Annotated in this window: 44 protein-coding genes and 1 pseudogene; 24 read left to right on the forward strand and 21 right to left on the reverse strand. The window is 37.9% G+C overall.

The features are described from left to right. The first annotated feature begins 62 nt into the window (after positions 1-62). A complete protein-coding gene (locus FJR06_RS11205; protein ID WP_015079250.1) occupies positions 63-965 on the forward strand; it encodes a S1 RNA-binding domain-containing protein in 903 nt (300 codons plus the stop codon). Between the two features lie 239 nt (positions 966-1,204). After that, entirely contained in the window at positions 1,205-3,448 is a 2,244-nt protein-coding gene (locus FJR06_RS11210; RefSeq protein WP_015079249.1) for an FdhF/YdeP family oxidoreductase, read from the forward strand. A 7-nt stretch (positions 3,449-3,455) separates the two neighbouring features. Here FJR06_RS11210 and FJR06_RS24340 read toward each other — a convergent pair. From FJR06_RS24340 to FJR06_RS11225, 3 genes and pseudogenes are all read right to left on the reverse strand, one after another. Further along, positions 3,456-3,587: pseudogene (locus FJR06_RS24340) on the reverse strand (Uma2 family endonuclease); the annotation flags it as partial. A 131-nt stretch (positions 3,588-3,718) separates the two neighbouring features. Continuing rightward, positions 3,719-4,036 carry a DNA-binding transcriptional regulator gene (locus FJR06_RS11220; protein WP_015079248.1) on the reverse strand — a complete coding sequence of 106 codons (318 nt, stop codon included), beginning with the start codon at positions 4,034-4,036 and terminating at the stop codon, positions 3,719-3,721. Beyond that, on the reverse strand, positions 4,008-4,403 hold the full coding sequence (locus FJR06_RS11225; protein WP_015079247.1) for a type II toxin-antitoxin system RelE/ParE family toxin: 396 nt from the start codon (positions 4,401-4,403) through the stop codon (positions 4,008-4,010). The genes FJR06_RS11220 and FJR06_RS11225 overlap by 29 nt, the downstream gene beginning before the upstream one ends. Positions 4,404-4,643: 240 nt before the next feature. Between FJR06_RS11225 and gpmI the strand changes: the two genes are divergently transcribed. The 4 genes from gpmI to FJR06_RS11245 all read left to right on the forward strand — a co-directional run bounded on the left by gpmI (position 4,644) and on the right by FJR06_RS11245 (position 7,882). Beyond that, positions 4,644-6,242 carry a 2,3-bisphosphoglycerate-independent phosphoglycerate mutase gene (gpmI, locus tag FJR06_RS11230; protein WP_015079246.1) on the forward strand — a complete coding sequence of 533 codons (1,599 nt, stop codon included), beginning with the start codon at positions 4,644-4,646 and terminating at the stop codon, positions 6,240-6,242. A 340-nt stretch (positions 6,243-6,582) separates the two neighbouring features. Continuing rightward, entirely contained in the window at positions 6,583-7,257 is a 675-nt protein-coding gene (gene nth / locus FJR06_RS11235; protein ID WP_174782917.1) for an endonuclease III, read from the forward strand. A 115-nt stretch (positions 7,258-7,372) separates the two neighbouring features. After that, positions 7,373-7,675 (forward strand): 30S ribosomal protein S14, encoded by a 303-nt coding sequence (rpsN, locus tag FJR06_RS11240; protein ID WP_015080153.1) that lies wholly within the window; start codon positions 7,373-7,375, stop codon positions 7,673-7,675. 39 nt (positions 7,676-7,714) lie between these two features. Beyond that, on the forward strand, positions 7,715-7,882 hold the full coding sequence (locus FJR06_RS11245; protein WP_168651446.1) for a hypothetical protein: 168 nt from the start codon (positions 7,715-7,717) through the stop codon (positions 7,880-7,882). 4 nt (positions 7,883-7,886) lie between these two features. On the opposite strand, the gene FJR06_RS11250 is transcribed toward FJR06_RS11245, so the two are convergent. Beyond that, entirely contained in the window at positions 7,887-8,216 is a 330-nt protein-coding gene (locus tag FJR06_RS11250; RefSeq protein ID WP_015080154.1) for a hypothetical protein, read from the reverse strand. Positions 8,217-8,274: 58 nt separating this feature from the next. On the opposite strand from FJR06_RS11250, the gene aat reads away from it, so the two are divergent. Beyond that, entirely contained in the window at positions 8,275-8,850 is a 576-nt protein-coding gene (gene aat / locus FJR06_RS11255) for a leucyl/phenylalanyl-tRNA--protein transferase (protein WP_015080155.1), read from the forward strand. A gap of 242 nt (positions 8,851-9,092) precedes the next feature. On the opposite strand, the gene FJR06_RS11260 is transcribed toward aat, so the two are convergent. Beyond that, positions 9,093-9,755 carry a hypothetical protein gene (locus tag FJR06_RS11260; RefSeq protein WP_015080157.1) on the reverse strand — a complete coding sequence of 221 codons (663 nt, stop codon included), beginning with the start codon at positions 9,753-9,755 and terminating at the stop codon, positions 9,093-9,095. A gap of 102 nt (positions 9,756-9,857) precedes the next feature. On the opposite strand from FJR06_RS11260, the gene def reads away from it, so the two are divergent. From def to modB, 9 genes are all read left to right on the forward strand, one after another. Then, positions 9,858-10,421: a peptide deformylase gene (gene def / locus FJR06_RS11265; protein WP_015080158.1), complete on the forward strand. Its 564-nt coding sequence runs from the start codon at positions 9,858-9,860 to the stop codon at positions 10,419-10,421. Between the two features lie 12 nt (positions 10,422-10,433). Further along, complete coding sequence (locus FJR06_RS11270; protein WP_015080159.1) at positions 10,434-10,637, forward strand: hypothetical protein; 204 nt, start codon at positions 10,434-10,436, stop codon at positions 10,635-10,637. Between the two features lie 194 nt (positions 10,638-10,831). Next, positions 10,832-11,047 carry a hypothetical protein gene (locus FJR06_RS11275; RefSeq protein WP_015080160.1) on the forward strand — a complete coding sequence of 72 codons (216 nt, stop codon included), beginning with the start codon at positions 10,832-10,834 and terminating at the stop codon, positions 11,045-11,047. A gap of 17 nt (positions 11,048-11,064) precedes the next feature. Beyond that, positions 11,065-11,487 carry a PIN domain-containing protein gene (locus tag FJR06_RS11280; protein WP_015080161.1) on the forward strand — a complete coding sequence of 141 codons (423 nt, stop codon included), beginning with the start codon at positions 11,065-11,067 and terminating at the stop codon, positions 11,485-11,487. Between the two features lie 34 nt (positions 11,488-11,521). Further along, positions 11,522-12,328, forward strand: coding sequence for a PD-(D/E)XK nuclease family protein (locus FJR06_RS11285; RefSeq protein ID WP_168651447.1), 807 nt, complete (start codon positions 11,522-11,524; stop codon positions 12,326-12,328). 235 nt (positions 12,329-12,563) lie between these two features. After that, positions 12,564-12,983 (forward strand): BlaI/MecI/CopY family transcriptional regulator, encoded by a 420-nt coding sequence (locus FJR06_RS11290; RefSeq protein WP_015080163.1) that lies wholly within the window; start codon positions 12,564-12,566, stop codon positions 12,981-12,983. Between the two features lie 4 nt (positions 12,984-12,987). After that, complete coding sequence (locus FJR06_RS11295; protein ID WP_041457982.1) at positions 12,988-13,821, forward strand: M56 family metallopeptidase; 834 nt, start codon at positions 12,988-12,990, stop codon at positions 13,819-13,821. 334 nt (positions 13,822-14,155) lie between these two features. Next, positions 14,156-14,950: a molybdate ABC transporter substrate-binding protein gene (gene modA / locus FJR06_RS11300; protein ID WP_168651457.1), complete on the forward strand. Its 795-nt coding sequence runs from the start codon at positions 14,156-14,158 to the stop codon at positions 14,948-14,950. A 171-nt stretch (positions 14,951-15,121) separates the two neighbouring features. Beyond that, positions 15,122-16,918 (forward strand): molybdate ABC transporter permease subunit, encoded by a 1,797-nt coding sequence (gene modB, locus FJR06_RS11305; RefSeq protein WP_168651448.1) that lies wholly within the window; start codon positions 15,122-15,124, stop codon positions 16,916-16,918. A gap of 258 nt (positions 16,919-17,176) precedes the next feature. Here modB and FJR06_RS11310 read toward each other — a convergent pair whose 3' ends face one another. The 6 genes from FJR06_RS11310 to FJR06_RS11335 all read right to left on the reverse strand — a co-directional run bounded on the left by FJR06_RS11310 (position 17,177) and on the right by FJR06_RS11335 (position 21,400). Then, entirely contained in the window at positions 17,177-17,800 is a 624-nt protein-coding gene (locus tag FJR06_RS11310; RefSeq protein WP_168651449.1) for a 4Fe-4S single cluster domain-containing protein, read from the reverse strand. A gap of 129 nt (positions 17,801-17,929) precedes the next feature. Further along, positions 17,930-18,448, reverse strand: a complete 519-nt coding sequence (locus FJR06_RS11315; RefSeq protein WP_041457984.1) for a hypothetical protein — start codon at positions 18,446-18,448, stop codon at positions 17,930-17,932. 804 nt (positions 18,449-19,252) lie between these two features. Further along, positions 19,253-19,642 carry a type II toxin-antitoxin system VapC family toxin gene (locus FJR06_RS11320; protein ID WP_015080170.1) on the reverse strand — a complete coding sequence of 130 codons (390 nt, stop codon included), beginning with the start codon at positions 19,640-19,642 and terminating at the stop codon, positions 19,253-19,255. After that, the gene (locus FJR06_RS11325; RefSeq protein ID WP_015080171.1) at positions 19,639-19,881 is read right to left on the reverse strand and encodes a hypothetical protein; all 243 of its coding nucleotides are present in this window, start codon (positions 19,879-19,881) and stop codon (positions 19,639-19,641) included. The genes FJR06_RS11320 and FJR06_RS11325 overlap by 4 nt, the downstream gene beginning before the upstream one ends. 56 nt (positions 19,882-19,937) lie before the next feature. Next, positions 19,938-20,747 carry a pentapeptide repeat-containing protein gene (locus FJR06_RS11330; protein WP_015080172.1) on the reverse strand — a complete coding sequence of 270 codons (810 nt, stop codon included), beginning with the start codon at positions 20,745-20,747 and terminating at the stop codon, positions 19,938-19,940. Between the two features lie 11 nt (positions 20,748-20,758). Then, positions 20,759-21,400, reverse strand: coding sequence for a microcompartments protein (locus FJR06_RS11335; protein WP_015080173.1), 642 nt, complete (start codon positions 21,398-21,400; stop codon positions 20,759-20,761). An 18-nt stretch (positions 21,401-21,418) separates the two neighbouring features. Between FJR06_RS11335 and FJR06_RS11340 the strand changes: the two genes are divergently transcribed. Then, positions 21,419-21,583: a hypothetical protein gene (locus FJR06_RS11340; protein WP_158310524.1), complete on the forward strand. Its 165-nt coding sequence runs from the start codon at positions 21,419-21,421 to the stop codon at positions 21,581-21,583. A gap of 4 nt (positions 21,584-21,587) precedes the next feature. On the opposite strand, the gene FJR06_RS11345 is transcribed toward FJR06_RS11340, so the two are convergent. Further along, positions 21,588-22,304, reverse strand: a complete 717-nt coding sequence (locus FJR06_RS11345) for a DapH/DapD/GlmU-related protein (RefSeq protein ID WP_168651450.1) — start codon at positions 22,302-22,304, stop codon at positions 21,588-21,590. Between the two features lie 581 nt (positions 22,305-22,885). Then, positions 22,886-23,017, reverse strand: a complete 132-nt coding sequence (locus FJR06_RS24695; RefSeq protein WP_015080175.1) for a hypothetical protein — start codon at positions 23,015-23,017, stop codon at positions 22,886-22,888. Positions 23,018-23,432: 415 nt separating this feature from the next. On the opposite strand from FJR06_RS24695, the gene FJR06_RS11350 reads away from it, so the two are divergent. The 3 genes from FJR06_RS11350 to FJR06_RS11360 all read left to right on the forward strand — a co-directional run bounded on the left by FJR06_RS11350 (position 23,433) and on the right by FJR06_RS11360 (position 27,347). Then, the gene (locus FJR06_RS11350) at positions 23,433-25,151 is read left to right on the forward strand and encodes a diflavin flavoprotein (protein ID WP_015080176.1); all 1,719 of its coding nucleotides are present in this window, start codon (positions 23,433-23,435) and stop codon (positions 25,149-25,151) included. A 225-nt stretch (positions 25,152-25,376) separates the two neighbouring features. Next, positions 25,377-27,089, forward strand: coding sequence for a diflavin flavoprotein (locus FJR06_RS11355; RefSeq protein ID WP_015080177.1), 1,713 nt, complete (start codon positions 25,377-25,379; stop codon positions 27,087-27,089). 105 nt (positions 27,090-27,194) lie between these two features. Continuing rightward, positions 27,195-27,347, forward strand: a complete 153-nt coding sequence (locus FJR06_RS11360; RefSeq protein ID WP_168651451.1) for a hypothetical protein — start codon at positions 27,195-27,197, stop codon at positions 27,345-27,347. Here FJR06_RS11360 and FJR06_RS11365 read toward each other — a convergent pair. Both FJR06_RS11365 and ubiE read right to left on the reverse strand, forming a co-directional pair. Beyond that, positions 27,324-28,562 carry a DUF445 family protein gene (locus tag FJR06_RS11365; RefSeq protein WP_168651458.1) on the reverse strand — a complete coding sequence of 413 codons (1,239 nt, stop codon included), beginning with the start codon at positions 28,560-28,562 and terminating at the stop codon, positions 27,324-27,326. The two genes, FJR06_RS11360 and FJR06_RS11365, sit on opposite strands and share 24 nt — an antisense overlap. A gap of 54 nt (positions 28,563-28,616) precedes the next feature. Continuing rightward, on the reverse strand, positions 28,617-29,306 hold the full coding sequence (gene ubiE / locus FJR06_RS11370) for a bifunctional demethylmenaquinone methyltransferase/2-methoxy-6-polyprenyl-1,4-benzoquinol methylase UbiE (protein ID WP_015080179.1): 690 nt from the start codon (positions 29,304-29,306) through the stop codon (positions 28,617-28,619). Between the two features lie 202 nt (positions 29,307-29,508). Here ubiE and FJR06_RS11375 point away from each other — a divergent pair, with 202 nt between their 5' ends. Beyond that, positions 29,509-30,594 (forward strand): RuBisCO accumulation factor 1, encoded by a 1,086-nt coding sequence (locus FJR06_RS11375; protein ID WP_015080180.1) that lies wholly within the window; start codon positions 29,509-29,511, stop codon positions 30,592-30,594. Positions 30,595-31,213: 619 nt separating this feature from the next. Here FJR06_RS11375 and FJR06_RS11380 read toward each other — a convergent pair. From FJR06_RS11380 to FJR06_RS11390, 3 genes are all read right to left on the reverse strand, one after another. After that, positions 31,214-32,680, reverse strand: coding sequence for a hypothetical protein (locus FJR06_RS11380; protein WP_168651452.1), 1,467 nt, complete (start codon positions 32,678-32,680; stop codon positions 31,214-31,216). Between the two features lie 116 nt (positions 32,681-32,796). Next, positions 32,797-34,572, reverse strand: a complete 1,776-nt coding sequence (locus FJR06_RS11385; protein ID WP_168651453.1) for a WD40 repeat domain-containing protein — start codon at positions 34,570-34,572, stop codon at positions 32,797-32,799. Positions 34,573-34,798: 226 nt separating this feature from the next. Then, positions 34,799-35,521 carry a Uma2 family endonuclease gene (locus FJR06_RS11390; RefSeq protein WP_168651454.1) on the reverse strand — a complete coding sequence of 241 codons (723 nt, stop codon included), beginning with the start codon at positions 35,519-35,521 and terminating at the stop codon, positions 34,799-34,801. 169 nt (positions 35,522-35,690) lie between these two features. Here FJR06_RS11390 and FJR06_RS11395 point away from each other — a divergent pair, with 169 nt between their 5' ends. Next, complete coding sequence (locus tag FJR06_RS11395; RefSeq protein WP_168651455.1) at positions 35,691-37,970, forward strand: ATP-dependent helicase; 2,280 nt, start codon at positions 35,691-35,693, stop codon at positions 37,968-37,970. Positions 37,971-38,174: 204 nt separating this feature from the next. On the opposite strand, the gene mutL is transcribed toward FJR06_RS11395, so the two are convergent. Beyond that, positions 38,175-39,842 (reverse strand): DNA mismatch repair endonuclease MutL, encoded by a 1,668-nt coding sequence (gene mutL, locus FJR06_RS11400; protein ID WP_148760179.1) that lies wholly within the window; start codon positions 39,840-39,842, stop codon positions 38,175-38,177. Between the two features lie 178 nt (positions 39,843-40,020). Between mutL and FJR06_RS11405 the strand changes: the two genes are divergently transcribed. Then, on the forward strand, positions 40,021-40,356 hold the full coding sequence (locus FJR06_RS11405) for a rhodanese-like domain-containing protein (RefSeq protein WP_015080187.1): 336 nt from the start codon (positions 40,021-40,023) through the stop codon (positions 40,354-40,356). Positions 40,357-40,666: 310 nt separating this feature from the next. Here FJR06_RS11405 and FJR06_RS11410 read toward each other — a convergent pair whose 3' ends face one another. Then, positions 40,667-41,677, reverse strand: a complete 1,011-nt coding sequence (locus FJR06_RS11410; protein ID WP_015080188.1) for an adenosine deaminase — start codon at positions 41,675-41,677, stop codon at positions 40,667-40,669. 225 nt (positions 41,678-41,902) lie between these two features. Here FJR06_RS11410 and FJR06_RS11415 point away from each other — a divergent pair, with 225 nt between their 5' ends. After that, on the forward strand, positions 41,903-42,361 hold the full coding sequence (locus tag FJR06_RS11415; protein ID WP_015080189.1) for a pentapeptide repeat-containing protein: 459 nt from the start codon (positions 41,903-41,905) through the stop codon (positions 42,359-42,361). A 260-nt stretch (positions 42,362-42,621) separates the two neighbouring features. Here the strand turns inward: FJR06_RS11415 and metK are convergent, their stop codons facing one another. Beyond that, the gene (gene metK, locus FJR06_RS11420) at positions 42,622-43,863 is read right to left on the reverse strand and encodes a methionine adenosyltransferase (RefSeq protein ID WP_015080190.1); all 1,242 of its coding nucleotides are present in this window, start codon (positions 43,861-43,863) and stop codon (positions 42,622-42,624) included. Between the last annotated feature and the right edge of the window lie 244 nt (positions 43,864-44,107).

Genomic DNA, 44,107 nt, shown 5'->3' on the forward strand with positions numbered 1-44,107 from the left:
CTTCGCCCCTACTGACCACTGACCACTGACAAATAACAAATAATAATTTATCTTCAACCGTCATGAATTCCGAATCTAAACTTTCTCAAACAGCCAATTCGTCTTTTTCAATGGACGATTTTGCCAAAGCACTGGAAAAACACGATTACCAATTTCAAAAAGGACAAGTTGTTCGTGGCAAGATATTCCAAGTTGACCACGACGGTGCTTATGTTGACATTGGTGGTAAATCGTCGGCGTTTCTTCCCCAAGAGGAGGCTTCTTTGAGAGCAGTAACTGATTTGTCGGAAATATTACCGATGGATGAGGAACTAGAGTTTTTAATTATTCGGGATCAGGATGCTGAAGGTCAAGTTACCATTTCCCGTAAGCAATTGGAAATGCGGCAGATTTGGGAAAAACTAGCAGAAATACAAGAGAATTCCCAAACTGTTCAAGTGCGGGTAACAGGTGTTAATAAAGGTGGTGTCACTGTTGATCTTTTTGGTTTACGAGGTTTTATTCCGCGATCGCACCTGTCCGAACGTGATAACCTAGATGCACTCAAAGGTCAAAGTCTCACTGTGGGTTTTTTAGAAATTAATCGGGAAACCAATAAACTCGTTCTTTCTCAACGTTTAGCTGCTCGTTCTAGCAACTTCAGTTTATTAGAAATCGGTCAATTAATCGAAGGAAAAATCACCGGCATCAAACCTTTTGGTGTATTTGTAGATTTTAATGGTGTCAGCGCCTTACTACACATCAAACAAGTTAGCCAAAAATTCATTGAATCTTTAGACAAAGTCTTTCAAATTGGTCAACCAATCAAAGCTGTAATTATTGATTTAGACGAAGGTAAAGGTCGAGTGGCGATTTCTACCAGAGTCTTGGAAAACCACCCTGGTGAAGTTGTGGAAAACTTTGCAGAAGTCATGGCTTCAGCCGAATCTCGTGCTAATCGTGCGGCTAATAAAACGGCTGAATAGGTGATTGGTAATTGGTGATTGGTGATTGGTAGTGCGGGCATCTTGCCCGCTATAATAATATTAGAGAACTCCACAAAAAAGATGATCCAATTGAACGCAGATAAACGCAGATAAACGCAGATGAAGAGGGATAAATTAATTAATGGATTTCATGTTTCTGTGCAGCCTGATGTAAAATTGGTATAAGCTAAATATTAAAAAATCAGTCCGTAAAGAAATAAGATATAAAACTTCTATTTATGGATAATTTACCTGAAAATAAATCTAATTGCAATGCAGGTGGTGGTTTACCTGTCATCCAATACTGGATAGAAAAAACTCTGTCACCCCAAGGTTTACAATTATGGCAAACTCTCAATCATAAAAGTGCTTGTTTATCCTGTGCTTGGGGTACGGGTGGACAAAAGGGAGGCTTTGTAAATGAAGCGGGAGAATATTTACAACGTTGTGCTAAAAGTGTGGAAGCAATTGCAGCAGAATTGCAACCAGGAATTAAACAAGATTTTTTTCAAAAATATAATATTAGTGAATTACAACAACTGACTTCTCAAGAATGTGATGATTTAGGGAGACTTAGTTATCCTCTCATTCTCAAATCAGGTTCATCCCATTATCAACGCATTAGTTGGGAAGAAGTTTACGAAATTGCCACAATAGCTTTTCAACAACTACCAGAAAAGATTGCTAGTTATAGTTCTGGACGTTCTGCCAATGAAGCTGCTTATTTATTACAGTTATTAATGAGATCGCTTGGTAGTAATAATTTAGCAGATTGTTCTGATTTATGTCACGCTCCCTCAACCATCGGCTTAAAAAAAGTTTTCGGTTCAGGGACATCAATGGTAAGTTTAGAAGGCTTACAACATAGTGATTGTCTAGTTTTAATTGGTTCTAACGCACCGGCAAATCATCCGCGATTAATGAACGAATTAATCCAATTGCGGGCAAGAGGCGGTAAAGTAATTATTATTAACCCCCAAATTGAAATCGGTTTAGTTAAATTTGCCTCTCCTGCGTTTCCCGTCAAATCTTTACTCACAGGTGGTTCAGATATATCTTCTTTATATTTACAACCGATTCCTGGTAGTGATGTGGCGTTATTTGTGGGGTTGCAAAAATCTCTAATTGAACAGAATTTAATTAAAAGAGAATATCTCGCGTCTTCCACTAAAAACTGGCAACAAATTATAGATTATGCAGAAAATATATCTTGGGATAATATCACTAATACCTGCGGTTTATCTCAAGAAGAAATTACAGCCACAGCTTATCTAATTGGTAAATCAGAAAGTGTAGTATTTGCTTGGGCTATGGGAATCACCCAACAAGCCAACGGTGTAGATAATGTTTTTAGTATCGCAAATACAGCCTTAATTACAGGTAACGCTGGTAAAATTGGCGCAGGAACAATGCCCATTCGGGGACATTCCAACGTGCAAGGATTTGGTTCAATGGGTGTCACCGTCAATTTGCGCGAAGAAATCAAACAAGCATTATCAAAACTATTAGGAAAACCCGTCAGTGAAACTCCTGGTTATCATACCCGTGATTTAATAGCAGCAGCAGAATTAGGAAAGATCAATACTCTCTTTTGTTTAGGGGGAAATTTGTATGCAGCTAACCCCGATTTACAGCAAGCAAAACAGGCTTTATCGCAAATTGAAACCATTTTTTATGTAGCGACAAAACCGAATTTAGGACATTTTCACGGATTAGCAAAACAGCAAACTTTAATATTACCTGTTTTCAATCGGTTTGAAAATCCCCATAGGACGACAACGGAATCAGGTAATAATTTTGTCAGATTAAATGATGCAGGTAAAAGTCATTTACAACCAGATAATTCCGATTTGATTTCCGAAGTTGAATTAATTACAGAAATTGCTCATCGGTTACATGATGAAAATCCGATTAATTGGCGTAAATTACAAGATACAGTTTATGTCAGAGAATTAATTGCTAAAACTATTCCTGGTTATGACAAAATAGGTGAAATTGATCAAACTCAGGAAGAATTTACTATTACAGGGCGAATTTTTGAAGAACCAAAATTTCCCACTTCTGATGGTAAAGCGCAGATGTTTGTCACACCCTTACCCCAATTATCCTTACCGCATAAATCAGCTTTTGGTGTTGAGAAGAATCAATCAGGAATTGTCCTAATATTAGGAACAGGACGGAGTTATGGACAACATAATACAGTAGTTTATCGCAGTGAAGATAAATATCGCAATATGCCCCATCGTCATTGTATTTTAATGAATAGGTTGGATATTAAAAAAGCAGGATTTCAGGAACATCAACGAGTTACAGTTAAAGGAAATGCGGGAGAATTAGAGAATATTGAAATTATTTGTGGTGCAATTCGTGAAGGTGTAGCTTTCATGTTTTATCCTGAAACTAATGTTTTATTTAAAGCAGAAATTGATCCAAAAAGTGGGACACCTGCTTATAAAAGAGTTCCGGTTTTTGTGTTAAAATAATAATGTTAAAAGCTCCATTTTGATACTTGTCTTCAACTAATGTACAAATTGTAATTGTTGTCCGCTTGGTTTTGCCGATATATTCTCTACCACCAATATCTAAATAATCTACAATCCAATATTCAGGAACAGCTAATAGGAGCAATAAATTCATTAACTGTGATTAGTTTTAGGGCTGATTGTACCATTATTATTTTTTTGCTGATTAAATAAAGATTATTCTGGCAATTAGAAACTGCAATTTCTTACTTATTTAGCAATCAGGTTAGATTAATAAATTAAACTTTCCAAACCTTTTTCCCGGACTAAATGCAATAATTTAAGAGCCGCGCCTGTAGGTCGTTTTTGCCCAATTTCCCATTTTTGAACAGTTGATGAACTGATGTTTAAAATAGCAGCAAACACAGATTGGCTGACATTAAATGATTCACGAAGTTGCTTAATTTGTTGAGGTTCTAGCGGTTCAATTGGCGGTAAACACAAGCTATCAAATTCGCGTAACGTAACTTGACTCATTACACCAGCCTTGTATAGTCCTATAGCAGTTTCGTGAACAGCCTCAAGAATTGCTGACTTTTTCTTCCTCATTACAGATTACCTCTATTAATTCATCTTTCAATTTTGCTGTTTCAAGAGCCTCTGCTGTTAAAGACAGCAGTTCTGATGACAGTTTTTTCAAGGCTTCTTTTTCATCCTGATCAATATTGCTACGCTCGTTTTTTGGAAACCCAAACACAAAAAACCAACTATCTCCCTTGTTAGTAGCAACCAATGTACGGAAACCAGCCCTCTTGCCCTTTCCAGAACGGGCAATGCGTTTTTTAAATAGTCCACCTCCTAGGTCCGCGTCGTAAAGACCTGCTGCCATTTCTGCAACAGCATTACAGAGACTAGAATCATTTAACTTCTGATCTTTTGCCCAACGGTTAAACCATCGGGTTTTGTAGATTGCCATATTAGTTTCCTTTAACTAAAGTATAGCACTTGGTACTATAATAGTCAATAATCAAAACTACCTATCCAAACAGATATGCTGATTTTACACAATCTTTACTCATAGCGACAAAAGCTGTTTTGATTGGATGCAACATGATAACCAGCAGAATATTAGAAATTAATCAGTAGAATTTAACCTTCAGAGTTGGTTAGCAATGGTATCATTCGAGTATTACAAAAAGTAAAGGGCAATTTTACTATGACCAAAGCACCTGTTGCTCCTGTGGTGCTAGTCATTCTAGATGGATGGGGCTACTGTGAGGAAACGCGAGGAAACGCAATTACCGCTGCCAAAACTCCGATTATGGACAGTTTATGGGCAGTCTATCCCCACACCCTCATTCGCACATCAGGAAAAGCCGTAGGGTTGCCAGAAGGACAAATGGGCAACTCGGAAGTTGGTCATTTGAACATTGGGGCTGGTCGAGTCGTACCCCAAGAACTGGTACGGATCTCAGATGCTGTAGAAGACGGTTCTTTAGCCGCAAACCCAGCCCTTGTCAAAATTTGCCAGGAAGTCCGTGCTGCTAATGGCAAGTTACATCTAGTGGGGCTTTGTTCTGATGGCGGGGTGCATTCCCATATTACCCATCTATTTGGACTACTTGACTTAGCGAAGGAACAGCAACTTTCACAAGTTTGTATCCACGCCATTACTGATGGTCGTGACACTAAACCGACAGATGCTATCAACGTCATTCAGCAGTTGGAAGACTATATAGATCAGGTTGGCATCGGTGAAATCACTACTATCAGTGGTCGCTATTATGCAATGGATCGTGATAACCGTTGGGATCGAGTCCAACGTGCCTACGATGTGATAACAACAGATAGTGCGGGCAATGGACTCACGGCTGTAGAGACATTGCAAGCAGCTTACGCTGAAGGTGTGACTGACGAGTTTGTTCTTCCCGTCCGTCTGCAACCAGGCGCGGTAGAATCTGGTGATGGGGTTATATTTTTCAATTTCCGCCCTGACCGGGCTAGAGAACTAACTCAAGCCTTTGTCAGCAACACTTTTAACGGTTTTGCAAGACAGCCAATTCAGCCGCTTTCCTTTGTAACTTTTACCCAGTATGATCCAGAATTACCTGTTTCTGTGGCTTTTGCGCCGCAAAATCTGAGTAATATTCTCGGTGAAGTTATCGCTAATCGTGGTTTAAAACAGTTTAGAACTGCGGAAACTGAAAAATATGCCCACGTTACCTACTTCTTTAACGGGGGACTAGAAGAACCCTGTGAGGGAGAAGACCGGGAATTAGTCAGTAGTCCTATGGTGGCGACTTATGATCAAGCCCCGGCGATGTCAGCACAAGCTGTAACAGATGTGGCGATCGCTGCCATGAGAAAGGGCATTTACTCCCTAGTCGTGATGAACTATGCTAACCCAGATATGGTAGGGCATACGGGGCAAATCCCAGCTACTGTGACAGCGATTGAAGCAGTAGATAAATGTTTAGGTCGTCTGATTGATGCTATTGGTAAAGCAGGTGGTACAGCAATTATTACTGCTGATCATGGCAATGCTGAGTATATGCTAGATGAAGGCGGTCATCCGTGGACAGCGCATACTACTAACCCAGTTCCGTTAATTTTGGTAGAAGGTGAAAAAGCCAAAATACCCGGATATGGAACAAATGTGGAATTAAGAAATGACGGCAAATTAGCCGATATTGCCCCAACTATTCTGGATATTTTACAGATATCCCAACCACAAGAAATGACAGGGCGATCATTACTTAAAGCCGCAGAATATGATTTACAACTAACTCGTACTCCTGTACAAATAGGTTTGTAAAATCGTAAAATGGTAGGGGTAAAGCAAGAGCTTCATTGATGTCAACTTAACGCAAAATCTTGATCCCGCAAGGAACTCAAGTTTCTTGCTAATAGCGAAAGTCATCTAAAAGATGACTAAATACTAGGAAAATTTATTAGTCCGTTTTAACGGACTTGAGCTATGAGACAGGGAATTTATTCCCTGACGGGTGTGGAAGCCAAACAAATAAGCCACTTGTACTGAGCTTGCGATGCCCTGAGCCTGTCGAAGGGTCGAAGTATCTGTAACCTAAGTTGACACCAATGAGCAGTGTTAAACCCCTACACCAAATAATAATCTTAAATTTAAAATCTCTGACGTGACTCGTAAATCATTAACTAAAAAACAACGGGCTTTAGAAATTCTTGCCCGTATTCAGTATCTTTATCCTGATGCAACTTGCTCTTTAGATTATGCAACTCCTGTACAATTATTAGTAGCAACTATTCTTTCCGCTCAATGTACAGATGAAAGAGTGAATAAAGTTACACCAGGATTATTTGGGCGATTTCCTGATGCGGAAAGTTTAGCAAATGCAGATTTAACAGAGTTAGAAGAATTGGTACGTTCGACGGGTTTTTATCGCAATAAAGCCAAGAATATTCAAGGTGCTTGTCGAATGATTGTCAGTGATTTCAATGCTGTTGTTCCCAACAAAATGGAAGAGTTATTAAAGCTGCCAGGAGTAGCACGGAAAACTGCAAATGTAGTTTTAGCCCATGCTTATGGTATCAATGCTGGGGTGACAGTAGATACTCACGTTAAGCGGTTAAGTCAGCGTTTGGGGTTGACGAAAAATACCGAACCTGTAGGAATTGAAAAAGATTTAATGAAGTTATTACCCCAACCACATTGGGAGAATTGGTCAATTAGATTAATTTATCATGGTCGGGCTGTGTGTAAAGCCCGTTCTCCTGGTTGTAATCTTTGTGAATTGGCTGATTTGTGTGATATGAATTTGTCTCTCGCAGAGTCGCAGAGTCGCAGAGAGTAATATTGGGGAGTATTGGGTTGGGGTTAATTAACAGAAATTTATATTCTCATGTCCCTATAATTGTGAGTAAGGGTGTAGAATAGAGAATGCTGTCTTTCATTACATTAGGGAATTCATGGCGAAAAAGAGTATGATTGAGCGCGAGAAGAAACGCGCCAAAATGGTAGCTAAGTATGCTGACAAGCGGGAAGCACTACTAGAAGAGTTCAGAACAGCAGCATCTCCGTTGCTAAAGCTAGAAGTTCACCGCAAAATTCAACAATTACCCCGCAACAGTGCGCCTACTCGTAAGCACAACCGTTGCTGGTTAACTGGTCGTCCTAGAGGCTTTTACCGTGATTTCGGACTATCTCGGAACGTCCTCCGGGAATGGGCCCATGAAGGTTTGTTACCCGGTGTTGTTAAGTCTAGCTGGTAGTTAGTTGTCAGTGGTTAGTTGTCAGTGGTCAGTTGTTAGTTGCTAGTTGTCAGTTGTCAGTGGCTATTGGCTGTGAACCAACGACCAATGACCAATGACCAATCACCAATCACCAATCACCAATCACCAATGACCAATCACCAATCACCAATGACCAATCACCAATCACCAATCACCAATTACCAATCACCAATTACCAATAAATAAGATATTATTGACCACAACAATGATCAATTCCCAGACTATCTAAGAGTAGATCGCTAACGGCGTTGGCGATCGCAAACTCCCCAAAAAAGCTTTTAGAAAAATCAAATGATTGCATCTCTGTGACAATAGCAATTACCAGAGAACCTAAATCATTTTCTCCTTCCATGCGTTGTCTCACAAAAATCTGTGATGCCCGCTGGGCTATATTTTGATTTATTGCTTCAGGAATAAACTCTTGATCAAGCCAATGCAACAAGTTTTGTTGTAACCATTCTCCTTCTTCTTGGGGATTTTCCGAAGGTGGTAAGGTAATGGGTGGAATTGCTTGAGTCATTTTTGTTTGTATATTTTATATAGAATTTGTTTGCTGTGGGTAATCTCAGAAGAAGACAATGGAATACGATGTTGCTGCTATTATTCGGGGTTATGCTCAAGGTTATTTTCTCATGTCTGATGAGAGTAATAACCTGGGATGGTATGGAAGTAACGAACGGACTCTAATTCCTTTAGATGAACGCTTTCGCTATCCTAAATCATTACAGCGTGTTCTTAATCAGGAACGATTCACAGTAGCCGTTAACCGGGACTTTTTGGGTGTGGTTGCTGGCTGTGCTAACCGCGATACAACTTGGATTTCTCCAGAATTAGAAAAGATTTATTGGTTACTTTACCAAACTGGTTACGCTTATAGTTTTGAAACTTGGCAAGGTGATGAATTAGCTGGGGGAATTTTAGGGATTGTCATTGGTGGTATTTTTATTGGTGAATCCATGTTTTTCAATATTTCTGAAGGTTCTAAAGTGGCAATGGTGAAATTGGTAGAAAGATTACGAGAAAGAAAATTTCTACTATTTGACGCGCAAATGATGAATCCTCATTTAGCCAGATTTGGTGCTTATCATGTTAGTAGTGAAGAATATGAAATTTTACTAAAACAAGCATTACCAAGTCCTTGTAAATTAATTTGATTGGTAATTGGTAATTGGTAATTGGTCATTGGTGATTGGTAATTGGTAATTGGTGATTGGTGATTGGTGATTGGTGATTGGTGATTGGTAATTGGTAATTGGTCATTGGTAATTGGTAAAGGCAGGGTTTGGGAAGTAGTGAGTTGTCAACCGTGACAGAGAAATTGGATAAAATCGGGTTGATTAATTAGTAAGCGGTTAAGAAATTGTTGAGTGAGAGAAATAAAACTCTTGCCTGTTTCCTAATTAACTTTTTCCAACACAACACAGCTAACAGAAATATCTTTGAACAACCATAATGCGTATTTTAGAGAATCGAACCACCTCAGAGGTTGGTAAATGGGTAACATAAGTCGAATGACCATTGCGAGTGTATATAATACAGGTGTAATGGTAGTTGATTGCACTAAATAACCTCCTGCGAGAATTTCTCCATTGACAATTTTGAAATCGGGAAATAGGCTACTCAATTCCTGGATATCAGGTCGAAACATGGTATCTATAGGATCGCGGTGGTAGGGATATTTATAAGGAACTGTAACGAAAATATAGCCAGATTTAGGGATAATAGAGCTAATTATTTGACATATTTCTTCTCTATTCGTTACGTGTTCCAATAAGTTAGAACACAATACAGATTGAATATTCATTTCTGAAAGTTTCTGTAAAAAATCAAGGTCGCATAAATCCCCCACTAGATCAACACCTGTATCGTTTTTCATGTCCGCATGAATTACTGAGTAGCCCTTTGTTCTAGCAGGTTTGAATAATAGTTCATCAATCCAAGGTTGTTCATGTTCTCTAAATTTTTGGTTTGAACTACCAATATTGAGTATAGGGAATACAGTGTTTGGGTCGAGAGAATAGATAATATTTGCCAACCACCTAGCTTCTTCTTTGAACATAATGATTTAATGCACCGTCATTGGACTATATCAACTAAGAACTAGACTACTAACGATAGAATTAGATTGGTAAGATTATTCACTATAAAGCCATCAAGAACCATGCCCTCTGATATTGCTGTCGAGAAGAAAAAGTTAAAAAATCCACCTTTGCAAATGCACTACTTAGGCGATCGCGTGTTGCGACAACCTGCAAAGCGTGTTACCAAAATAGATGACGAACTCCGCCAAATAGTGCGCGAAATGCTGCAAACTATGTATAGCTCAGATGGCATTGGTTTGGCTGCACCTCAAGTTGGTATCAATAAACAGCTGATCGTCATTGACTGCGAACCAGATAACCCAGATCATCCGCCATTAGTATTAATTAACCCGACGATTAAACAGGTTAGCAGTAAGCTCTCTGTGGCTCAGGAAGGGTGTTTAAGTATTCCCAACGTCTATCTAGATGTAAAACGTCCAGAAGTGGTAACAATCGCCTATAAAGACGAGTATGGCCGCCCCCAAACTTTAAAAGCCGATGATTTACTGGGTCGCTGTATTCTCCACGAACTTGATCACCTTAATGGCGTGGTATTTGTAGATCGTGTAGAAAATTCCTTGACTTTAACCGAGGAGTTATCGAAGAATGGCTTCTCGTATCAAGCAGTGAAACCAGTAGCATAGGGTGGTCTAGTAGTGTATTTAACTCCAAAAAGCGGTTTATTTTTAGGTGGTGCTTGTTTTACAGCGATTGCGGCTGTTGGTTCGGTGTTTGAATTGAGTTATGGAGAACCAAATTTTGGTTTCCAAACCACTGCCATTATCCTAGCTTTGAGCATTCCTCTCACCGTATTCTTTTTTATTGCCGCAGTGAAGGATGCACGAGCTAATATGAAATAAGCATCAGGTATATGAAAAAGGTAAGAGGATGAACGAGGAATGCACACTTCACCCTTTTACCTTTTATTTTTTACTAAGTAATGGAACACTATCAAGAAAAGTTACAGCAAATTGCTTGATTAGGTTAAAAATCGGCAAAAAACTACTCAACTACGCTATAATAAATGCTCTCTATACTTCAATAATAACTAATTATGAAAAAAATAGAAATAGAACTAGATCAAGAAACTTATGACAAAATACAACAATTAACTCAGACTAATCATTGTCAAATCTCAGACTTAATTAAAGCCATGATTGAGCAATTGACTCAACCAGAGATTCTCAACGATTCATTTATTGGCAAATGGTCAGATGATGCAGAATTAGTTGATCAACTGATTGAAGATATGTTAAAACATCGAACCTGAAAAATGCTAAATTAACAGTGAAAAATAAAACTTTAATTGATACAGATATTTTATCGGAAATTCGGAAAGGTAAAAATCCCCAAGTTATAGCTAAAGCTATTGCTTATAAAACTATTTTTAAAAATTATACAATATCTGTAATTACAGTCTCAGAAGTTATCAAAGGATGGAGAAAATTAAACCGCAATGATCGGATTCAGGAATTTTTAATAGATTTACCACAAATGGAAATCTTATCTTTAGAACAAAAAGGTGCTGAATTATCTGGATTAATTTATGCCGATTTAGAAAAAACTGGACAAACTATAGGATTAGCAGATGTATTAATTGCTGCAATTGCTATAGAAAATAATTTAATTTTAGTAACAGGAAATACTAAACACTATCAAAAGATTCAATTATTAGGTTATCCTTTACAATTAGATAATTGGAGATACTGATTTTGGGATAATTTAAATTCTGCCAAATAAAATTATGCTACCAACTTCTACCCAAATACTCCGACTTTCCCAAGGACATCTCAACTTACTCGCAGCTTGTCCGCGCAAATTCCAGCATAGCTATTTAGAACAACTGAATACTCCTTTAGATCCTAAACATGAAGAATATCAAATTTTAGGGAGTCGGTTTCACTTACTTATGCAGCAGCGAGAAATGGGTTTACCTATTAATAACTTACTACAAGCAGATCCTCAATTGCAAAATTGGATGACTGATTTTAGGAAAATTGCTCCAGAAATATTTATAACTAATATTGATAATCAAACTTTTCGAGAAAGTGAACATTATCGAACCTTGCAAATTGGAAATTACCTCCTCACAGTTATTTATGATTTATTAATTGCTGATCAAAATCAAGCCCAAATTCTCGACTGGAAAACCTATCCCCAACCACCAAAATCAGAAACATTAGCTCAAAATTGGCAAACAAGACTGTATATGTATGTCATGGCAGAAACTAGCAACTATTTATTAGAAAATATTTCCATGACTTACTGGTTTGTGCAATCAAAAGGGCAAACTAAAAAAATCAAATTTTTATATAATGAAAAAGAACATCAAAAAACAGCAGAGGAATTACATCAACTATTAAACAATCTTACAAAATGGATAAAAGATTATGAATATAATATATCCTTACCGCAAATTAAGGAATATCAGAAAATCTGTGAATCTTGCCAATATGCAGTGAGGTGTCAACGTCAAAAAATCAAACAAGTGAATATAGATATTAATCAACAGTTTCCTAGTTTGGAAAATATTGCAGAAGTATCACTTTGAACTTTTAAAAATATGCAGAACTTTGATGATACAGCAGATTTCGCTCTAATGAGGTACAAACTTGAATTATGAAACTCTTGTAGCAATCCAGGGAATAAATTCCCTGTCTGATAGCTAAAGTCGGTTAAAACCGACTATTTTTCTTATAACGAATTTTAATCTGTCTGCGCTTAGAGGGTGTTTGAAAAGAGAGATAAAAAATGTCAAAATAGAAATAATATCCAAAATTATCAACATGGCTCCATTACCCGATTATCGTCCCAAACAAATGTCCCTAGGTCCCCTAGAAGCAGAAATCCTCAGTATTATTTGGGAATTGAGTTCAGTAACAGTCAAAGATGTACATGATCGGATTCTGGCTGATCCTAACCGCGAATTGGCTTATACTTCTGTTACCACCGTTTTGCGTCGTCTCACGGAAAAAGGTTGGTTAGCTTGTGATAAGCACAGCAAAGCCTTTTATTGGCGGCCATTGCTCACTAAGCAACAAGCAGATATTATTAAAGCCCATGATCAATTACAGCGATTTTTAGCAGTAGGAAATCCTGATGTAATTGCGGCATTTGCTGATAGTTTAGATCAAGCTGCTAGTGACCAAATCGAAGCGATCGCTAAACGCATCCAAGCCGCACGGGAAGCCAGAGGAGAAAAATAGAATTATGCACCTACTCATGATTATCACTGCTGTAACCATTGCTTGCTGGTTACGATCCTCTGGCAGTATCCAGCCAAGAAATTGGCATTTAAGATGGCAAAAAACCTTGTTTTTATTCCTTTTTCCCCCCTTACTCATATTCATGACAGTCACTTCTATAGTCTGTATGGGTACGCAGGGAAAAATGGGCGGAATGTATACCGACTCTTTTAGCTATCTCCTCGCATTAATTTTTCTAGGATTTTTGAATACCGTAGGTATCAACCTCGCTTTTCAGGGCTGGAAAGCCATTAAATCTGCCCGTGAATGTCCCCAAATTACTCTAGATGGTAAATCAGCCCGACTTCTACAAACAGAAGCTTTATTTGCTGGACAAATGGGTTTTTGGCAACCTGAATTAGTTGTTAGTCAAGGACTACTACAAATTCTCTCTCCAGCCCATCTGGAAAGTGTTTTAGCCCACGAACAAGGGCATTATCAATATAGGGATACGTTTTGGTTCTTTTGGCTGGGCTGGGTGCGTTCTTGTACCGCCTGGTTGCCGAATACAGAGTCTTTATGGCAAGAATTGTTAATTTTACGAGAATTACGGGCTGATAGTTATGCTGCATCTCAAGTAGATCCTTTAGTATTAGCAGAATCCTTGCTGTTAGTCGTGAGGAATAATCTAATTACATCAGATATTTGTTGTGCTGCTTTGGGTGCAGGCGATCGCTTGGAACAAAGAATAGAGGCTTTATTAACACCATCTGAACCAGTATCAGAAACGCAATTACAATCTTGGCATATTTTTTTATTGGCGTTTCTACCCTTGATTACAGTAGTATTTCATACTTAAATGATTTCCTCTCTCCTGATGACGATACAAGGGGTTTAGCACTGCTCATTGGTGTCAATTTAAGACCCACCAGGGAATAAATTCCCTGTCTCATAGCTCAAGTCCGTTAAAACGGACTCATAAATTTTCCTAGTGTTTAGTCAAATTGGTAAGTATCCTCTGGCTCTATTGGAAAAAGTAGCTTAGGACACAATATATGAGATTAATGATCTTCACAAATTGATTTTTTTAGGAAATATTTACCAATATAACTGGTAAATATTATGATAATCTTGGTAAAAGTATACTGAGTGTCAATTCCATGAATAAAAATTTCTCTCAGTCCAGTTTGCCAATCAAAAGAAGAAAGCTACTAGTTTTAATAGCGACAGCATTAGCTACTTTACTACTGGTTATGGGCTTACCAATCCTGACTTCTTCTCCTGTATCAGCACAATCTAATAACAACTTACTCATATCCGCCGCTGCTAGTTTAAAAGAGGCACTGGAAGAAATTAAACCTCTTTACCAACAAAGTAAACCAAACGTCAATATTAGCTATAACTTTGGTAGTTCCGGTGCATTACAGCAACAAATCGAACAAGGTGCGCCGGCGGATATTTTTATATCTGCGGCTAAAAAACAAGTAGATGCTTTAGAACAAAAAGGACTTTTAGTTCCAGGAACTCGGAATATAATTGCTAAAAATCGGTTAGTTTTGGTAGTACCTAAAAATGCTGTTGGTATCACCAGTTTCTACAGTCTTAAAGATGCGAAAGTTAAAAAAATCGCTATTGGTGAACCGAGAAGTGTACCGGCAGGACAATACGCACAACAAGTATTAGAAAAGTTGAAAATTTGGTCAGAAATTAAATCAAAACTGGTTTTTGCTAATAACGTGCGTCAAGTTTTAGCATCTGTAGAAAGTGGCAATGCTGATGCAGGTTTAGTTTATATAACTGATGCCAAAATCTCTGATAAGGTCAAAGTTGTAGTTACAGCAGATGAAAAATACCACTCTCCCATTATTTATCCATTAGCAGTTGTTAAACGTAGCAAAAATGTTGATGTTGCTAAAGAATTCTCTCAATTTTTATCTAGCAATCAAGCTAAAACTGTATTTAAGAAATATGGGTTTATTTTGCCTTAATCATAGGTGAAATTTCAGATTCCCGACTTCTGACAAGCAATGAAAAGTAAAATCGCCCAAACCCTCTTCACTCTTGCCTCTGGTTACTGAGCGAAGTCGAAGTATTGCCTCAAGCCTAGTGCCATAAGGACGATTTTCAATGCTAACCTACTTAGTCAAACCTTAAAAACTATGCCACAGGATTTGTCACCGCTTTGGATATCTCTCAAAACTGCTTTACTAGCAACGTTTATTACTTTCTTTTTGGGTATATCTGCTGCTTATTGGATGTTGGGATATCGCGGTAAAGCCAAATCTTTAATTGAGGGGATATTTGTTGCACCGTTGATTCTACCACCTACTGTGGTGGGATTTTTACTGCTGCTATTTTTCGGTAAAAATGGTCCGGTTGGTAAACTGCTAGAACCGTTTGATACCACAATTGTGTTTACTTGGTATGGTGCAGCGATCGCTGCTACAATAGTTTCCTTCCCATTGATGTATAAAACTGCACTGGGAGCTTTTAGCCAAATTGATGCCAATCTGCTGCGAGTAGCGAGAACGTTGGGTGCGAAAGAATTCACAATTTTTTGGCGGATTAGTTTACCCCTAGCATTTCCTGGGATTTTAGCTGCCACTACCTTAGCATTTGCGCGGGCTTTGGGTGAATTTGGGGCAACTTTGATGTTAGCAGGTAATATCCCTGGACAAACTCAAACAATGCCAATGGCAATATATTTTGCTGTGGAAGCGGGGGCAATGAATGAAGCTTGGTTTTGGTCAATTGTAATTATGATTGTTTCTCTTTCAGGAATTATTATAGCTAATTTATGGCAAGAATTTCCAGCTAAACGCAAACTCACAAAAGTACCAATAAAGCAAATAAAATTAGCAAGTAAATCTGATTCTTTATTAATTGATTCCTATACATCTAGTTTAGTTTTAGATATTCAAAAAAGACTAGACAACTTTTATCTACAAGTTGCCTTTAATACTGACAATCAACCATTAGGATTATTGGGAAGTTCCGGGGCAGGAAAAAGTATGATTTTGCGTTGTCTAGCGGGGATAGAAACACCGAATAAAGGACGAATAATTTTAAATGGTAGAGTATTATTTGACTCAGAAAAGAACATTAATATTCCTATTCATCAACGACAGATTGGTTTTTTATTCCAAAACTATGCCTTATTTCCACATCTGACTGTGGCGCAAAATATCACTTTTGGTTTACCGAAATATCTAAATGCTAAAGAAGAGGTAGAAAAGCAATTAATAGCCATGCAATTACAAGGATTTGGCGATCGCTATCCGCACCAACTTTCCGGGGGACAACAACAACGGGTAGCATTAGCTAGGGCTTTAGCCAGCAAACCAGAAGCATTACTTTTAGATGAACCATTTTCTGCCCTGGATACACATTTACGCAGTCAATTAGAACAACAAGTTGCAGAAATTCTGGATGATTATTCTGGAGTAACTTTGTTTGTGACTCATAATATGGAAGAGGCTTATCGCCTATGTCCCAATTTGTTAGTATTAGAACAAGGAAAAGCCGCTCATTATGGTTCTAAATATGAGATATTTCAACATCCTGCTAGTGTAAATGTTGCTCAAATTACTGGTTGTAAAAACTTTTCTCGTGCTAATATTTTATCACCTCAACAGATAGAAGCAATTGATTGGGGTTGTACTCTGGAAGTTAGAGAAAAAATTCCTGCAAAATTATCTCATGTTGGTATTCGCGCTCACCATTTGATTTTCACTAAAGATCCTCAACAAGTAAATACATTTCCCTGTTATTTAGTTCGTACCAGTGAAACACCTCATAGAATGACAGTATTCCTTAAACTTAATTCTGTGGGAAATCATCCCCATGATTATCATTTACAAGGAGAAATTTATAAAGAAAAATGGGTAAATATTCAAGATCAACCTTTTCCTTGGTATGTACATTTAGATCCTTTGAGGTTACTGTTAATGGAGTAAATAATATGTAGGGGTTTAGCAATGCTCATTGGTGTCAACTTAACGTAAAACCCATAACCCAACTGGGAATGATAGCGCAGCGTGGCGTAAGCCATATTCCCAGTCTAATAGCGCAAGTCATCTAAAGATGACTGAATACTAGGAAAATTTATTAGTCCGTTTTAACGGACTTGAGCTATTAGACAGGGAATTTATTCCCTGGCGGGTGTGAAAGCCAATAGATAAGCCACCAATGAAGCTCTTGCTTTACCCCTACTCTTAACTTAATTCCAATAAACCTTGATAACCTGTGACAATACGATTTCCATCTTTGAGAATGTGAACTTCAATTTGATCACTAGCCCAAGTAATTTTATCTGCAAATTCTGGGTTAAAGATATTTACATTTTGATTACTAGAAGAAACGGGAGAATCAGGAGAATTAACTGCTAGAGATTTGACAAAAGGACCATCAATTAAAATATCTAATTCTGCTAACAATTCTTTTGCACCTGGAGGGGCAGAATTAGATTGTAATTGTTGAAGAGTGAAACCAGTAAAAGACATGACATTTAAACCCGCTGCTTTTAACTTTTTCGCTAGAATTGTTAATGCAGGTGCTTGCCAAAATGGTTCACCACCGGAAAAAGTTACACCCGTATTATGGGGATTTTTGAGAATACTTTCAGCTAGGGTATCAATAGCCACTAAATCATTAATCTCAAATGCCCAGGAGTCGGGATTAAAGCAACCAGAACACTCACGGTTACAGCCTTGTACCCAGACCACAGCCCGACAACCAGGGCCATTAACTTCTGATTGGTCAACATAACCCATAATGTTAAGATAACCGGGGGGAATGTCCGCGAGTCCTAGAGATGGGTTCATGGGCTTGGTTTCCATCTTTTGTCAACTCCTTTTCAACTTTTCCTATTACTTGCTAATATAGCGAGACTCTGAAAAAGTGTGGAGAAAGAAATTATAAGCTTTTTTAAAGATTGATGATTTTGTGTAATCAACCTTTAAGTTATCTTAAGATTTTGCCCAGGAGGGAGTGGATGAACGCGCAGCAGAGATAGCATGAAAGAATGCAAATAGTCTGTGGCTGGCTTGACCAGAATCCCGGCATTTTTGCAGATCGAAAGACCGTAATTCTTTTTCTATGACGTTTTCGACATCAGCAGCTAAATTTAACCTCCCTTCATTGAGATAACATTCAGTTAAAAATAGCAATTTCTCAATATTAATTTCATTGGTTTCCCATTGAATCTCGACAGGAAACTCATAATTTTTTTCTAATGTTCCCCCATGGTAAACATTTTCCATGAGTTTATTGCTGATAATATATTTAACTTTATGGGTGTTAGCCAATTCTAGCAAATCATCAGCAGTTGGCTTCAATCCCAGACGACGACGGAACACAGAATCAATAATTTCATACTTGCTATTGTCTGGAAATACTGTGACAACCACAGCCGCAATTCCTTCAATATTTCCATAACATCCGATGATGTTTTTACTTTCTTCACCGTGAACAAATAAGATATCCATAATATGCACCAACTAAATTAATAACAGGGAATTGAGTTGATAAAATTCTCTTAGATCAGAGTGAGAATGCAAAACTCAATACCGATAATCTACCAGACTTTTTCCAAAAATTGCAGCTTTGTTCAAAAAAAAAGAGCCTTTTTATAAATAGGTTAATTTTAGATTAATTACAAACTAAAATCTATTTCTCTAGATAGATGAAAGGGCAGATTTTATTTTGTTTAATCAAGTGTTGCTCAAGTCAGTCAGATCCCCGACTTCTTTAAGAAGTCGGGGATCTTATTGTTCATAATCTTAACCTGAATAAGAAATATTATTAAGATATCGTTCCGCACCTGCACCTAAAACCCAGCGAATAGTTGTAAAAAACCGAGGCCAATTACCTGTACCATTACCAAAATATTCTGCTGCAACTTTCTCTTCTAAATCATTTATATCAATTGTTTCATCATCAAGTTCTTCATTGATTTCGTCAATTATAGCTAATCGTTGATCTTTTAATCTTGTAACATTAAGTCCAAGGTGATCAATAGTAAAATGAATATTTTCAATAGGAATACCAGCTTTTAAACAAGCGATTTCATCAGGTTTAATTTCACCAGTTAAACTACTGAATTGAAATAAACATAATGTTGGTAAATTCAGAGGATTTAATAACTTACCATCAGGGATAAAACCATCTTTTTTGTGACCACAACAACGGGAATACTTGAGTAATTTTGAATTTTGCTCATGATCATCTTTCCTCGTTTGCTCGTTCTCACACTCTGTATAAGAATGAATTATTGAAGACGCTGCTTTTTTTTATTTTAGTGTTTGTACTTGGGGATAATTAAGAATTTTGGCATCAGCGGTTAATAAATTGCAATTATAATACCTAGCAGTAGCAACAATCATTTGATCAAATGGATCACTATGAAAACCATTTAATTTAGTTGAATCGACTATTATGGGCAAATTTAAATTTAATAATTGCACTCCTGGATAAGTTAATGCTAATTCTAACCATTCATTAATAGCTAATGGTAAAATTAAGCGCTTTTTTTCCACTAATTTTGCTATCTCCCAACAAGAAAGAATACTAATTCCTAAATCATCTTGTTGATAATTTTCTAGCCATTGTCTATGTTGTGCTGTCAATCTTGCATCATTTTGTACCCACCAAACCCAAATATGTGTATCAAGTATAATCATTGTAAAAACTCCCAATCTTCTAAAGCTACAGGTTCAGTAGGATCATCATAGCGGTAAGGCTGAGTATTCTGTAAAGGATAAAGATTGGTATTTTGTGTTTCTAGAGATTTAATTTGATGTTGTGCGGTTTGAGGTTGTAAAATAATCACTTCCACAACATCACCAGCATGGAAAGGCAAACCTTTTAATACCAAAGTTCCATCTTCAGTTAAAGCAGTTTCGATTTTATGAGCATTCATATTATCAATTTGGTGTGTTACAGTTGATTTTATTTTAACATATTACCTCGTTACCGTTAATTGCATTTCTTTGGTGTTAATAATTCTAACTTATTCTCTAAAATCGTCCCTTTCAAATTTGCACCCTGAAAATTTGCCCCCCTAATAGTTGCACCTTTTAAATTTGCTCCTGCTAAATTTGCACCTTTCAAATTAGCCCAACTTAAATCAGCTTCCGTTAAATTGGCTTCCGTCAAATTAGCTTTAGATAAAAATGCGTTTCCTAAATGAGCTTTGGTTAAATTAGCCTTATGTAAGTTAGCTTGATAAAGTTGAGCAGTCATTAATTCTGCTTCATATAAATTTGCTTCACTCAAATTAGCAGTAATTAAATTAGCTGCCATTAAAGTTGCAAAACCTAGATTACTACGAATAAGTTGGGACGCTGATAAATCAGCACCTTTTAAATTAGCATTTTGCAAATCTGTACCAATTAAATTTGCATCATTAATCATAGCATTTTCTAGATTTGCACCACTTAAATCAGCACCAATAAAGTTTCCAAAACTTAAATCAGCCTGTATCAAGATTGCACCACTCAAATTAGCAATACTCAAGTTAGCTTTACTTAAATTAGCTTCAATTAATTTAGCTTGGTAAAAAATAGCATTACTGAGATTAGCATGACTAAAATTAGTTCGCACTAATAAAGCGTGAGCTAAATTTACTTTATTCAAATTTACTCCTTGAAGATTTGCCCCCCGCAGGTTTTCTCCTAGTAGATTTGCACAGCTAAGATCAATTTCAATGTGGGGATTTTTGTTTCTCCATTCTATCCAAGTAACTGCACCTGATCGTAATAAATTGAGATGTTGTTGATTTGCCATTTTTTACTCCTTTACTCGTTCCGCTTACCTTGAGGATTTTCTCTTCCTGGTGAATTTTCAATTGCTGCTAAAGCGCCCGCTGCTCCTGCTAAAATATCCTGTTCTGAGCCACCTAAATAAAGTCGGCCAAAACTACCTACAGCTTGAACTTCCAGAATATTAATTTGCGCGGCTTTTTCTGCTTCATTGGCTGCTAATGCAGCATAAGCCGCTGGTTCAACTTCTAATACATAAAGGGTTTGTCCTGCTAATAGCAGTTGTCCCCGACGGGTACGGTTAATTAGTTGGGTTTGATAAGCGTCAATATTACGGATAATCTGACTAGAAACTACACGAGGTTTGAGACATTCCTCTTTTTTCACACCTAGAAACGCCAAAATTGCATCTCCAGCGGCTCGCGTTTCCCCTTGAGAGCCGGAATGCACTTCTAATAGTCCATATAGCCGTTCTACTACTTGCACTCCAGGACGAACAGAAGCAGATTTTAGGGCTACGTCCGTAATCTTGTTTATTTCGATACCAGGGGAAATTTCAATCCATAGGGATGTATCCCCCGGTAATGGTAAGAAACCCTGGGCTACTGTTCCCATGTATGCGGCGTGTTGAGGTTGTAGATTGTCTAGAAATACGAAGCTGCGTAATTCTATACCCAAGGTCTTAATTCTCCAGTTATGATGGTAGATTTAGATCCCCGACTTCTCGAAGAAGTCGGGGATCTGCAATATATGAGTTTACCGTTAAAGTGGACTGATTTGGTAATTGGTGTGCCTACCCGCTTTACCCAAGTGCCTAATGCTAGAATAAAAAACAGCCAATTACCCAGACGAATCTTGTAAAAACCTAGCTTGAAGTTAATAGAGAGGAGTCTGTAAATTTAACAAGTTTTTTACCGTCTCGGCTTTTAATTACTCGTGCTGGTACGCCCACAGCTACGGAAAATGGGGGAATATCTTTAGTGACAACAGCACCAGCACCTATCACACTACCTCTACCGATAGTGACACCATCCAAAACTTTCACTCCATCTCCTAGCCAACAGTCATCCTCAATCACGATTCCTTGACTAGTAATGCCTTGGTATTTGATTAGCTGTGTTGGATCTGTAAAGTTGTGATTATTAGCATATATCCCAGTATGGGCTGCAATTAAACAATGCTTGCCAATTGTAATATTTCCGGGGCCAGCAATACAAGCACTAGGTCCAATAAAAGTATCTTCACCAATGTGAATCCGAGTATTATCTAACGCCCCAATCACCACATTATGCTCAATCACAACTCCATTTTCTAGCTGAATTCTATTATTTTTATGTCCTCTTCCATCTATACGAACTCCTTTGAAAATATAAGTTCCATTCCCAATTTCAATAGCATCAGCACCAAGAAATTCAACGCCATCTTGAAGATAAACTGAGCTACCTATGCGCGAAAAAATAGCGTGATATAGAAAATTGCGTAACTTTACACCCCCAAAAATTGTGGGGATATCACCAAGAAAAGTAGTTAAAAGAAGTTCTTGAAATCTTTTCAATCTTGATAAATGTTGTCCGTGATTCATGACTTTATTACTGCTAACTAAATTGTGATATTGGAGATTTGTGGAATTATGAACTGCTCAAATAAAGACATCCCGTATTTGAATCTTGCCGTGTACCATATATATTTCTATGTCTGCATTTTGAGTAAACAGATCAATAGAAAATAATATGGCTAATATGAAGTTTTCCAAATATTTGAAAAACCCAACGCAAGTTTTTAAGGCTAAAAGCTATTAAATACAGGTATTATTTAATTGTTAGACATAATTCTAGAATTACAGCAGTTTGCAACTGTCTGCATTCGTTATATATGTACTACTCGGAAATTAAGGCAATACTTTTTATATTTAGAAATAATAATAAATACTGAATTTTCATGCTTTAAGACAACATCAAATTTCTAACTATTGCTGCATATAAGTTAGTAATTTGACAAACCATTATAATTCAGATATTCAATTACCAAATATCAAAGTATTTATTTCAATTCAATTACATCTATTTATGCTACGCTGAAGTAGGCGTTAAATTTCTTCACTACCATCTAGATGTAATTGTTGAATTATTCATTAAATTTCCCAGTAAGTACAATCACTTCAAATCAAGGGGGAGTGTCTCCAACTTCCGCCATCACATTAAAATTAATCATCGGAGCAAACAAATAAATACTTCCCCGATTACTATAACGGCTTACTTGCAGCCAATTTTTAGAATCTGCCGCTGTTGTAATCATAGTATGCCAATAAAATTTACTTATGCACTCTTCCTATAAAACGCCTTGATAGTGACATAAATAATGTCCTTCTACTATCCTAAAAGAAAGTTGCAAAATAAATATAAAGTAATAATAAAGTTTAAACATAAATTATGAAGATTTAAAAGTAAACTTAGTTTTATGATTAGTATGGTTACAGCCAGGATACTCTATCAATAGGACATAAGTATAAATAATACTTACGAAAAATAGGGTATTGATTATTGCTGTAGTTTGTGATTTCGTAGTCCAATTTAATCTAAATTAAAGTAAAAACTGTATCTATGCTTACGACTTTAATTTTCCGAAATATACTTTTCATTACAGCTTTAAAAAAACATAATAGCGAGAATGGGGGCAGAAGAAATGATTGTTTATTTGCTCTTGTGAAATAATGGTAGCCATCTCAGAGAACATTCAGAACCGATTAACTATACAAACTGTAGAAATTGCCCCTAATACCACTGCGATTCGTTCTCTTGACTGGGATCGGGATCGTTTTGATATTGAATTTGGTTTACAAAATGGTACAACCTATAATTCATATTTGATTAGAGGTGAACAAACCGTTTTAATTGATACTTCTCACCAGAAGTTTCGTGATCTTTATTTACAGACTCTCAAGGGTTTAGTTAATCCTAAAACTATTGATTATATAATTGTTAGCCATACTGAACCTGATCATAGTGGTTTGGTAGAAGATATTTTACAGTTAGCTCCCAGAGCCACTGTTTTAGCTTCTAAAGTAGCTTTGCAATTTTTAGAAGGTTTGGTACATGAGCCTTTTTCTAAGCGAATTGTCAAAAGTGGCGATCGCATAAAAATTGGCAAAGATCATGAAATGGAATTTGTCAGTGCGCCAAATTTACACTGGCCAGATACTATTTTTAGCTTTGATCGCCAAACCCAAGTTCTCTACACTTGTGATGCCTTCGGAATGCACTACTGTGATGATCGCACTTTCGACGAAGATTTAGAAGCAATTGAAGCTGATTTTCGCTTTTATTACGATTGTTTAATGGGTCCTAATGCTCGTTCTTTGCTAAATGCAATGAAGAGAATGGGTGAACTTGGTGAAATTAAAATTATTGCCAATGGACACGGACCATTACTACATCATAACCTTGATATTCTTAGAGAATGTTATCACAATTGGAGTCAAAAACAAGCGAAAACAGAAACTACTGTCGGTTTGTTTTATGTCTCTGGTTATGGACATAGCGATCGCATAGCACACGCAATTGGTGATGGTTTACAAAAAGCTGGTGTTGGTGTCGAAGTATTGGATTTAAACACCGCAGAAAGTCAAGAAATTCAAGAATTAGCCGGGAGAGCTTCTGGTTTAATTGTAGGTATGCCTTCTACCAGTGCAATCAAAGCTCAATCTGCAATTAGTTCATTATTAGCAGTTGCTAAAAACAAACAAGTTGTGGGTTTATTCGAGTCCTATGGTGGTGATGATGAACCCATTGATACTCTCAGACGCAAATTTATTGATTTAGGTATTAAGGAAGCTTTCCCGGCTATTCGCATTAAGGAAACCCCCACTGATGCTACCTATAAACAATTTGCAGAAGCCGGAAATGGTTTAGGACAATTGTTAGTGCGGGAACGCAATATTAAACAAATCAAATCTCTCGACGTGAACATGGAAAAAGCGTTGGGAAGAATTAGTAATGGTTTATATATTGTCACTGCCAAAAAAGGCGATATTAGCGGCGCAATGATCGCTTCTTGGGTGACACAAGCCAGTTTACAGCCTTTAGGTTTTACCATTGCTGTAGCTAAAGATCGCGCTTTAGATAATTTATTGCAAGTAGGCGATCGCTTTGTTCTTAACGTTCTGGAAGAAGGCAATTATCAAGACCTGAAAAAGCATTTTCTCAAACGTTTAAATCCCGGTGCTGATAGATTTGCAGAAGTAAAAACCCAAACTGCTAAAAACGGTTCACCCATTCTTACCGACGCACTCGCATACATGGAATGTGAAGTTGTTAATAGCATGGAATGTAGTGATCACTGGATTTTATACTGCACAGTTGCAGATGGAAAAGTTTCCAAACCAGATGGAATTACCGCAGTCCGTCATCGCAAAGTCGGAAATTACTATTAATTAGTCAGTTGTCAGTTGTCAGTTGTTAGTTGTTAGTTGTCAGTGAATAATTTTCTTTCTTCTTTCTTCTTTCTTCTTTTTTTTCTTTCTCCTGACTCCTGACTCCTGACTCCTCATATTTACCCATCTTTCATAATTATTATGACACTTCCAGATTCATTTTCTAACGCTGTTGAATCCGCTAAAAATTGGGTTTCTCAAGTTTTTTCGACCCAACAAGCATCCATGAGCGATTCCAGACCAAGAGACGTACAAATCCTACCAATTGCTACTAACACAAAGGTGATGAGAGCGCGGAGTAAATCGCGGTTAAGATTTGAAATTGAGTATGCTCTAGAACGGGGAACTACTTCTAATAGCTATTTAATAGAATCCGATAAAACTGCTATTACAGATCCTCCAGCAGAAGGATTTACAGAAATTTATTTGGAAGCATTACAGAAAACAATCAATGTGCAAAAGTTGGATTATGTGATTTTGGGACATTTTAATCCCAACCGTGTCCCAACTTTAAAAGCAATTTTACAATTTGCACCACAAATTACCTTTGTTTGTTCTCTTCCCGCTGCGAATAATTTACGTGCTGCTTTCACCGACCAAGATATCAAAGTTTTAGTCATGCGGGGGAAAGAAACCCTAGATTTAGGTAAAGGTCATGTTTTGAAATTCTTACCTACTCCTAGTCCTCGTTGGCCAGAAGCACTTTGTACTTATGACCAACAAACCCAAATTCTCTTTACAGATAAGCTATTTGGCGCACATATCTGCGGTGAAGAAGTATTTGATGATCATTGGGAAACTTTCAAAGAAGACCAACGTTATTACTTTAATTGCCTCATGGCTCCTCATGCAACTCATGTTGAGTCAACTTTGGAGAAAATTTCCGATTTCCAAGTCAGAATGTATGCTGTTGGTCATGGACCCTTGGTACGCACCAGTTTAATCGAATTAACAAAATTATACAGTGAGTGGAGTCGCTCTCAAAAAGATAGAGAAATATCTGTAGCACTTCTCTATGCCTCTGCCTATGGTAACACTGCCACCTTAGCACAAGCAATGGCTTTAGGATTAACCAAAGGTGGCGTTGCAGTTAAATCTGTGAACTGCGAATTTGCAACCGCTGACGAAATCCGCACTGCATTGGAACAAGCAGATGGTTTTATCATTGGGACTCCCACCATAGGTGGACACGCACCTACTCCTATTCATACCGCTTTAGGAATTGTCCTCTCTACTGGTGATAATACCAAACCTGCGGGAGTATTTGGTTCTTACGGTTGGAGTGGTGAAGCTTTAGACTTGGTAGAATGCAAACTCCGAGACGCTGGTTATCGTTTTGGTTTTGATACCCTAAAAGTCAAGTTTAAACCTGATGAAGTTACTCTCAAATATTGCGAAGAAGTCGGTACAGACTTTGCTCAAAGTTTGCGAAAAGCCAAGAAAGTTCGTGTTCCTCAACAAGCTGCAACCCCCACAGAACAAGCTGTAGGCCGGATTATTGGTTCTGTCTGTGTCATTGCAGCCAAGCAAGGAGAATTTTCTACAGGGATGATGGGTGCTTGGGTATCTCAAGCTACTTTTAATCCACCGGGAATTACGGTAGCGATCGCTAAAGATCGAGCCGTTGAATCTCTATTATATCCTGGTGGTAAATTTGTCTTGAATATCCTCCCTGAAGGTGTTCATCTGGAATACATGAAGCATTTTCGCAAGAGTTTCCAACCTGGAGAAGATAGATTTGCTAACTTCCCCAAAGCCGAAGCGGATAATGGCTGTACCATCTTAACAGAGGCTTGTGCATATCTAGAATGTTTAGTGCAGCAGCGGCTAGAATGCGGTGATCATTGGGTAATATACGCAACCGTAGACAACGGTAAATTACTCAAGCCTGATGCTATGACTGCTATTAACCACCGGAAAACAGGCTCATACTATTAATTAGTAATTGCGATAAATTATAGAGCCGTCTAGGAACATTACCAAGGCGGTTTTTTGTAGTCTTTGAGATTTTAAAATTTGTAAAAGTAAAATGTCAGTTGTCAGTTGTTAGTAGGGGCGAAGCATTGGGAAGATAAATTATCGGTCATTGCCAAAAATAGTTCTCCAAATGCTTCGCCCGTACAGTTGTCAGTTGTTAGTTGTCAGTTGTTAGTAGGAATTCCCAATTCTCAATTACATAGATTGACTCAAAAATAGAAATCCTACTTGCAACAAACCGACAACAAAACCTAAAACACCACCTAAAGTGACAATTGCTTGTAATTCATTTCTGACAATTCCCTCAATAGCATCTTCTAATTCAGCAGGTGAGGTGGCTTTTACTCGTTCCACAATCACTTGATCTATAGATAAAATAGGAATTGCTTGAGCAACAATAATTTCTAAATCTTGAGTTAAATACTTTTCTAAAATTAATGCTAAATCCCGTGCCACAACTTCTAAAGAAGTGTTGACAACGGCTGAACTACTTAAGCGATTTAACAAGACAACAGAAATTCTTTCCCAGTCAGCCGATTCTGTTAATTCTTTGAGCAAGTCCCTACCACTATTTTGGAGATATTCACGCACACTATCTCTAATCGTTTTTCGCAGTTGACGGACTGTACCAACAGGAAGATTTTGCAAAGATAAATTTTGTAATAATTCCTTAATGCGATCGCGCATTTTTAAATCTTTAATTAATTCTTGCAATCTTTTATTAGTTGCTTCCTTTTCATCTAAACAAAATGTCCGTAACCGAGTCAAAGTATTCTTCAACCCAAACAGATTTGCCACTACCCAATAAGTACCACTGGTTTTTTCGCGAAAACTCTCATCAATGGTGTGAATTGTCCGATCTGTTAAAAAATCAATAATAACTTGTCGTAATCTATCGGGAGGTAAAACTATCTCTAATAACCAATCAGCGAACCGGACAGATTGTTCTTCACTAAGTTGAAACTCTAATAATACCTTATCAAATATTTGGTTAATTTGCGTCTCTAAAAATGTTTCTTGTCGCGCTAAAACCTTCAAAAGACGTGGTAAAGATTCACCCAATAAATCACGTAAAACTCCCGCCAAAATCTTAGTGCTACGAGGGTTTTTATCACCTTTAACTTGATCAACTACCAGACGTAATAACCAGAAAATTCCGCCTTGTAGTCGTTCAGGTTGCAGGAGTCTTCGCGCCAGATTTTGCATTTCCTCTGGAGTCAGTAGCGATTTCATAATCGCATTAGCAATATTTTGTCCTAACCGTTCCTGATTACTAGGAATTAAACCTGGCGTAAACGGGACTTTTTTCCCCAAAACATAAACTGCTTTATAGGGACGAAATAACATCTTTATGGCTATGTCGTTGGTATAATAGCCAATTAATCCACCCAGGATTGGGGGTGAGATATACAATAAAATTCGAGACAAATCCACAGGCTTTTGGATTAGGTAATGGGTAGTGGGTAATAGATAATCGGCAATTACCAATTACCTAATTACTACTAATACTCCCATCATACCGTTAGCAATGGGATAGTGTGTGACATCCACAAAACCAACTTGATGCGCTAATTCTATTTGCTCTTTCCCAGTAGGAAAGCGGTCTAAACTGGGGCTAATATAAGCATATTCGTCTTTTAAGCCGAGATTAGTGGCCATGGGAACTACAAGATTATCTAAATACCATTGTTGCACTGCGCGGAACTGTTGATTGCGGGGACGATGAAAGTCTAAAATTGCGGCTTTAGCTCCTGGTTTGAGAACACGGTATATTTCTTGGAGACTACTAGGAATATCTTTAACATTTCTTAATCCATAACCCATAGTGGCTGCATCAAAATAATTATCATCAAAAGGTAAATTTAATACATCTGCTTCTACCCAATTAATAGGAGGTAGGGGATAGTAATTTTTGCAGCGCTCTTGAGCAGTATTCAGTAAGTTGGCAGAAAAATCAACTCCGTAAACTTGACCTGTTACCCCTACATGACGTGCTAACCGAAAAGTTAAATCACCACTACCGCAGCACAAATCTAAGCCAGTATCACCAGGTTTAGCTGCGCTCCATTTGACTGTCATTTCTTTCCAAAGGCGGTGTTGTCCCCAGCTTAATTGATCGTTAAGTTGGTCATAAACAGGAGCAATACGATTAAATATAGCGCGGACTTCGTTACTCATTTGTTGAGGGAGTAGGGAACATTAAGTTTTTTGGCACTTTCAGGGGTTAGGCGTTGACAGCGAACTTGGTTTATATATCTCACTTATTTTTTCTGACTATTTTCATAATTAAAACACACATAATAGAAGAATATAGTTTCCCAACTTTATATTTCTTCGCACTCATCAGACAGTATTAACTTTAAAGACGCACTTTTTAATTATGACCGAAACACAGCCCAATCTTCAAAATCCTGCAGAGGATACAGCACAGACAGCCACAGAATTATTAGTCAAGCTGAGACAAAAACAGGGGACTTGGGTGGAATGGGGACAAGCGATCGCTTACCTGCAAAAAAACGGTTACAATCCCCAAGATATCTTTGAAGCCACAGGATTTGAACAGATTCAACAAAATCAGGTGATTGTTGGTTCTCAGGTTTACAATTCTCTGGAAAAATGCGGCTCATCACCAGAAACATTAGCATATTACCAGTACAAAAGTAGTGATGTGTTATATGAGTTACGTGGACTAACTCAAGAAGACCGAGCCAGGACTGCGGATTTGACATATCAATACAAACTTGATGCCGATGTAGTCAGGGATATAGCCAAAGCAGTGAAAGACTATTCTTGGTTTCCTAGTTTACCAGAAGGTTTTAGTAAACATCCAGGAGATGCGATCGCTTATCAATCCTGGAAATATGCTAAACAAAAATCTGACTTATCCGAGCGATCGCGCTTAATTGCCAAGGGATTACGCTTTGCTCACTCCGAAACAGCCAGAAAACAACTAGAACAACTGTTAATGGATTTTAGCGTTACGGCTAAAGTAGCACCGCCTATTTTGCCATTTTATCGGCTAGAAATTGATGAAGACTTACCCCGGATTTTACCAGTAGTAGGTGAATTGCCATTAACTCCACAGGAATTAAAAGCCGTACCATTTATTACCGAAATTCAACCCTTTCGCATTGTTAAATTTGCCGGAGAACAAGCTTGGGTATCTTTACCAGGTTGGAAAGTGCTACTAAATGCCGAAGATCCTGTAGTTGTCATTGGTAAAAGCGATATTTTCCCCAACCCCCATCAAAACAAAGTTGAACCAATTATGATCGTTATAGATCGCGCTCAAAGAGAATGGGATATTTCCAATTACTTTGTGTTTGAAAACGGCGATAGTATTGACTTTCAATGGTTTGAAACTGCACCAGCAATTCCCTTGTTAGGAAAAATGATTGTTTTGGTTCGTCCTAAGAAAGTATTGGATGAAGAATATACCAAAGATGCTTGGCAAATTGACGAGTAAAGTCATCTCAAGATGACTAAATAATTGCAAAGTTTCTTAGTCCGTTTTAACGGACTTGAGCTATGAGACAGGGAATTTATTCCCTGGCGTGTTGTTAATTGTTACTGATGTTATTGTTTAATGATCTAATTTGTCAGAATCAGGATTTACAGGATGTGATTTTCAGTTTTTTCGTGGGGTGGTTACTATTTGTGAGACGGGGAAATTAGCGATCGCATTTTCAAATCTTTGCAATTTCACCCCAACTTCCTTAAAGTCAAGATATACTAAACACGGTTGGAATATGGACTTTTGCGAGATTATCAAAAACCTAGATTTATAGGGGTAAAGCAAGAGCTTCATAGGTGTCAACTTAACGAAAACCCGACAACCCAACTGGGAATGAATTCCCAGTCTGATAGCAAAAGTTGTCTTTTGATGACTAAATAACCATAAAAATTTTTAAATTCTTTAGTAAACTTTAGTTTACTTTGGCTATTAGACCGGAACTTAAGTTCCGGGCGGGTTTGGAAGCTAAACAAATAAGCTATTTGTAGCCTAAGTTGACACCACTAAGCATTGCTAAACCCCTACCTATAGAGTCGAATAATTAAGCCGTTTTGAGTTTACATGATCTAAATTACCAATTTGGATCACGTAAACTCAGGTCATAACGTGAATTTATAGATATTCCCTGTGTGCGATCAAGATATTCTCCACTATAACCAAGCCGCCATAATAAAACTTCATCTATCCATTGAATAGCTTGTTTAATTAAAGGCCAACGCTGTTCATCTGTCATAGTGCCTACTCTGGGATGAACAGCATCATTTCGGACATCAAGAAAAGATTGTATTTTGTCAGGATTGATATCATTAATTAGTCCTATTCGTTCAAGTAAAAGACTCAATCTAATTCCAGTCATGCTTAAATATTTCTCGTCTTCTTTTTGATATTTAGAGGACTTACAATATTCTTTATATTCTGTTTCAACCTCTTTATTTTTCCTGATAGCAAAGAGTAATTTGCACTTAGCTTGTTTAGTCGCATCAGTTTCTTCCTCTACAAGAATGGTATAACTTAACCGCTCAAGAGCAGCACCAGCAGCACTAGCTCTTATTTCCCATGTCATTGGTCGTGTTGCTTGGAAATACTGATTTAACACAAAGTCAAAGGTATCATTCCAAAATGTGTTTTGGATCATGCGTTCAAAAGTAGAAAAACACTTTAAATAACCCGTCAGGTCACTGTTTGATGTGATCCATGAATAACCTAATTGCTCTAAAGGAGTAGTCTGAGATGCCTGAGCGACGGCACAAGACGTAATAACATGATGGAATATATCTTGAGTATATTGTTCACCCTGAACATAAAGAGATCCTAAATATCCCCCATTTGCATAAGACAGAACCCAATTGAGGTTTTTGAGGCGATCTAAAGTATCTTTGAGTGTAATGGTTTGAAGCTCAGAGAAAGTCTCAGGCTCTGTCGCTTTATATTTTGGTTGATAAAGCTGACCAACTGTGGTTATCCGTGTACCTATATTGCGATTTTCTGGCTTGAGCCATTCAAGGGCTTCATTTCGTATTTCCAAGCTGATATTCCAAGTATCATCTATAGGTAAGTCTATACATTTTCCTCCTGTTTTCAATTCTACTTGTTTACCAGTTGCTGTTTCTGTTGTCTGTGTAGTTAACACATTTTGTCCATTACTCATACGTTGAAAGCGAGTATTAGGTAAATAAAATGTAAATATATTAGCTGTCTTGTCAATATCACCATAAAACGCCTGAGCAGTAGAACCTCTCATCGCTCTTACACCAATAACTGTAGAATAATCGCCGCTATAAAATGGCTTGTCTATGGAAAAATAATATCCCTTTAAAGGATTTAAGGGATCTGACTGGAAAACTGCGGAACGTGGAACATTGCACTGAACATTACCAAGCATCTCAAACTCCCAAGTAATGCGCGGTGTGGGGTATATTTCAAGTTCTGCTAATAGACGACCTTCACAATCGTTTATCTTGGCAATGTTGTTGTACAGTTTGACTTTTTCTTTGAGAATTAAATTTTTATCTTGAGGAAGCATTTTGACGTATTTCAAAAAATAATAAAGTTATTATACGTCCTTTGATATTTTTGCGTTAAATTATCCTAGGGCAATCCTAAATACTATGGATAGTAAAGCGATTTTTTAATGTTAGTCAGCTTGTACTTAATTTATGGACATAGATGCATGAAAAAATCATCAATTTGACTGTCAATTACTTGTGCTGGATTCTGATCATTAGCTTTAAGACTTAATATTTCTTGCATATCCTGATCGCACAGCATAACTATTAACTTATTAGCATCAAGCCAAGCTCTACGTCTTGCTTTTAAGGCTGAATCACTTGCTTTTTTTCGACTACATAGAATACCAAATGAACGTAACCCAGGAATATATAAATATTGAGATAGTGACTCTACAGCTTTTTGATCAGGAGGATTTACATAATTTTTAAATTCTGTTACAACATACCTAGTCTTAAATTGAATTTGTATTCTACCCCAAATTGGATCACCACTTGATATAGGATAGATAGCATCTAACCTATCAAGTCCATCTTCTGATTTGAATTGAATTTTTGGCAAAAGCAAGGGAGGAATAAATGCATAATTGAGGATTTTAATACAAATATCTTCATATTGCCGCCAATGTTCTCTTCCTGGTGGAATTTGCAGTAAATTTTCTAGTAATTTAGCTGAGTGATTATCCTGAATAGTCTCATTTTCATTGATTGGGTTTATACTTTCATTAGTACAAGCTTTTTCTATCGTTAGAGATGATAATACTTCTTGAGGATGAGATAAATCTGAAGTAAAGATTAAGATTTTATCATCTTTATTCAAAATGTTGGGGTAATTAACATCAGAAATAAAGTCTTTTTTCTCTTGTATATCATGATGTAAATCTGAGGTTATCTGAGATTCATAAGATAATTCTATTTTGTCAGTAATGCCAAGTTCTTTTGCACTATTATCATTTTGATTTTGGATTTTACCTAAAAGAAAATCAACTTCTATATCCCAGACACGAATAGCCATATTTTGTTCACAAACTGAAGCTAGTACAGACTTTTGCGGATGAAATGCTAGACCAGAAATTGCACTTCCATCTTCTTTAATAACTGCTACTAGATCCCATGTGTCAGAATGCCAAACCCGAATGCTACCATCTCCAGACAGAGATGCAAAAAGACGACCATCTGCTGAGAAAGAAACAGAGTATATTGCTTTTGTATGACCTTTAAGAACTTTGATTTGTTCTCCTGTTTCCCAATTCCAGATTTTGATTGTGAAGTCACCGGGTTGAGTTGGTGAATCACCAGACGAAGCTAGTATCTGTCCATTTGGTGACCATGCTGTACTGTAAATGACATCAGGGTGTTCTTTTTGCATTCTGCGGAGTTCTTGGTTTCGTTCGTCCCATATCCAAAGAATGCCATCACCTCCCCCTAAAGCAAGTATTTGTCCATTATTTGACCAAGCTACACAGTTAACCTGAAGCCTTGGATCTTTAAGTTTTTGCAGAGGTCTCCCAGTCCAAACATCCCAAAGTCTAACTATTTCATCATCTCCAGCCGAAGCGAGTACCTGTCCATCCGGTGACCATGCTAAACTCCAGACTTGACCAGAATGTCCTTTAAGAAGACGATGCAATTTACTAGTCTTTAAATCCCATAGCCTAATAGTTTGATCTGCTGAAGCTGAAGCCAACATCCGTCCATTTGGTGACCAAGCTAAACCATATACTTCGGCTGAGTGTCCTTTAAGTGTTTGACTTACTTTTCCCTTCTGTGCATCCCAAAGTCTGATAATTTTGTCGTTATAGCCAGCAGCTATAATTTTGCCATCGGGTGACCATGCAATTATGTTTATTTCTTTGTGACAGGAGAGTGTATGTTGAAGTTTTATTCCGGTGAGGAAGTTGCTATTAGGGATTTCGTTTGACATTAGTAATTGTTTTTTATCAGTTAGGTATTGCTCAGTAATTTTGAATAAATAAGCTTTAAAATATAGTATAACTTGTCAAGGATTGAAAAATATTCAACAATTATAAATACCAAAGCAGCCAGTTAAATCTTGCTGCTTTAACAAAGACATATTAACCCAGATTTCTCACACCCACCAAATCCAAAGATACGTGTAATAGTATTTTTAACCCAAAATCCAAATAATATTACGCTTCCGGTTCAATTCCCAAAGCCCGTAATTGTGCAGCCAAGCGATTTGCTCTTTCTTCACCAGTTAATAACAAATTACCTTGCAAATCCCACCACCGCAACCAGGGTAATTCTGCATTCTGATATTCACCTTGCCATAAACCCAACTCCACACCCATAGGTGTAATTGAATAATGTCCTCGTTCATTTGCTGCTAATAACTGATATTTTCCACCAATTAATTCATAAACTTCTATACTGGCTTTATTCACTTCATAAATGCCGTAAAAAGGAGTACGAATTACCTGCTCATAAATCCAAAATTTACCTTTCCAAGGAGTTTTATCTCGTTCTTCTGCACCATTCCCCGAAACAAATTCTAAAACAATTGATGGAGCAATAAATTCTTGCCAAAGGACATAGGAGCGTCGGGTTTTACCATTTAAGGTAGGTGGTACATTGGGAACATAGAACCAGTCTGGTGCTTCTGCACCTTTCTCAGGTGGTTCAGTAATACGCCAATAAATACCTAAATCCTGTCCAATAAAATATTGACTATCAGGATAAAGTTTTTGCAACACAGGCTGAATAGAGTCTGTCAGGAGAATACTTTGGGGATGTTCTTGCCAATTTTTCACAAACGTGCCGTCCGACTCTGGTAGTTGGGTATGATCTGGAAGAGAGGTTTCTGGATAAGGGCGTAAGTCTTGATCTTCCTGGACATCAGTTGTAAAAGTCATTATGTCCTCCTGCTGGTGTGAGGTTTATTCTACTTTAGCAAAATTAAGGTGTAAAGCGATCGCCCAGCGCTCCGCAGGCATCGTACGATGTAATAAACCTACCCCTGTAGATATTCCTCTCATTGAGGATATTAACTTAAATCAAATTACACAGCTTGTATAAAAACTAATGACTAATGACCAATCACCTCTTACTAAATTAACAGAAAATATCGCCCTCATTCGCGCCCAGCTTCGCCCAGGACAAACGCAAATGGCGGATTGGCAATCAGGTCCATTGGCGGTGTCTGCTGTGCCTGGAGCGGGAAAATCAACGGGAATGGCGGCAGCCGCAGCGATCGCTATTGCTCGTCAATATGAGTATTATTTAAATACGGGCAATAAGGATTATAAACAGTTAATTGTTGTCACCTTTACCCGTTCTGCAACTGCAAATATTAAATTTAAAATTCGGGAAAATTTAAAGAAATTATCTTTACCACAAACAGGATTTGCAGTTTATACTTTGCATGGTTTAGCCTTAATTATCGCTAGTCGTCATCCTCATTTATCCGGGTTACAGTTAGAAAATGCGACCTTAATTACACCGAATCAAAGTCATAAATTCATTCGCACAGCCGTAGAACAATGGATTACTAATTATCCTGAAATTTATCTGCGCTTACTTGCAGGACAGCAATTTGATGGAGAAGAAACCGAAAAACTCCGTCGTCAGTCAGTGTTAAGAACGGAAGTATTACCAGATTTAGCTTATACGGTGATTCATGAAGCGAAAAGTTCAGGAATATCACCCGCAGATTTATTCAAGTGGAGTGAACAAACTTCAGATAAATATGGAATTTTGAAAGTCGCAGCCGGATTATATGCACAATATCAAAAAATCATGCAGTTGCAAGATTTCATTGATTACGATGATATGATTTTAGGGGCTTTAAAAGTTTTAAAAAATCCTAGTACCTGCCGAATTGAACAAAATAAAGTTTTTGCTGTTTTTGAAGATGAAGCTCAAGATTCTAGTCCCCTACAAACAGATTTATTAGAAATACTCGCTAGTCAAGAATTTGGAGATAACTTAGATAAATCAGCCTTAAATTTAATTAGAGTTGGTGATCCTAATCAAGCGATTAATTCCACTTTTACACCTGCTGACCCTATTTATTTTCGAGAATTTTGTGAAGATTGTCAAACTCAAGATAGACTGGCAGAAATGGATCAAGCTGGTCGTAGTACACAAATAATTATTGATGCGGCTAACTTTGCTTTAGAATGGGTAAATAATCAGGATTTTGTCAAAACTAATCATAGACAACCACCATTTAGAATTCAGAAAATTCAACCAGTTAATCAAGAAAATGGCAATCCTGAACCTGTGGGACAAGGTTTGGAACTTTATACTCCTAGAGATATTCATCATACAGTTGAATTACTTTCCCAAAGAGCAATTGAACTATTTACAGAAAATCCCCAAGCTTGTGCAGCGATATTAGTGCGAGAAAATCGTCAAGGAAGATGGTTAGCTGCGGCTTTAGAACCAATATGCAAAGAACATAAAATTAAACTTTATGATGTGGGAGAAAAAGAACGCCGTTCTCATGTTCCTCAAGAGATTTTATCATTATTGCAGTTTTGTGAGCGTCCCCATTCTCCCGATTATCTCAAAGCTACTTTAGATGTTCTCGTCGAACGGCAATTAATTCCGACTCAAGATATTAACACTCTAGCTAGTCTACCTGAAGAATTTTTATATCCAAGTCTTTTAAGCGCACCCCAAATAAAAATAGTGCAAAAAGCAGCTCATCTTTGTCGAAGTTTACTTAGGGCTTATTTAGAACTACCATTTTATCAAATAATTTCTTTTTTTGCCTTAACTTTAAAATATGATCAAGCCGAATTAGCTACTGCTGATAAACTTGCAGAACGGGTAAATTTGCAAATTTTTGGGAATAGTTCTATGGGGGCAATGATATTAGCTTTAAGTGAAATTGTCAGTTCCGAAAGATTTGAATCTGTAGAACCAGAAAATGTGGAAGCACAATATACTAAAGCAGGGCAATTAACAATTATTACCATGCACAAAGCCAAAGGGCTAGACTGGGATTATGTATTTTTGCCTTTTCTTCATGAAAATTTAATTCCTGGCAGATTTTGGATTCCCCCCCAAGGACAATTTTTAGGTGATTTTACTTTATCAGAAGTCGTCCGCGCCCAAATTCGTGCGGGACTTCACAAAAAACCTATACCTGATATTCCTCAAGCTTGGGAAGAATCAAAATACCTGAAAATCGCCGAAGAATATCGCTTACTTTATGTTGCCATGACTAGAGCCAAAAAACTTTTATGGATGTCTGCGGCTCAAAAAGCCCCCTTTACCTGGAGTAAACCGGAGAATTTACAAACATCAGCCCCTTGTCCAGTTTTTGCAGCTTTAAAACGGCAATTTCCGCGCTGAAATTGGGACGGGACTAAATTGACACTCTCAGGTCTAAACAATACCTTCTCCAAATTGGAAAAAGCCTTGATTTGTAGGTTGGGTTGAAGCATGAAACCCAACAAATGCGTTGGGTTGCGCTGTCGCTTAACCCAACCTACAGGAAATGGACAAGGTATTGCTAAAGACACTGAGTTTTACGCTTACCGGATGTCTCTATAAGCTTCAAATCCCATGACTTTTCCCAATTACCCAATTCCGGCGAAAAAACCGCGCTAATGCCGATTCTTCTAAAGATAAATAAATTGGTCTACCATGAGGACAGGTCCGCGGGTTGCGGGTTTGTTGCCAATTATCTAATAAGGTCTGCATTTCTGGTAAACTCATTTTTGTACCATTGCGAATTGCACTCCGACAAGCAACAGCAACTTGAGCAGTTTGTAGATCTCCTCCCCAACTTAATTCTAAAATGGCATCAGCAGCATCTTCTCGTTGTTTTAACATATTAGGGATGTTTCGCACTGCCCAAAGTTTATCACCAAAAGGTTCAATATCTAAACCAATCCGTTGTAATTGGGAAACCTGCGCTGGTGATAATTGATAAATAATAATGGGAGTTTCCACAGGGACTAATTGCCAATTATCACATAATTGTTCATATAATACTCGTTCATGGGCTATATGTTGTTCTACTAGCCACATTCCTCCAGAATGTTCAGCCACAATATAAGTATTACTGACTTGAGCAATAGCTTTTAAATAATTTTGATTTTCATTACTTTGGAAATTTTGAGAACTTTGAGAATTGAAATTATATTCACCTTTAGATTCTGCTACTTTTAATAAATTACTAACTCTGGTTGTGTGAACAGATTCTTTTATATTAGTTTCCGAAATCCGCAATGATTTATTAATGGCTTCAGTAATTTGTTCTTGCCAAAAAGGTAGTTCATTCAGATAAATTTCTGTTTTCGCAGGGTTACGATTCCAGTTAATTTGTTCAGGGGAAATAGTTAAATGTAAAAAACAAACAGGATAGCGATCGCGTGGTAATGTTTTATGAAAAGCTGAAAATATTGTCTGTTCTAATTCCGGTGATTTAATTATTCTGCCATTAATTGCCACTTTCACCCAATCAGGACGATGACGATGACATCTATCGGGTAATCCTATCACTAAATGCAAAGACCAATTTTCCCGATTGGGGATTTCTAAATTTACCTCATGTAAATCATCTTGTCGGACTTGGGTGAGAATCTGGGGAATTAGTTTTCCCACAGTTAATGCGGGACAAATCGTAAACCATTCTTTATCATTTTGCCAAACTTGATAATTAACATGAGGATGACATAAAGCTATTTGTTGAATTATCCCTTGTACAGCTTTTAATTGCTGATTTGTCGGAGGTAAACCTTGACGACGGTTTTCACAATTAGCAAATAAATTATTAACTGTTACGACAGTACCAGGAGCGATCGCCGCAAAGTCTACTTCTGTTACTTCTCCTTCATTATTGTAATTAATTCGCCAGCCTTCACTTCCCCCTAAAGGACGACTTAAAACTTCTAAATTTGCCAGAGTTGTTAAACTATGTAAAGCCTCACCCCGAAACCCCAAACTGTTAATCTTCCATAAGTCTGCACTAGAATGAATCTTACTGGTACTATGTGCAGTTGCGGCTTGTTGCAAATCATCCAAATTCATCCCATGACCATTATCAGCCACCCGAACTCGCCACAGTTGCGGCCATAAAGAAACAACAATGCGCGTTGCCCCAGCATCAAGAGAATTTTCCACCAACTCCCTGACAACAGCTACCAAAGAATCAATTACTTCTCCTGCCGTAATTAAATATACAACTTCTGTTGGTAAAGCTTGAATAGTAGATACCATAGGAGGAATTAACAATTAAAAATTAAAAATTAAGTATTTTTTGCATCTAGAGAACATTAGCTTACAATATTATGATTACAAAAGATTAATTTTTAGAATCTGCTGTCATTCTAAAGAAATCCGCATTAAGAAGAGATATTTGGTAGATTTCTGATGATATTAGCCGCAGAAAAAACTTATGAGTATTGATTTAGTTGCTGATGTTAATGACTTAAAGACAAGTCTTCAATGGGGTCAACCTGCTTTTACAATTATTGATGTGCGCGATCGCTCAACATACAATCATAGCCGCATCACAGGAGCGATTTCTATCCCCCTCAATGACTTAGAATCTCGCGCCCAAATATCCCTCTACAGAGAACGCCAAATCTATGTTTATGGCGAAAATGACAGCCAATCAGCCCAAGCTGTGAGAACCTTACAATTCCTCGGTTTTACCACAGTAGCTGAACTGGGCGGTGGCTTATCAGCCTGGAAATCCATTGGTGGCGCTACAGAAGGCGTAGAGGGTTAAAGGAGTAGGGGGAGTTGGGGAGGTAGGGGAGGTAGGGGGAGTTGGGGAGGTAGGGGAGGTAGGGGAAGTAGCGGAGGTAGCGGAGGTAGGGGAGGTAGGGGAAGTAGCGGAGGTAGGGGAGGTAGGGGAGGTAGCGGAGGTAGGGGAGGTAGGGGAGGTAGGGGAAGTAGCGGAGGTAGCGGAGGTAGCGGATAAAAGAATCTTGCCTCCCCCAACTCCCCAACTCCCCCAACTCCCCCAACTCCCCAACTCCCCAACTCCCCAACTCCCCAACTCCCCAACTCCCCAACTCCCCCAACTCCCCTGTTCCCTACTTCAACAACCCAGTTAACAAAGATGCTGGACGTTGACTGTGAGGCCAAGCAAAAGCATGGCGGAAAGCTGCATCTTGACAAGCTTGTAATTGTTGAAAATTAATAATGTCGTAAGTCAAAAGATTTTCATATTCAAACGGGAGACGCATATTATGTAATCCCGCATTATCCGTACAAATAGCGATATCAACTCCCGCTGCAAAACAGCGGTCAAAAACTAACTTGAGTTGGCGAATATCCTGTAAAGTTCCTGTTTTCAAGTAAGTTGTCGGACAAACTTCTAAACATTGTCCTCTTCTGGCAATTTCTGGCAGCAATTCAGGATATAAAAGCGGAATTTGGATACCGTGACCAATTCGCATTAAATAGGGTAACAATTCGGGATAACAACCATCCTTAGTTTCATAAAGATGCCCCGTGGTGTTAATACCCAGTGAATGGGCGTAATTATATAAACTGATCCATTCTGCCATTCTTTGGGCATAATAGCGATCGCCACCAGCCATATCTACCGCACAGACATATTCTCTATTTTGCGCCGCCAAATCAATAATTGCCTTATTTACCTCAAAAGATAAACGGGAGTGCATACAAAGAATTTGACTAGTAACAATGGGATATTCGGGTACATGACTAGATTTACCCACAACATCTACAATCTCCGCCATCTTATCAATTCTTTCACCTTGACTTAAATGTTCAGGAGTTCGCAAATAGGGAGTATAGCGTAATTCCAAATAAGCCAAATTCTCAAAAATATATGCACCGCGTAATAAGCGGTAAATGAAGTAAGGTAAAGTCTCCACCGTTTGCACACTTTCCACAAGGGTATGCAATTCTAGATATTCATCCAAAGTATTACGAGGACGAGTATAAAAATCTTCAAACTCTGCATATTCACCAAAGCGAGAAATCAACTCAGTATTATGACGCTGGAAATATCGCCATAGGACACGAGGGACAACGGAACCACCTAAATGCCGATGTAATTCTGCATATAAAGCCATAGTGGTATTTCACCAGAAAAATTTCATCAATCTTAACAAAAACCACTATAAAAAACTAGGACTTACGAATTGACAAAGTTTACCACTTGTCTATTCCCAATTGCTGATTTATAAAAAGAAATATCAAGCTTGTAGTTTAAATCAACATTTTTTCGCCAATTAGTGAGATAATGAGTTCGTGAGGACAAGAACAGACATAACTATATTGTGAGAGGGGGAAATTGTATGAAACTTCAACTATTAGCCGCTATGGCCTTGATAACTCCCCTGTTTCTAGCTAATTCAGTTCAAGCTGGAAGCCAAAAAGATTTACAGAAACTTTTGTCAACTAGAGAATGTATCCAGTGTAATCTATCAGGACTCAACCTCAGTGGCACTCATCTAATTGGTGCAGACTTGCGAGGCGCAAATCTTCAGGGTGCTAACCTTACAAATGCTAACTTAGAAGGTGCTGACTTGACCGGAGCAAACTTAGCAGGTGCTAACTTAACATCAGCCTTTGTTACCAACGTCAATTTGAAAAAAGCCAATTTAAACGGCGCAAATCTTACCCGCGCCACAGTCAATGATTCCAACGTCTATCAAGCATCAATGGACAATCTTAACATTACCGATGCTGGCATATATAACACAGGGATTGGTATTGGTGGCGAAGATGGAGCTATGTTCCCTGATTGGGATTAATAACAAACCTGCCTGCCCGGAACTTAAGTTCCGGGCTAAAAGCTAAAGTGCGTTAAAACGCACTCTATTTAATTCAAAATAAAAAAATTATCCTATTTATGCTAAAATAGTCGGTTTAAACCGACTTCAGCTTTTAGACAGGGAATTTATTCCCTGGCTGGTGGGCGTTAAAACTCTAGGCGGGCTATTCTCAAAAAAGAGGCTATAGATAATTAAATTGTCTATAACCTCAAAGTAAATCTTGTTATCAAACTAACTGATTAAGCAAACGCCGCTTTCTTTAATACATCCACTTTATCAGTGTGTTCCCAAGGTAAATCCAAATCAGTTCTTCCTAAATGACCATAAGCCGCAACGTCCTGATAAAAACGTCCGCCTCTTTCACTTGGTAAGTTACGTAAATTGAACACATGGATAATTCCCGCTGGACGGAGTTCAAAGTTTTCTTTGACTAAGTTCAACAGAATTTCATCATCCACTTTACCTGTACCGAAAGTATCAACAAAGATACTGACAGGACGCGCTACACCAATGGCGTAACTTAGCTGCACTTCACATTTTTCTGCTAACCCAGCCGCAACAATATTTTTAGCTGCATAACGAGCCGCATAAGCCGCAGAACGATCTACTTTCGTGGGGTCTTTACCGGAGAATGCACCACCACCATGTCGAGAATAACCACCGTAGGTATCAACAATGATTTTCCGTCCTGTTAAACCGGAATCTCCTTGGGGTCCACCAATGACAAACTTCCCAGTGGGGTTAACCAAAAACTTGGTTTCCTCACTTGGTTTGATAGCAATATCACCAAATATAGGTTCTACTACTTCTGTCCACAGGTCAGCCTTAATCTTAGCCTGTACCCCAGCATCATCGGTAATATCCCCAATGGTAGCTGTATGTTGGGTAGAAATTAAGATGGTGTCAATGCCTACAGGTTTGCCATCTTCATAAACAATGGTAACTTGGGTTTTACCATCAGGACGCAGGTAAGGGAGAATACCAGCTTTGCGAACTCCTGCCAATCTCCGGGCAATGCGGTGTGCTAAACTGATGGGTAAAGGCATCAGTTCTGGGGTTTCGTTACAAGCAAAACCAAACATTATCCCTTGATCACCAGCGCCGATTTTGTCGAATAGTTCTTCACTATCCTCGGTTCTGGCTTCTTTAGCAGTATTTACACCTTGAGCAATATCCGCTGACTGTTCATCCAAGGCAATTAGAACACTAGCGCTATCCGCAGAAAAGCCGTTACCAGCGTCAGTATAGCCAATTTCCGCAATTTTTTTACGGGCAAGATGGACATAATTGACATGAGCTTTAGTGGTAATTTCTCCAGTAATTAGCACCAAACCAGTATTGACTACAACTTCTGCTGCTACACGGCTATTAGGGTCTTCTGCTAATAGCGCGTCAATGATGGTATCCGAGATTTGATCACAAATTTTATCTGGATGACCTTCTGTAACTGACTCGGAAGTAAATAAATAGCGTCGAGACAAAGGAATTTCCTCCTGATAGATTCTTTTCACTAATGAAATACATTAGTTACTAATTTCTGAAATCATAACAATAATTACAGTTTTTGCAATAAGTATCTTTTATCCCAGTGTCTAAAGGCTTGTATGTATAACAAGAGGCACTCAGATCCCCGACTTCTCAAAGAAGTCGGGGATCTTGTTGTTCAAGTTCTAAGAGGATGTTTTAAAAGTTTTTAATGTGTAAACAGACCCCTCTCCAAACCTC

Source organism: Dolichospermum sp. UHCC 0352, assembly GCF_009711925.1.
GTDB lineage: Bacteria > Cyanobacteriota > Cyanobacteriia > Cyanobacteriales > Nostocaceae > Dolichospermum > Dolichospermum lemmermannii.

Excerpts from the sequence above, each read along its gene's own strand:
- FJR06_RS11350 (WP_015080176.1), top strand. The coding sequence starts at position 23,433 with ATGGTAGCCATCTCAGAGAACATTCAGAACCGATTAACTATACAAACT.
- FJR06_RS11405 (WP_015080187.1), top strand. The coding sequence starts at position 40,021 with ATGAGTATTGATTTAGTTGCTGATGTTAATGACTTAAAGACAAGTCTT.
- FJR06_RS11315 (WP_041457984.1), bottom strand. The coding sequence starts at position 18,448 with ATGGATATCTTATTTGTTCACGGTGAAGAAAGTAAAAACATCATCGGA.
- FJR06_RS11310 (WP_168651449.1), bottom strand. The coding sequence starts at position 17,800 with ATGGAAACCAAGCCCATGAACCCATCTCTAGGACTCGCGGACATTCCC.
- FJR06_RS11220 (WP_015079248.1), bottom strand. The coding sequence starts at position 4,036 with ATGAGGAAGAAAAAGTCAGCAATTCTTGAGGCTGTTCACGAAACTGCT.
- FJR06_RS11260 (WP_015080157.1), bottom strand. The coding sequence starts at position 9,755 with ATGTTCAAAGAAGAAGCTAGGTGGTTGGCAAATATTATCTATTCTCTC.
- FJR06_RS11285 (WP_168651447.1), top strand. The coding sequence starts at position 11,522 with ATGCTACCAACTTCTACCCAAATACTCCGACTTTCCCAAGGACATCTC.
- FJR06_RS11210 (WP_015079249.1), top strand. The coding sequence starts at position 1,205 with ATGGATAATTTACCTGAAAATAAATCTAATTGCAATGCAGGTGGTGGT.
- FJR06_RS11320 (WP_015080170.1), bottom strand. The coding sequence starts at position 19,642 with ATGATTATACTTGATACACATATTTGGGTTTGGTGGGTACAAAATGAT.
- FJR06_RS11385 (WP_168651453.1), bottom strand. The coding sequence starts at position 34,572 with ATGTCAAACGAAATCCCTAATAGCAACTTCCTCACCGGAATAAAACTT.
- ubiE (WP_015080179.1), bottom strand. The coding sequence starts at position 29,306 with ATGAGTAACGAAGTCCGCGCTATATTTAATCGTATTGCTCCTGTTTAT.
- FJR06_RS11290 (WP_015080163.1), top strand. The coding sequence starts at position 12,564 with ATGGCTCCATTACCCGATTATCGTCCCAAACAAATGTCCCTAGGTCCC.
- FJR06_RS11355 (WP_015080177.1), top strand. The coding sequence starts at position 25,377 with ATGAGCGATTCCAGACCAAGAGACGTACAAATCCTACCAATTGCTACT.
- gpmI (WP_015079246.1), top strand. The coding sequence starts at position 4,644 with ATGACCAAAGCACCTGTTGCTCCTGTGGTGCTAGTCATTCTAGATGGA.
- aat (WP_015080155.1), top strand. The coding sequence starts at position 8,275 with ATGGAATACGATGTTGCTGCTATTATTCGGGGTTATGCTCAAGGTTAT.
- FJR06_RS11415 (WP_015080189.1), top strand. The coding sequence starts at position 41,903 with ATGAAACTTCAACTATTAGCCGCTATGGCCTTGATAACTCCCCTGTTT.
- def (WP_015080158.1), top strand. The coding sequence starts at position 9,858 with ATGCCCTCTGATATTGCTGTCGAGAAGAAAAAGTTAAAAAATCCACCT.
- modB (WP_168651448.1), top strand. The coding sequence starts at position 15,122 with ATGCCACAGGATTTGTCACCGCTTTGGATATCTCTCAAAACTGCTTTA.
- FJR06_RS11205 (WP_015079250.1), top strand. The coding sequence starts at position 63 with ATGAATTCCGAATCTAAACTTTCTCAAACAGCCAATTCGTCTTTTTCA.
- FJR06_RS11225 (WP_015079247.1), bottom strand. The coding sequence starts at position 4,403 with ATGGCAATCTACAAAACCCGATGGTTTAACCGTTGGGCAAAAGATCAG.
- FJR06_RS11325 (WP_015080171.1), bottom strand. The coding sequence starts at position 19,881 with ATGAATGCTCATAAAATCGAAACTGCTTTAACTGAAGATGGAACTTTG.
- FJR06_RS11330 (WP_015080172.1), bottom strand. The coding sequence starts at position 20,747 with ATGGCAAATCAACAACATCTCAATTTATTACGATCAGGTGCAGTTACT.
- FJR06_RS11345 (WP_168651450.1), bottom strand. The coding sequence starts at position 22,304 with ATGAATCACGGACAACATTTATCAAGATTGAAAAGATTTCAAGAACTT.
- FJR06_RS24695 (WP_015080175.1), bottom strand. The coding sequence starts at position 23,017 with ATGATTACAACAGCGGCAGATTCTAAAAATTGGCTGCAAGTAAGCCGT.
- FJR06_RS11390 (WP_168651454.1), bottom strand. The coding sequence starts at position 35,521 with ATGACTTTTACAACTGATGTCCAGGAAGATCAAGACTTACGCCCTTAT.
- FJR06_RS11410 (WP_015080188.1), bottom strand. The coding sequence starts at position 41,677 with ATGGCTTTATATGCAGAATTACATCGGCATTTAGGTGGTTCCGTTGTC.
- FJR06_RS11250 (WP_015080154.1), bottom strand. The coding sequence starts at position 8,216 with ATGACTCAAGCAATTCCACCCATTACCTTACCACCTTCGGAAAATCCC.
- FJR06_RS11340 (WP_158310524.1), top strand. The coding sequence starts at position 21,419 with ATGATGGTAGATTTAGATCCCCGACTTCTCGAAGAAGTCGGGGATCTG.
- FJR06_RS11295 (WP_041457982.1), top strand. The coding sequence starts at position 12,988 with ATGCACCTACTCATGATTATCACTGCTGTAACCATTGCTTGCTGGTTA.
- FJR06_RS11375 (WP_015080180.1), top strand. The coding sequence starts at position 29,509 with ATGACCGAAACACAGCCCAATCTTCAAAATCCTGCAGAGGATACAGCA.
- FJR06_RS11395 (WP_168651455.1), top strand. The coding sequence starts at position 35,691 with ATGACTAATGACCAATCACCTCTTACTAAATTAACAGAAAATATCGCC.
- rpsN (WP_015080153.1), top strand. The coding sequence starts at position 7,373 with ATGGCGAAAAAGAGTATGATTGAGCGCGAGAAGAAACGCGCCAAAATG.
- FJR06_RS11275 (WP_015080160.1), top strand. The coding sequence starts at position 10,832 with ATGAAAAAAATAGAAATAGAACTAGATCAAGAAACTTATGACAAAATA.
- mutL (WP_148760179.1), bottom strand. The coding sequence starts at position 39,842 with ATGGTATCTACTATTCAAGCTTTACCAACAGAAGTTGTATATTTAATT.